Origin of the sequence: Xanthomonas maliensis (assembly GCF_009192945.1) — a bacterium.
GTDB lineage: Bacteria > Pseudomonadota > Gammaproteobacteria > Xanthomonadales > Xanthomonadaceae > Xanthomonas > Xanthomonas maliensis.
Map to the genome: position 1 here is coordinate 1 of NZ_NSET01000034.1, position 57,671 is coordinate 57,671.

Sequence of the window (57,671 nt, forward strand, 5' to 3'; positions counted from 1 at the left end):
AGCTGGGAGGCATTGGCCTAGCGCACGCCTTCGTGGGCGGCCAGCTTGACCGTGGCATGGGTGCCGGCGGCCTGGCTGAAGGTCTTGCCCAGGGTCTGCAGTTGGGTGAGCAGGGCCACCGGTTGTGCGGCATCGCCGGCCGGGGATGCGTCCTGGTGGGCGTAGCTGCTCAGCCACAGCCCGGACTGCCCGCGTACCGCGCCCCAGGCGTCGGTGCGCAGCTCGAAGCCTTCGCCGCGGAAGCTGCCGCGGTAGTTGTCGGCCTGGTGGATCAGGTGCCCCAGGCTGAGCTGGCTGGCGGCCTGGGTGGTGGCCAGCTGGGTGCGCAGCTGCTGGTCGCTGTCGTCGAACAGCAGCCGGGTATGGCCGCTGCCGCCCCATTCCTTGGATTGCACACCCCACAGCGCGCCGGGATGGCGGTGGTTGTCGTCGCCGGCACCGGCCGCATGCCAGACCGGCGCATGGCCGCCGGCCAGGTTGGCCTGGGCGCTGGGCGTGCTGTCGGCGGCCTGGGCGAACAGGGTGCTGGGTGAGGCGGCGGCGGCCGTCCCTGGCGCGGCATCCATGGCTCCGGATGGACCGGCCCGGCCATCCGTGGCCGGGCGCTCACCGGCGTGGCCCGCATGCGGGCCAGACACGCCGGTTCGCCCACCAGGAGTGGCCGGTACGCCGGCTTCGCCGCGGCCGTTGTACAGCGCGCCCAGCACCACCGGGCGGTCGATGTCGCCTTCCAGGAAGCCGACCAGCACTTCCTGGCCGATGCGCGGCAGAAACTGGCTGCCCACGCCGGGGCCGGCATAGCGCTGCACCACCCGCAGCCAGGTGCTGTCGGTGGCGCCGTTGCTGCCATCGGCGCCGTCCTGGAAGTGGAACTGCACGCGGATGCGGCCTTGCGCGTCGGCATAGACCTCCTGGCTGCCGCCGCCGTCGGCACCGACCACACGCGCGCTCTGGTAGCCCGGGGCGGTGGGACGGGGGTTCAGGCGTGCGCCGGTGGCGTCGGCCAGCACCGGCCGCCACGGCCGGCTGCGCTCCACCGCCTGGAAGGCATTGGCGTAGCCCACCGCTTCGGCCTGCGTCCACACCTGCGGATCGAGGGAGAGCTCGGCCAGCGGCGGGGCCGGCAAGGCCTGTGCGAGCGTGGTGCGCAGGTCCACCGGCAGGTTGTTGACGGCGGCGTGATGGACCTCGGTCAGCAGCAGTTCGCAAATACGACTACATGCTTCCCATCATCCCAAACGCTTGGCCGATGGTCGGTACATTGACTGGCGGCATGGGGGTGGTCAACGGATCGATGCATTCCTGCTGCTTCCAACTGCTTGTCAGCTTGAACACGGAGCGGTAACGCAAATAGCCGTTTGTCGCCAAGACCGGGATATCGAGTTCGGTCCAGGTCTTCATATAAAAGCCGGCGAGCGAATCGTGCGCGTAGTTGTCGAACAAATTGGCCACCACCGGCGCCACGGGTTGTCTGGCAAGCACGACATCGAGCAATTCCTTTGTGCTGGCGGTTGACAAATCCGCAGACTCCATGCGCCTGGGAGGCACCGGACGTGGCCCTTGGCGATTGCTCTGCCACGCAAGGTCCCTCGCCTTGTAATCGGCAAACGACTGTTGATATCCATTGACCGCATCATTTTGTCGACTCAGGTCGGCGACCAATTGACCGAAGTTCTTCTGGGCCTTGGCGAGGTCCACTTGATCTTCCGAGTCGGCACGTAGATAGAAAGGTTGTTTCAACAGGCTGTCGGCGCCCTCCCACAGGCGCATGCCCTTCCACTGCACGTACTGGCGGCAATGCTGCCTGATCTGCTGCATATGGTCGCCGCCTGGCACCCCATGCCCGGCGAGCCAGCCGTTGTAGGCATCGATCAATTGCGGGTGGCAACCAAAATGCTTGGCGAGCGCGGGCTTCTGGCGAATTTCCTCCATCGTCATCAGCGGGACGCCGGCCTTGATGGCCTCGTGATGCATATCGATCAACGGGATCTGGGACAGCTTGGCGGTTCCCTCCGCCTTGCCGTTCACGAAATCCTTGCCCTGTCCGCCGGGGCTATAGCCACCTCCGACGTCCGAGTGCATACCCGGATACAGCACTTCTTTGCCGGAAGCGGCCAAGTCCGCCGGAAAATTGATGCGTTGCTCGTGGAGTGCCGCGAAGTGGACGCATTGCTTCACCTCGGGATGAATGCTCATCATCTCGCCGTGCGCCCAGGCCATCTTGCCCTCGCTGATGCGCGACATCGCCGCCATGCCGACCGATGCCACGGTGTCGAAAATCCCCAGAAAGGTCAGCTGCATCGGCACGCCGGCCAGGTTGTAGCCGCAGCCGCTGCCCCAGGGCTGCACCACTTCGTACAACCAGTGCACGAAGGCACGTGCGGTGGCGGCACCACGCGAAAAGCCGAACACGGCGATATTCAGCGACTTGACCCTGCGCTGATGGCTCTTGACCAACTGCTCCAGCTTGCGGCCATAGGCTTCCAGGTAGGTCCGACGCCTAAATCCTTCTGCGAGCGACACCTGGCTCATCTGGCTGACGATAAACTTGGCCTCATCATTTTCGATTAGATTCGCGCCAGTCAGATAGCGATTTACAGAATTGTAGACTTGGATAATTGCCCAGTTGATCCGGTGCGCTCCATAGAGCGCCGCTGCGCCACCGAGAGTGCTCCCCTCGGTCGAGGTGTCGCCAACTTCGGGGAAAGGAGTTCCGACGCCAGGCATGTAATGGTTGAAGAAGCCGTTATCGGGCTCATCTAGCCTGGCGTCATATAGACGGGCAATATTGCTATGCCCATCCCTGGCGCGTTGCGTTTGCGTGCTGCGCGTCTTGCCTTCGACGAAGGTTCCTTGCCACTTCCAGTTGTTGCCGGTGCCATCGAAGAACATGTTGACGTGGACCTGCCCCTGGCATTCCGACTGCTTGTCGCGCAGGCAGGCCATCGCCTGCGCGCGGCGCTGCGCCTCGGCGGGGGTCAACCTGCGCTGGCCGTCCGCCGGCATCGGTACCGCACCTGTGGGATAACTCGTCATTTCTGGTCTCCTTTCCGTCCATGCCTCCACACCTCGACCGGATCTTCGCCTGGATAGAGCCCCGCTTCCGGGCCCTTGAGGGGATAATCAGCCCCGCCCAATCCCCCCAGCGTCACGAACACCTTGACCTGGCCGTTGCGCAGGAAGTGCACGGAGAACTGGCCAGTCCGCTTGGCATCGTACTTCGGCACCTCGACGACACGCTCCTGGTAGTGCTCGTCGTAGTCGTCGGTCCAACCGACCTTGACGCGCAAGCCCGGTTTCCACGGATCAGGAATGCTGATGCAGCAAGCGAATTTCCCACCGCCACGATGCGCTTGCAAAAACCCCCCTTCATTACCATCCACGGTGAAATGGCCCACATCCTTGTCCGTGTGGTTGTAGCCCACCAGATTGGTACTTACGGTGTTGCCGCCATGACAGGCAGTCATCCAGGTCAGCAGCAGCGCGCCGAGCAGGCCGCGGGCAATGATCGTGATGCATGAAATGGAGCTTGGCGTCATTGGTCGAATGGTCCTTTGGGCGGCACCCCTGGAATCAACTCCGCCTCCTTGCCCTTGAGTGGGTAATCCGGATGCCAGAGCGCATACATGGTGACGAAGACCTTGATCTGGCCGTTACGTAGAAAGTGCACGGCCATGTCGCCGTATTTGTCGTAACGCGGTACCGGCACCCGCCTTTCCTGGTAATGCTCGTCATGGTCATCGGTCTAGCCGACCGTCACCGTCATGCCCGGCTTCCAGGGCTTCGGGATATTGATGCAGCACACGAACTTTCCACCGCCCCTATTTGCCTGCAGAAAGCCGCCCTCGTTGCCGTCCACGGTGAAATGGCCGATATCGCTGTCGGTATGGTTATAGCCCACCAGATTGACGCCCACGGTGCTTTCACCACAGGCGCCGAGGCATGGCAGCAACCCAAGCAATAGCACGATGCCCCAGCTGGTCCAGCGTGTCGCTCTCACAGTGTGCTCCCGAATTGATTGAGACGATCTGTTGCGTCTACTGTCGATGATACGGCGGGTATGACCTCCCAAAGCGGCCTTCCCAATTGCCAGACATCGTCCGGCACTGTGGTGGACCATGCCGCAAATGCCTGCTGGTGCAGGGGTGCGGGCGTCTCCAGCCGTGCCGCGACATAAGGATGGCGGCGAAAGGCATTGGCGGTATAACGCGCCAATAGAAGGTACTGCACGTAATCGTCGATTTTCGATGGTCAGGCTGGCGCAGCTTTCGTTTAGGGCGCCAGCGCTGGAGCGGGCGACACTGGCAGGTCGCACCTATGTCGGTGCTACGAGGCGTCCAGTCATACAAAAAACACCCACGTCACCGAATCCTTAGAACCTGGGCAGCCCGGTTGGAATCAGCTTCTTGATCTGGTCGCCCACGAACTCCTTGCCGGAATCGATCACGCCATCGATCGCGCTGTCGACAGTGGAATTGACGGCATCCCCGACTGCCCGCCTTGCCCGATCCGGCAATTGCTTGATCTGATCGAGCTTCTCGTCCACCGCATCCATGCTTTTCTGAAATGCCGATGCTTCCGCCGATGGCGCTGGCAAGAAGATCGTCCGCCAGCGCAGGAAGCCGAACATGCCATAGGACTCGCGGCCCTCCGCCTCGTCCGGCACCACGCCTCCACTGCTACGCCAGGCCTTGAGGTCTTCCAGATCCTTGCCGGCGACCAGCGGGGGCATCGGGCGGACTTCGGGCGTGGGCTGGAAACTGCCGGGGTTCTGCTGGGCCTTGCGCACCGCATCGCCAATGACCGGTTGCACTTCGCGATTCCAAGCCTGCCAGGCCTTGTCTTGTGCATCGAGCTTGGCCATGCGTTCACGGTACTGACGTTTCCACGCTTCTTCGTTGGCCGCGCCAAAGGGCTTGAACCAGGCGCGCGAGTCGTGCGAATAGTCATCGTGGAGCCGGACGATGCGCGGATCCATCGGCGAGAGATCGTTCCAAGCCGGCTTGACCTCCTTCCACTGCTTCATCTTCTCGCCCCAGAGTGCGGCAACGAAATCGTCGCGCACGGACAAGATGGTCATTCGTCTGAGCACCCTGCCCACAGAGGACTGCGTCGAATACGCGCTATCCTGCTCATCCTGTTGCAGCGCTGCCCATTCCTGACGCAACTCCGCATTAGCCTTGAGCAGATCCGTCACATCCTGCTGCTTGTACTTGGCGGCACGTTTGACGAACGGCTGCTGCGCCATGCCCTCGGGTGTGCTGTCGTCCAGTCGCAGCCGCCGCCAGCGCAGATACAGGGCATAGTGGGCCTGGATCAGGGCGATGCTGTTGCCGGCCTTGATGCCGGCGGTGGCGGCCACATAGCCGTTGAAGGCGTCGATCAGGCCCTTGTCGACCTTGAACGCATCCTTGCTTCGTTGCGCCAGACGCGATGCCGACAGATTCAATGGCACCCCCGCCGCCAGGGCCTCGCGGTACATATGGCAGAGCGCGATCTGCGACAGCTTGGCGCTGTCGTCGATGCTGTCGCCGATGAAGGCCTTGCCCTGTTCGCCCGGCTCGTAGCCGCCGCCCACATCCGAATGCACGCCGGGGTAGACCACTTCCTCGCCGCTGACGCCGGCGGCGGTGTCCAGCGGGAACGAGCCGCGCACCTCGTGGGCCGCCACCAGGTGCACGCAGCGCCGCACGTACGGTGCGATCCTGAGGTCGTGCTCGTCGGCATAGCCGCCATGGCCCTTCCACAACCGCGAGCTGTTGGCCAGGCCCACCGAGGCCACCGTGTCGAAGATCCCCAGCAGGTCCACCTGCACAGGGATACCGCACAGGCGCAGGTCGCCGTTGCCGCCATCGCAGGCGTCCTTGAGCCAACTGGTGAACACGCGAGCTTCGGCGGCGCCGCGCGAAAAGCCGAACACCGAGACCCGGATGCTGCGGACCCGCGGCTTGGGCTGTGCGCGTTGCCACTGTTCCACCCGCTTGCGCAGCTCGGCGCGGCGTTCGGCCAGTACCTTGCGGCGGCCACTGTGATCGGGCGGATTCAGGGCAGTGGCGGTCAGGCTCTGGATGGAGGCAGCCATGCTGATCTGCCGCAGCATCTCGGTCTCGTCGCCGGCGATCTTGCGCAGCTCCATCGAGGGGATATTGATGTCCCGTGCCATGCGACGCACCGTGGCAGGATCGTTCTGGCCCAGCGCTTGCCCGAGATCGATGCGCTCGAAGTAGTAATGCAGGTTATCGATGAACTTGAGCAGGGACCAGCAGATCCGCGCCTCGCCGCCCCAGCCTGCGGCCAGGCCGGCTTTTTGCTGGATGCCCAGGCCCTGGTCGCCCACTTCATCTTTGAACGGTGTACCGACGCCTGCGGCGTAACGGCCCACAAACTGGGGCTTCTCGAAATCGGCCTCAAAAATATCGTAAAGCCGCGCAACATTGCTGTGTGCCTTCTTCGGTTGATCACGCTGGAAGTTGTTGTTGGTTCCGTCGAAGAAGAAGCCCCAGCGCAGATCGATGCAGCAGCTGTCCTGCGGACGATCCAGGCCCGAGGCCAGCAATTCGGCCTGCTGGGCGCGACTCAGCTGCAACGGATTGGCGGGGCACGGCGGCGCAAAAGAGATTTTCATCAGTAATGCCCTTCTCTGGGCGGCTTATCGCTTCGGTACCATTCGGGGCAGCCTGGCTGCCGTTGACAAAATTCACCGGGATTTTGCAATCCATCTGGCGCGTCCTTGTGGCCTGGCCCGACACCGGATGCATACACCTTGACCTTTCGCCCTGGCAGAAAAGCAACCAGCAGATAGCCCGAGTAAATCGTCCCGTACTTCGGCACTTCGACCTCTGCGGTGGTCAACGCATCCTTGTCCTGAGCGTAAAGAAAATCATCCTGCCACTGCACCTTGACCTTGATCCCTGGGTGCCATTTGGCAGGCAGGCCGATGCTGCCGGCAGTTTTTAGGCCGGCCGCGTAGGGCACGACTGCCCCGCCCCAGGTTTCGTTGACATAGAAGATACCAATCGGCACATCCGTGTAATTGAGTCCGTACAGACTCAGGCCGATGGTTTCGGGCTGATCGGCCGTGCCGGCAGCCGACGATCCGCCCGGCTTGCAACTGGCCAAAAGCAGCAACAGGCTGCCGCCCATCACCACGTATCGCAGTGTTGTCGCAAGCAGCGCGCCGACGTGGCGCAAGCCGGATAATTTCTTCATCAGTAATGTCCCTCTCTGGGCGGCTTTCCGCTGTCATACCATTCATCACAACCTGGCTGCTTCAAACAAAACTCGCCAGGGTTCTGGATCCCATCTGGCGCGTCCTTGTGGCCTGGCCCGACACCGGATGCATACACCTTGACCTTTCGCCCTGGCAGAAAAGCAACCAGCAGATAGCCCGAGTAAATCGTCCCGTACTTCGGTACTTCGACCTCTGCGGTGGTCAACGCATCTTTGTCCTGGTCGTACAGCAAGTCATCGCGCCACTGCACCTTGACCTTGATCCCAGGGTGCCATTGGGCAGGCAGGCCGATGCTACCGGCAGTTTTTAGACCGGCTGCGTAGGGCACGACTGCCCCTCCCCAGGTGCCATTGACATAGAAGATACCGATCGGCACATCCGTGTAATTGAGTCCGTACAGACTCAGGCCGATGGTTTCGGGCTGATCGGCCGTGCCGGCAGCCGACGATCCGCCCGGCTTGCAACTGACCAGGAGCAGCAACAGGCCACAGCCAACGAGCACGCGATGTCGCCGGCGCCTCCGCGAAGCGGCGGCGGACTGGATGCAACGCTGGGCAGCGTGGTCACGCATCGGCGGCCGACGCCTCGTCCTGCAACAGGCCGTCCAGCGCCAATGCCGCCAGTATCTCGCGATAGGTATCGGCGGAGACCTGCGGCGAGGCGGGACTTGCCTGCACGACCTGCTGAACGCAGCGGTGCACCGCGGACGGCAAGCCGCGCAGGCTGCCGAAGACGTCCTGGCGCTCGCGCAGGTAGGCCATCACGGTGTCCGGCAGGGCCGCCAGCTGCAGGGCCTGCTGCTGCGCGGACGACAAGGCCACCGGCAGGGCAGCCACGGCGCCCGGGGCGACCGACTGGAGCGGCAGCGCCTGCAGGCTGCCGTCGCGGTCGATATAGCACCAGGCCGCGATGCCGTCGGCCAGCACCGCCCGCTGTTCGGCATGCAGCACCTCCCAGAGCTGGGGCAGACAACGGGTGTCGGCATAGCGCATCACGAAGACCTCCGCATCCACCGTGGCCTCCAGGCGCGATTGCAGATGGGTGCGCAATGCCTGCAGCGGCATCCGCGTCTGCAGCAACGACAGCATCGGGCGGCCGGCGCAGACCCGCAAGACGCCATCCAGCCAGCCGGGTAGCGCCTCAGCGGCGTGCGGCAGCGGAGCAAGCCAGGGCGAAGCTTCGTCCACGCCCTCCCCGGCGTACTTGCCTTCGTACAACAGGCAGCCCTGCAGTTCCCCCAGCACACGCTGCCATTCCGCAGGCGGCACGAAGGCCTTGTCAAGCAAGGCGAACCACTGCTCGCCAGGGGCAGCTTCTTCTGCTAGGCGGCTCTGCAGCGCCTGCCGGGCTGCCTCGCTTGCCGGATCGATCCAGTCGCGTTGCATGCTGCTCACGCGTTCACCGGCGCCAGCGCCTGGCCTTTGCGCATGGCCTGCAGCAGACATTCGACGCAGACCGATGCGGGAAACGCGGGCAACGGATACGGCGCCTGCACCGGCCCCACGAACGACTTCTTGCTGGCATGCACGGCGATATTGCCCGGACAAGCAATCGTGATGTTGCCGCCTTCGATGGTCAGGCTGGCGCCGCCGGCGGTGGCCAGGTGGACGGTCTTTCCGGCGGCCAGTTCCAGTTGGGCGTTGGCGCTGACCAGCTGCAGGCCTTGCTTGGCCTGCACGCGGATGGCATCGCTCTGCGCCTGCAGCTCCAGCGGGCCTTCGCCGGCGACCACGCTCAGGCTGTGGGCCTCGCTCTGGCCGCCTTCGACGGCGGCGGCCAGCAGGCCGATCGCCTGGCCGCTGTGCAGGCGGGCGTTGCCGGCCACGGCGGTCTCGCTGTGCTGGCCGCTGGCCAGGGTCAGCGTCTCGCCCACGCTCCAGCTCAGCGCCTGCCCGGCCACCAGGCCGATGCCGGCCGGCGAGGCCAGGCCCAGCAGGGCGTCGCCGGTGTGCGGCAGGCGGTCCTGGCCGGGGGCGGTGCTGCGCTCGCTGGCCGCGGTGCGGGCGTCGTCGAACGCCGTGCCGGGGACGGCCGTGCTGGCACTGGTGCGCAAGGCGGTCAGCGGGGCCTGGTCGGGCACCAGCTGGGAGGCATTGGCCTGGCGCACGCCTTCGTGGGCGGCCAGCTTGACCGTGGCATGGGTGCCGGCGGCCTGGCTGAAGGTCTTGCCCAGGGTCTGCAGTTGGGTGAGCAGGGCCACCGGTTGCGCGGCGTCGCCGGCCGGGGATGCGTCCTGGTGCGCATAGCTGCTCAGCCACAGCCCGGACTGCCCGCGGACTGCGCCCCAGGCGTCGGTGCGCAGCTCGAAGCCTTCGCCGCGGAAGCTGCCGCGGTAGTTGTCGGCCTGGTGGATCAGGTGCCCCAGGCTGAGCTGGCTGGCCGCCTGGGTGGTGGCCAGCTGGGTGCGCAGTTGCTGGTCGCTGTCGTCGAACAGCAGCCGGGTATGGCCGCTGCCGCCCCATTCCTTGGACTGCACCCCCCACAGTGCGCCGGGATGACGGTGGTTGTCGTCACCCGCGCCGGCCGCATGCCAGACCGGCGCATGGCCACCGGCCAGGTTGGCCTGGGCGCTGGGCGTGCTGTCGGCGGCCTGGGCGTAGATGCCGGTGTCGGTCTCGGCGCTCTTGCCACCAGGAGTGGCCGGCACGCCGGCTTCGCCGCGGCCGTTGTACAGCGCGCCCAGCACCACCGGGCGGTCGATGTCGCCTTCCAGGAAGCCGACCAGCACTTCCTGGCCGATGCGCGGCAGGAACTGGCTGCCCACGCCGGGGCCGGCATAGCGCTGCACCACCCGCAGCCAGGTGCTGTCGCTGGCGCCGCTATCGCCGCCGCCGTCCTGGAAGTGGAACTGCACGCGGATGCGGCCTTGCGCGTCGGCATAGACCTCCTGGCTGCCGCCGCCGTCGGCACCGACCACGCGCGCGCTCTGGTAGCCCGGCGCGGTGGGACGGGGGTTCAGGCGTGCGCCGGTGGCGTCGGCCAGCACCGGCCGCCATGGCCGGCTGCGCTCCACCGCCTGGAAGGCATTGGCGTAGCCCACCGCTTCGGCCTGCGTCCACACCTGCGGATCGAGCGGGAGCTCGGCCAGCGGCGGGGCCGGCAAGGCCTGTGCGAGCGTGGTGCGCAGGTCCACCGGCAGGTTGTTGACAGCGGCGTGCTGGACCTCGGTCAGCAGCAGTTCCGGGGCCTGGCCGGGGAACTGGGTCACCGCGCACCAGGTGCCGGCGGTGAAGCTGCGCACGCTGCCGCGGCCCTGCCAGCCATGCCATTGCGCTTCCTGCGCCTGCGCCATCAGGCCGGCGTAGCGCTCGGCCTCGCTGGCCGAGGCGAAGGCGTATTGGCCGACCGGGTCGTAGACCTCGCGCTGCGACTGGCTGCCGCCGCCGGCCAGCGGCAACTGCGCGCTGGTGGCCTGGCGGCTGCGGTAGCTGTCGCTGAGCACGGTCAGCTGGGTGGCGCCCAGCCGCCGCACCTGGCCCAGCGCCAGCAGGCTGTCGCTGGCCTCGGTGGCATCGCTGCGATGGAAGCGCACCCCGCCGCCGGCGGCAGCGGTGGCGTCCTGCGGCTGCGCGCTGCTGTCGGCAAACAGCACCAGCACGTGCCCGGCCGGCGCCTGCGCATCGTGCTCCAGCCGCCAGCCCAGGCCTTCTTCGGCCAGCAGGCGCTGCACGAAGGCCAGGTCGCTCTCGCGGTACTGCACGCAGTAGCTGCGCGGACGGGCGGCGGCCAGGAAGCCGGACACCTCCTCGCTCCAGCGCCACTGCGCCTGCGGCGCATAGCCGGCGAACACCGCCTCGACGATCTCCATCGGCGTGCGGTCCTGAAATACCCGGCTGTGGCGCCCGCGCGAGAGCCACCAGGTCCAGCCGACCAGGCGCACGCGGTAGCGGGCCAGCCCGCCGTCGCTGCCCAGCAGCGCCGCCTCGTTGATCAGGAAGGCGCGCGCGATCTCGCCGCCATCGGCGCCGCGGGTGATCAGGCTGGCACGCTGGCCCAGCCAGTCCTCCAGCGGCAGCGCGACGTCGGTGCTGAGCACGTCGATCCACAGGTCCACCCCGTCGGACAGGGTGTCGCGGCCTTGCCAGCGCTCCACCACCACCGGGGGCGATTGCGGCAGTTCCAGCCGATGCAGGCGCTGCGCCGCGCTCAGTTGCGCCACGGCGCTCGTCAATGCTGCCAATGCGTCCATCACCGATTCTTCGTCTCATCGCGGGTGCAAGCGGATGCGGCACGCTAGCAGCACTTGCATCGCAGGACTATCGGATTTTCCTGATTTTTCCCTATCTTCGGACCGAAGGTCGCGCCATGACGCAGCATTCACGCACTCGGCGGTCGTTCTCGACGGCCCTTCGGGCGCTGGCCGCCGATTCGCGCGACGCCAAACCACGTCCCCAACAGGCCACGCGGCAGGTGCCGGGCGGCCCCTCAGGCGTGGCCGCCGACCGAAGGCGTCCGCGCCTCCAGCGCTTCCAATTCGCGGGCAACCGCTTCAGGCGACTTGGTGTAAGGCGCAATCAACGCGTAGAACGCCGGCACCACGTACAGCGACAGCAGCGTGGACAACGACACACCGAAGATCACCACCACGCCGATAGTGGCGCGACTGGCCGACCCCGGGCCGCCGGCGACCACCAGCGGAACGGCACCGACCACCGTCGCAATCGACGTCATCAGGATCGGCCGCAGGCGCACCGAGGCCGATTCGACGATGGCCTGATGCACGCTGCGTCCCTCATCGCGCAACTGATTGGCGAATTCCACGATCAGGATGCCGTTCTTGGCCGCCAGTCCAACCAGCATGACGATGCCGATCTGACTGAACAGGTTGAGCGTGCCGCCGGTCACCCACAGCCCCACCAGCGCACCCAGCACCGCCAGCGGCACGGTGAGCATGATCACCAGCGGATGCGCGAAGCTTTCGAACTGCGCCGCCAGCACCAGGTAGACCACCAGCAAGGCCATGCCGAAGGTCAGCACCACGGCGCTGCCGGAACGTTGGTACTCGCGCGATTCGCCCTTCCAGTCCAGTTGCGCGTACTCGGGCAATTCCTCGCGCGCGACCTGTTGCGACCAGGCGATTGCCTCGCCCAGCGGATAGCCCGGCGCCAGGCCGGCGCTGATGGTGATGGCGCGCAGCCGGTTGAAGCGGTTCAAGGTGCCGGCTTCGGCCACCTCGCTGAGGGTGACCAGGTTGGACAGCGGAATCAGCTCGCCGCGCGTGGAGCGCACGCGGATGGCAGTGAGATCTTCCGGTGCCATGCGGCCCTCGCGTCCGGCCTGCAGCATGACGTCGTATTCCTCGCCGTTGTCGACGAAGGTGGTGACGCGGCGTGAGCCCATCATCGCTTCCAGCGCACCGCCGATCGCGGTGACCGGCACGCCCAGGTCGGCGGCGCGCAGGCGGTCGATGTTGACGCGCATCTGCGGCCGGGTTTCCTTGTAGTCGGAGTCCGGACCGACCAGGCCAGGGTTGGTCTCCATGCGCTGCAGGATGCGATCGCGCCACTGCGCGATCTCGGCGTAGTCCGGACCACCCAGCACCAGCTGGAACGGCTGGCCGCGGCTGCGCACCAGACCACCACTGACCTGGGTGCGGGCACGCACGCCGCTGAGCACGGCCAGTTTTTGCTGCACCTCGTCGGCCACCTCGGTGGTCGGCCGGGTGCGCTGTTCCCAGTCCTGCAGGAACACGCTGACGCGACCGGTATGCATTTCCTCGCTGCTGCCGAAGCCGCCAGGCACGCGTGGATTGGCGCGCACGATCGGCTTGCCGGGTCCGACATAGGGGCCAAGGATGCGCTCGACCTGGTGCATCTGCCCGACCGTGTAATCGAAGCCGGCGCCTTCCGGGCCGTCGATCAGGATCTGGAAATTGCCGCGATCCTCGGCCGGCGCCAGCTCGGAAGGAATGCGTCCGAGCAACCAGGCGCTCGCCGCCAGCGCGGCCAGCATCAAGCCGGCGAAGATCCAGCTGCGGTGCACGTGCCGCTCCAGCGAGCGACCATACGCGCGCGACACCGCCTCCATGCGGCCATTGAAGCAGGCGTGGAAGCGATTGGGCCGGGCGTGATCATGCGCACGCAGCAGCTTGGACGACATCATCGGCGTCAGCGTCAAGGCCACGAAGGCGGAGATCGCCACCGCCGCCGCCAGCGCCACCGCCAGCTCGCGGAACAGCCGGCCGGTATTGCCCTGCAAAAAGCCCACCGGCAGGAACACCGCCACCAGCACGGCGGTGGTGGCGATCACCGCGAACGCCACCTGCGCGGTGCCCCGCCGCGCCGCCACCAGCGGCGGCTCGCCCAGGTCGATGCGGCGCTGGATGTTTTCCACCACCACGATCGCATCGTCCACCACCAGGCCGATACACAGCACCAGCGCCAGCAGGGTCAGCAGGTTGATCGAGAAGTCGAAGGCGTACAGCGCGATGAAGGCGGCGATCAGGCACACCGGCACCGTCACTGCGGGAATCAAGGCGGCGCGCGCACTGCCCAGGAACACCCAGATCACCACCAGCACCAGCACCACCGCCTCGATCAGCGTGTGGTAGACCCGCTCCACCGCCGCGTCGATGAAGGTGGTGGTGTCGAAGGCGACGAAGATGTTGGTTCCCTTGGGCAAGGTCTTCTGGATGTCTTCGGCGCGCGCGCGCGCCTCGCGCGCTACGTCCAGCGCGTTGGCGGTGGAGTTGCGCACGATGCCCAGGCCGACGTTGGGCACGCCGTTGCTTTGGAAATAGGCGCGCCGCTCGGCCGAGGTCAACTCGACCCTGGCCACGTCGCCCAGCCGCACCACATAGCCACCCTCGCCCTTGCTCAACGGCAGCTTGGCGAAGTCTTCCGGCTTGAGATAGCTGCGCTCCACGCGCAAGGTGAAGTCGCGCTGCGCCGATTCGATGCTGCCGGCCGGCAGTTCGACGTTCTCGCTCTGCAGCGCGGCTTCGACGTCGGCCACGGTCAAGGCGCGCGCGGCCAACTGGTCGCGATCCAGCCAGATCCGCATCGCATAGCGCTGGCGTCCGCCAATGCGCACCTGCGCCACGCCATCCAGGCTGGAGAAGCGGTCCACCACGTAGCGCTCGGCGTAGTCGGACAGCTGCAGCGTATCCATCGAGCTGGAGCTCATGTTGAGCCACAGGATGGGATCGGCGTCGGCCTCCACCTTGGAGATTTCTGGTGGACGCGCCTGGTCGGGCATGCGGTCGGAGACGCGGCTGACTGCATCGCGCACATCGTTGGCGGCCGCTTCCACATCGCGCGTGGGGGCGAACTCGATGCTGATGTCCGAGGACCCATTGCGGCTGCGCGCCTCGATGGTCTCGATGCCTTCGATGCCGGCCAACGCATCCTCCAGCACCTGGGTGATGCGACTTTCCACCACCGCCGCCGAGGCACCGGTGTATTCGACATCCACCGAGACGATCGGTGGATCGATCGCCGGCAGCTCGCGCAAGGTGAGGCGGGTGAACGACATCACGCCCAGCACGATCAGCAACAGGCTCATCACCACCGCCAGCACCGGGCGGGTGATGGAGATGTCGGACAGTTTCATCGCGGCGCCTGCGCAGCGGCCGGCGCGCTGGGCTGGTCGGCCACCGTCAGGCCGGGGCGCAGCTTGCCGGTGCCATCGACGACGATGCGCTCGCCGGGCGTCACGCCCTCGAGGATCTCGACCTTGCCGTCGCGGCGCTCGCCCAGGCGCACATCGGCGCGCTCGACCGTGCGATCGGGCTTGACCCTGAACACGAAGGACTCACGGCCGACCTGCACCACCGCGATTTCCGGGATCACCACCGCCTGCCGCGCCGGCTGGAACAACCGCACGTCCAACAACATGCCCGGGCGCAGGCGGCGTTGGCCATTGGGAAAATCCGCGCGCACGGTGACCGAGCGGGTGCTCTCGTCGATGCGCGAATCGATCGCTGCCACCGTGCCCTCGAACTGTTCGCCGGGATAGGCCGCGGCAGTGCCACTGACCGCGTTGCCGAGCTGGACCAAGCCGAACTGCGACTCCGGCACCTGGAAGTCGACGTACATCCGCTCCACGTCGTCCAGGGTGGCAATCACCGTGCTGGAGGTGATCAGCGAGCCGGGGCTGACCTGGCGAATGCCGAGCACGCCGGAGAACGGCGCCCGCACCTCGCGGTCGGTGATCTCCGCACGCATCTGCTGCACCCGCGCCAGCGCCGCATCGCGCAGCGCGCGCTGGGTATCGACGGTGGATCTGGCCACCAACTGCTGGCCAAGCAGGCTCTGCTGACGCCGGAACAATTGTTCGGCCTCTTCGTAGGTCGCCTGCGCCGCAGTGAGCGCGGCCTGTTGCGAATTGCCGCGCAGCCGCAGCAGCAACTGCCCGGCCTTGACCTCGTCGCCGCTATCGAAATTGACCTGCTCGACCACGTCGCTGACGGCAGCGGTCAACGCCACCGATTCGCGCGCCCGCACCGTGGCGATCGATTGCACGGTGGAATTCCAGGGCTGGGTGGCAACCAGCTGCAGCGTGACGGGAACGGGCTTGGCGGCCGGCGGCGTACTGGCCTGGCGGTCGCAAGCGCACAGGGCGGCGGCCACGAGGAGCGCGGCGCCAAAGCGCGCGCTGGGTCGAACGAGCATCAGAGCATCCTGGCGAGGTACGACGGAAGTTTACCGACCCAGCCGCCACGAGGTGGGCGGAAAGGACGGCCTTCGCACCATGACCAAAGACCCTTGCCGTCGATGCCACGATGCGTTGGTCAGCGCTCCAGGCCGAGATACTCCAGCACCTGCCGCGCCAATGCCTCCACATTCTCACCATCGGCGTGAAGATGGATTTCCGGATCGGACGGCGCCTCATACGGCGAGTCGATGCCGGTGAAATTGGGAATCTGCCCCGCGCGCGCCTTGCGGTAAAGACCCTTGACGTCGCGTGCCTCGGCGACCGCGAGCGGCACATCGACGAAGACTTCCACGAACTCGCCTGGCGCGAAGCGCTCGCGCGCCAACTGGCGCTCGGCGCGGAACGGCGAGATGAAGCTGACCAGCACGATCAAGCCAGCGTCGGTCATCAGCCGCGCCACCTCGGCCACGCGGCGGATGTTCTCCACCCGGTCTTCGTCGGTGAAGCCGAGATCGCGGTTGAGCCCGTGGCGCACGTTGTCGCCGTCCAGCACGAAGGTGTGGTAACCGAGCGCATGCAGTCGCCGGTCGACCAGATTGGCGATGGTCGACTTGCCGGCGCCGGACAGTCCGGTGAACCAGAGCACGCGCGAGGCCTGCCCCTTGATGCGGGCGCGGGCTTCACGATCCACATCCAGGTGCTGCCAGTGCACATTGCCGGCACGGCGCAGCGCGAACTCCAGCGTACCGGCCCCCACAGTGGCATTGCTCTGGCGATCGATCAGGATGAAGCTGCCGAGCACGCGATTGCGCGCATACGGTGCGAATGCGATCGGCGCATCCAGCGCCAGGTTGCAATAGCCCACCTCGTTGAGTTCCAGCCGCTTGGCGGCCAATCGCTCCTGGGTGTTGACGTCGACCTTGTGCTTGATGTCGCTGACGCTGGCGGTGACCGTGCGCGTGCCGATCTTCAGCCAATAGGGACGGCCGGGCAGCAGCGCCGCATCGTCCATCCACAGCAGATGCGCGGCGAACTGGTCGGCGACTTCCGGCGGATCGTCGGCGGCGGCAATGACGTCGCCGCGACTGATGTCGATCTCTTCGTGCAGGGTCAGCGTGACCGGCTGACCTGCATGCGCCTGCGCAATCTCGCCATCGGCGCCCAGCACCTTCGCCACGCGCGCACGGCGCCCGGACGGCACCACCACCACCGCGTCGCCCGCACGCACCTGGCCAGCGACGATCGTGCCGGCGTAGCCGCGAAACTGCGAATCGGGCCGATTCACCCACTGCACCGGCAGCCGCAGGCCGCTGGCGGCCACGTCCGTCTCCAACTCCAACGCGTCCAGATGCTGCAATAGGGATGGCCCCTGGTACCACGGCATCTGGGTGGCGGGACTGGACAGATTTTCGCCAGCCAAGGCCGACAACGGGATGCATTGCACCTGCGAGATGCCCAACTGCACGGCCAGCGCGCGATAGCTGTCGGCGATGTCGGCAAACACCTGCGCGTCGTAGCCGACCAGGTCCATCTTGTTGACCGCCAGCACCACCTGACGGATGCCCAGCAGCGAGACGATATAGCTATGCCGTCGTGTCTGCGGCAGCAAGCCCTTGCGCGCGTCCACCAGCACCACGGCGACATCCGCCGTGGAAGCACCGGTGGCCATGTTGCGGGTGTACTGCTCGTGCCCCGGGCAATCGGCGACGATGTACTTGCGATGGTCGGTGTCGAAGTAGCGGTAAGCCACGTCGATGGTGATGCCTTGCTCGCGCTCGGCCGACAGCCCATCCATCAGCAAGGCGTAGTCGATGTTCTCGCCTTGCGTGCCATGCCGGCGACTGTCGCTCTCCAGCGCCGCCAACTGGTCGTCGAACAAGCGCTTGCTGTCGTAGAGCAAGCGCCCGATCAACGTGCTCTTGCCATCGTCGACGCTGCCGCAGGTGATGAAGCGCAGCAGCGGCTTGGATTCGTGTTGCTGGAGGTAGGTGGAGAGGAGCCGGGACTCGGGACCCGGGACCCGGGACCCGGGAGGATCAAGAGCCGAGGCGGTGGCACTGTTGTCGTTCGCTGTTCGGGACCCGGGAAGATCAAAGGCAGCAGCGACCTTGCGCTCGTCGCTGCTGCTTTCTTGGGAGGCGGAAGGATCAACCGCGATAGAAACATCCGCAGCGTCGTGGCGCGCTTCCCGGGACGCGGGTCCCGGGTCCCGCGTCCCGGAATCACCGTGCTTCTCCCGAGTCCCGCCTTGCTCTGCCGACCCATCGCGCATCAGAAATACCCCTCCAGCTTCTTCTGCTCCATCGACGCACCGGGCGCATGATCGATCATGCGGCCCTGACGCTCGGAACTGGTACTGACCAGCATTTCAGCGATCACCGCTTCCAGGGTGTCGGCGGTCGACTCGATCGCGCCGGTCAGCGGGTAGCAACCCAGGGTGCGGAAACGCACCGAGCGCAGTTGGGGGGTCTCGCCTGGCTGCAGCGGCAAGCGCTCGTCGTCGACCATGATCCAGGTGCCGTCGCGCGCTACCACCGGTCGCGGCGCGGCGAAGTACAGCGGCACCACCGGAATCGACTCGCGATAGATGTACAACCAGATGTCCAGCTCGGTCCAATTGGATAACGGGAACACCCGCACGCTCTCGCCAGGCGCGGTGCGCGCGTTGTAGAGATTCCACAGCTCCGGGCGCTGGTTCTTCGGATCCCAGCGATGATGCGCGTTGCGGAAGGAGAACACCCGCTCCTTGGCGCGTGATTTCTCCTCGTCGCGGCGGGCGCCACCGATCGCCGCATCGAACCCCCCTGCCTCCAGCGCCTGCTTCAGGCTCTGGGTCTTCATCACGTCGGTATGCACGGCCGCGCCGTGACTGATTGGCCCGATATTCTGGGCGACACCGTCGGGATTGATATGCACGCGTAGATCCACCCCGGTCTCGCGCGCGCGCCGATCGCGAAAGGCGATCATCTCGCGGAACTTCCAGCGCGTATCCACATGCAGCAACGGAATCGGTGGACGCGATGGCGCAAAGGCCTTCATCAGCAGATGCAGCAGCACCGAGCTGTCCTTGCCGACCGAATACAACAGCACCGGCGCACGAAATTCGGCGGCGACTTCGCGCAGGATATGGATGCTTTCGGCCTCCAGACGATCGAGATGGGACAACAGGTGCAGGCTCATCGAAAGCGGTCGCGACATGGGCGGCGGTCGTGCCGATGGTAAGGCAAGGCCGCGCAGTGTGGGTGTCTCAGGCGAGAGGCCGAAATAAGCGCCCGGCATAACGGGATAACGGCTGCTCCTTTCTGTGCATCGCGCGCGCTCCCTAGGATCGTCCCTCTATCCTCCTCTGCCTGGATCCGCATGACGTCCGCCAGCTCCACCGTGTCGCCCAGCCCCTTGCCCGACGAGCGCAAGGTCCTGCTGGAACGACTGGTCGACGGGCTGGACGCGGCTTCGCTGTGGTGGCTCTCCGGTTATACCGCAGGGCTGGCGTCCGGCCACCCGCCGCGCTCGCTGGCGGTGCTGCCTGGCGGTCAGGCCCAGAGTGCTGCGCAGGAACGCCAGCGCCTGACCGTGCTCTACGGCAGCCAGACCGGCAACGCCCGTCGCGAGGCCGAGCAACTGGCTGCCGATGCCGCCGCGGCCGGCCTGGACGTGCGCCTGCTGCGTGCCGATCACTACCCCACCCGCGAGCTGGCCAGCGAACGCCTGCTGTATGTGGTGATCAGCACCCAGGGCGAAGGCGACCCGCCGGACGATTCGCTCGGGCTGGTGGAATTTCTCGCCAGCCGGCGCGCGCCGCGGCTGCCGGAGCTCAAGTACGCCGTGCTGGGCCTGGGCGACTCCAGCTATGCGGATTTCTGCGGTATTGCCCGGCGCATCGATGCGCGCCTGGCCGAACTGGGTGGTCAGCGTCTGCAACCGCATGGCGAGGCGGATCTGGATATCGCCAGTGTGGCAGTGCCGTGGCGCGAGCAGGCCGTACGTCAGGCACGCGAGCAGCTGAAGAGCGCGCCGCCGTCGGCGACGGTGACCCCCCTGCGCAGCGGGCCGGCGGCGCCGGCCTGGTCGCACCAGCATCCCTTCGCGGCCGAGCTGTTGGCCAATCAGGTCATCAGCGGCCGCGACTTCAAAGGCCCGGGCTTCGGCCGCCATGGCAGCGCCGACAAGCGCGTGCGCCATCTGGAGTTTTCGCTGGACGGCAGCGGCCTGAGCTACGAGCCTGGCGATGCGCTGGGCGTGCGCCATCGCAATCCGGCCGCGTTGGTCGCGGCGGTGCTGGACGCCACGCGCCTGGATGGCGATGCCGAGGTCGGCGTGGGCGATCAGACCCTGCGCCTGTCCGACTGGCTGGCGCAGCATCGCGAACTGACCAAGCTGTCGCGCCCTTTCCTGGCAGCGCACGCCGAACGCGCCGGAGCCGATGCACTGCAGGCGCTGCTCACCCCGACCCAGACCGCCGGCCTGGCGGCGCTGCTGGCCGATCACCAAGTGATCGACGTGCTGCGCCGCTGGCCGGCGGATTGGGACCCCGATGGCCTGCTGGCCGCCCTGCGTCCGCTGACGCCTCGTCTGTATTCGATTGCCTCCAGCCGCAAGCGCGTCGGCGAGGAAGTCCATCTGACGGTGGATGAGCTGCGCTATCAGGCACATGGCCATGACCATCTGGGATCGGCCAGCGGCTTCCTGGCCGGGCTGAGCGAAGGCGACCGCGCCCCGGTCTACATCGAGCCGAACACCCGCTTCCGTGTGCCCACCGATCCGGATCGCGACATCCTGATGATCGGCCCAGGCACCGGCGTCGCACCGTTCCGCGCCTTCGTGCAGGAGCGCGCCGAGACCGGCGCGCGCGGGCGTAACTGGCTGTTCTTCGGCGCCCGCCATTTCAACACCGACTTCCTCTACCAGACCGAGTGGCAGCAAGCCCTGCAACGCGGCGAACTGCATGCGCTGGACTTGGCGTTCTCGCGCGACCAGGCCGACAAGGTCTACGTGCAGCATCGCCTGCGCGCGCGCGGCGCCGAGGTCTACGCCTGGCTGCGCGACGGCGCGCACCTGTATGTCTGTGGCGCGATCGGCATGGGCAAGGACGTGCACGCCGCCCTGCTGGACATCGTCGCCACGCAGGGCGGGCTGGATGCGGACGCCGCGGCCGGCTATCTCTCCACGCTGCAGCAGGAGGGGCGTTATGCACGCGATGTGTATTGAAGAGCCGGGACGCGGGACCCGGGGCCTGGGACCCGGGACAAGCAACGGCCGAAGCAGGTGTGGCGATGCGTGGCCAGGGACTGCATTGCCCTGCCGCTCCGGGACCCGGGTCCCGAGTCCCGGGTCCCGCCCCCTCTCCTCCTTCGCACTTCGCCAACTCCCATGACCCACTCCGTCGAAGACATCAAATCCCACAGCCGACGCCTGCGCGGATCGCTGGAGCAAAGCCTGGCCGATGCGGTGACCGGAGCCTTGCGCGAGGACGATCAAACGCTGATCAAGTACCACGGCAGCTATCAGCAGGACGACCGCGACCTGCGCGACGAACGTCGTCGGCAGAAGCTGGAGCCGGCCTATCAGTTCATGATCCGCACGCGCACGCCCGGTGGCGTGGTGTCGCCTGCGCAATGGCTGGCGCTGGATCGCATCGCCACGCGGTACGCCAATCATTCGCTGCGCATCACCACCCGCCAGGCATTCCAGTTCCATGGTGTGATCAAGCGCGAGCTCAAGGCCACCATGCAGGCGATCAATGCGAGCTTGATCGACACGCTTGCGGCGTGCGGCGATGTCAATCGCAATGTGCAGGTCGCTGCCAATCCGCTGCTGTCCTCGGCGCATGCCACGCTGTACGCCGATGCAGCGCGCGTGTCCGAGCATTTGCTGCCCAATACCCGCGCCTATTACGAGATCTGGCTGGACGAGACCCGCGTCGCCGGCTCCGGCAGCGAGGACGAGCCCATCTATGGCGAGCGCTATCTCCCACGCAAGTTCAAGATCGGCTTCGCCGTGCCGCCGCTCAACGACGTGGACGTGTTCGCCAACGACCTGGGCTTCATCGCCATCCTCGAGGACGGCGAATTGCTCGGCTACAACGTCAGCATCGGCGGCGGCATGGGGGCGAGCCATGGCGATGCAGAGACCTGGCCGCGCGTGGCCAATGTCATCGGCTTCATCGAGCGTGCGCAGTTGCTGACCGTGGCCACCGCGGTCGTCACCACCCAGCGCGACCTGGGCAATCGCGCGGTGCGCAAGCGCGCGCGGTTCAAGTACACCATCGACGACCACGGGTTGCCGGCCATTGTCGCGGAGATCGAACGCCGCGCCGGCATCGCGCTGCGGCCGGCGCGCCGCTTCGCCTTCGCCCACAACGGCGACCGCTATGGCTGGGTCGAAGGCGAGGATGGCCAGTGGCACCTGACCTTGTCGCTGCCGGCCGGCCGCATCGCCGATACCGACACCGCAGCGCACCTGAGCGGCTTGCGCGCGATCGCGCAGCTGCAGGTCGGGCAATTCCGCATGACCCCGAATCAGAATCTGGTCATCGCCGGGGTGGCGGCCGAGCAGCGCGCGCGCATCGACGCGCTGGTCGCCGAGTATGCGTTGGACGTCGGCAATCGCGCACCCACGGCGCTGGCGCGCGGCGCCATGGCCTGCGTGGCCTTGCCGACCTGCGGGCTGGCGATGGCCGAGGCCGAGCGCTATCTGCCCGACTTCACCGCCGCGCTGCAACCGATCCTGCAACGCCACGGCCTGGCGGAGACACCGATCGTGCTGCGCGTGTCCGGTTGCCCCAATGGCTGCTCGCGCCCGTACCTGGCCGAGATCGCGCTGGTCGGCAAGGCGCCTGGGCGCTACAACCTGATGCTGGGTGGCGACCGCCGCGGCCAGCGGCTGAATACCTTGCATCGCGAAAACATCGGCGAAGCCGACATCCTCGCCACGCTCGAGCCGCTGCTGGCGCGCTATGCCAGCGAACGCGATCGCGCGGCCGATGAAGGCTTCGGCGACTTCCTGCATCGCAGCGGCGTGATCGCGCTGCCGCCCTATCCCACCCACCGCCAACTGGATCTGGAACTGCTCGCATGACCGCGCTCCCTGCCATCGCCCCCGCTGCCGCCACGCTGGACGACCTGGATGCGCTCAATGCCTATCTGGAAACCTGCCCGGCCGATGCGCGCGTGGCCTGGGCGCTGGAACATGGCCCGCAGCAGGCCGCACTGTCCTCCAGCTTTGGCGCGCAGTCGGCGGTGACCTTGCACTTGCTGACCCGGCAACGTCCGGATATCCCGGTCATCCTGATCGATACCGGCTACCTGTTCCCGGAGACCTATCGCTTCGCCGATGCGCTGACCGAGCGCTTGAACCTCAACCTCAAGGTCTATCGTCCTTCGGTCAGCCGCGCCTGGATGGAGGCGCGCCATGGCCGGCTGTGGGAGCAAGGCATGGTCGGCATCGACCAGTACAACAATCTGCGCAAGGTCGAACCGATGCGGCGGGCGCTGGATGAGCTGCAGGTCGGTACCTGGTTCACTGGCCTGCGACGCAGCCAGTCCAGCGGGCGGGCGCAGACGCCGGTGGTACAGCGGCGCGGCGAACGCTACAAGATCAGCCCGATCGCCGACTGGAGCGACCGCGATGTCTGGCAATACCTACAGGCACACGACCTGCCTTACCACCCGCTGTGGGAGCAGGGCTATGTCTCGATCGGCGATTTCCACACCACGCGTCGCTGGGAACCAGGCATGCGCGAGGAAGACACCCGCTTCTTCGGCTTGAAGCGCGAATGCGGGATCCACGAGGACATCTGAAGCAAGCCGCTGCGCCGCCCTCTCGCATTGCCGGCGCCTGCATCGAGGTGGCCTTCGTGCGTCGTTGGGTCGGTAAAACCCGGTGTCGCTGTTACACCCATCGGGTCCGGCACGGGCGCAACTGCGCTCCGCGCCGCTAGCGCCAACGGCGACCAGGCCGCGCACTCCTCCCATCGGCGCCCCACCGCGCGGCGGCCGCAACACGTCTGCGCGCCTTGCGCGCCAACCGATCCGCGCGCCAATCGCCGACCTCGCTTTCATGCCTTGCCGTGGCGCACACCTGATGAGGGCTCGCTTGCCCTATGCTTGGCTGTCTCCCTTGGTCCCACCGCGCATGAGCACCTCCCTGTCCACTCCAGCGGCCGAATCCTTGCCCTGCGCACCCAAGCATCCTGGCGAAGTCCTGCGCCTGCAGGCCCTGCGCAGCTACGGCATCCTGGACACCCCGCGCGAGGCGGCGTTCGAGGACATCACCCGCCTGGCCTCGATCATCTGCGAGACCCCGATTGCCTTGATCAGCCTGGTCGATGCCGAACGCCAATGGTTCAAGAGCGAACGTGGCATGGGCGAGCAGGAAACGCCGTTGTTCATGTCGATGTGCGCGCACGCCCTGCTGGACAACGATGTGCTGGTGGTGCCCGATACCCGCCAGGACGCACGTTTCGCCCGCAATCCACTGGTGACTGGCGAGGCGCCGCTGTATTTCTACGCAGGCGCCTTGTTGAAGACACCCGATGGCCTGCCGCTGGGCACGGTGTGCGTGCTGGACCGGCAACCACGGCAGCTCAGCGACGATCAGGTCGACGCGTTGCGTGCGTTGGCCCGCCAGACGATGACCCAGCTGGAATTGCGCCGGGCCTTGCTGATCGCCGAGGAATCGGACCGCTATCGCAGTCGCTTGATGGCCATTGCCGGCCACGATCTGAAGACGCCCTTGCGCACGGCCGCCTATGCCATCGACAAGATGCGCCGCCACGCCAACGTGGACGCCGTACCGACCCTGGTGACGGCGCGCGAGGCGATCGGCCAGGTCGCACGCCATCTCGACGAACTGGCGACGCTGGCGGCGGCCAGCAAGGACAGCACGCCCGACCTGCGGCCGCTGTCGCTGGAGGACGTGGTGCACGCGGTGCTTGGCGTCTGGCGTCAGCCGGCGCTGGACAAGGGGCTGTCGCTGCGCCATGTCCCCACCTCGCTGCGGGTGCGCAGCCACCCCACGCTACTGACCACGCTGATCGGCAATCTGGTCGGCAACGCGGTCAAGTACACCCAACGGGGCAGCGTGCTGGTGGGCTGCCGACGGCGGGACGGACACGCGGTGCTGCAGATCATCGACAGCGGGATCGGCTTGAATCTCGCCCAGCCGGACCAGGTGTTCCAGGCATTTCGCCAGGCCGATCCGAACAGCGACGGCCTGGGCATCGGCCTATGGATCGTCCACCGCACTGCCGAGACCTTGAACTGCCAGGTGGAAGTGCGCACACGCCCCGGTGGCGGCACTGCCTTCGCGGTGAGCATCCCGCTGGCCTGAGCACAGGCAAAAAAAAAGCGGATCCGGGCTCCCCTCCCGGATCCGCCGCCAAGCATGTCGGACCTCTCCCCAGGGATCCGACTGCGCCGGCCGCCAGCCATGCGCGCTGCGCAGGCGAAACGACAGCGCCAGCAACCTGTCACGACATCTTCGAACAGACCGTCGCTGCCATGCCGCTGCGGCGTCGGCCTTGCGCCGTCCACCCCTAGACGTCCGGAGGTGTCGCGCCATGGCTGCTGTATAGGTTTACGACTGCCGCTGGGGCAACTTGATCCACGCGGATGTCCTGGCGACCGGTCCCCCGACAGCTGTCAGGACAATCACCGACAAAGGGATGCGCACAGCGACGAGACCCAGTAAGTAACCCACTGGAAAACAACGGATTTCCGCCAATGATTTGATGCGCCGCAACACTCCGTCGTCGAGTGCGCTTGGCCTGGTTTACCGACGCTTGCGAGCGGCCTGGACAACGTAAAGGCACCGCTTTCCGGCAGCGGCCATCGCTCGGCGCGGGCGGGCAGGCCGCCGTGCGCCGGGCGACGACGCTCAGCTGGTGATGGTCTGGGTCAGCGCTTCCCAGGTCGGCGGCAGCGGCCAGTCGGGCGCCTGATTGCCGTCGAGCACGCGCCGCAGGTCGCGCTTGTCGATCTGCGGCGCCAGCACGTTGACCAGATCCAACGCGTAGTCGCGCAACACCCGGTCGCGCGGCAGCACCGCCCAGGCCACGCAATCGGCGATCGGGGCCGGCGCCGGCCAGGCCCGCAGGTCCTCGTCGTTGGCGCTGACGGCCATCTCCGCCAGCAGCCCGACGCCGAGTCCGGCGCGCACATAGGTCTTGATCAGATCCGCATCCAGTGCGGTCAACGCGATGCTCGGCTCCAGACCGACCTGCGCGAACGCGCGCTGCAGCGAGGAGCCCGGCCGCGTCGACGATTCATAGCTGATCAGTGGATGCCGGGACAGCGCCTGCATGTCCGGCACCGTCCGCGCCTGGTCCAGTGCATGCCCACGCGGCACGATCACCAACCGGCGCCAGCGGTACAACGGCACCGCGATGCCCGCACTCGGTTCGCCACCGGCAGTGCTGACCACGGCGATATCGGCATCGCCCTGGCTGAGCAGGTCCAGCGCCGCACTCTCGGCAGCCTGCTGCAGGTGCACGCTGACCTGCGGGTAGGCCTGCTTGATCTGTGCCACCGCCGGCGGCAGCACGAAGCGCGCCTGGGTATGGGTGGTGGTCAGGGTCAGCTGGCCCTGGCTTTCGCGCCGCTGATTGGCCGCGTAGGTGCGGATGTTGTTGGCCTCGGCCAACACTGCCCGCGCACGCTCGATCACCTCCACGCCGGCCGGTGTCACCGCATCCAGGCTGCGGCCCTTGCGGACGAACAACAGAAAGCCGAGTTCGTCTTCCAGCTGCTTGAGCTGCTTGGACAGGCCCGGCTGGGTCGCATGCACGCGCGCCGCGGCCAAGGTGATGTTGAGCTCGGCATCGGCGATGGCGACCAGATAACGGAGTTGGGTCAGCGTCATGGGCAGATTCCAAGCGCGCGAAGCGTCACGCAGGTCTCGACTGTAGAGCAGTTGGGACAGCCAGCTTATAACCGAACGCTATTTTCTGGACGCATGAAGTCATTTCCGGAGGCTATAAGGCGGCATTACGGTCTGGCCTTTCCCGCGACCTTCTTGCCCGTGGCTTCCTTGTTCCCGCTCCTCGCCGACCTGCATGGCCGCGCCGTCCTGGTGGTCGGTGGCGGCGCCGATGCCGAACGCACGACCGCGCACCTGCTGCAGGCCGGCGCGCTGCCGCTGGTCGGTGCTCCTACGCTCACCCCGGGCTTGCGGCGATGGGCCCAGAATGGCCAACTGCGATGGCTGGTCGGCGATTTCGATCCGGCCTGGCTGCGCTTGCCCGATCAACCGATCTGGCTCACCATCGCCGCCAGCGAAGTCCCCGCGCGCAACGCCGCCCTGCGCGATGCCGCCGCGGCACAACGCCTGCTGACCCATTCGGCCGCGGCGAGCGCGACCCCCAAGCTGCCGGCCGACACCACGCAGACCGGTGTCGGCGCGCTGCGGGCGGGCATGGTGGCGCTGGTCGGCGCCGGCCCAGGCGACCCCGGGCTGCTGACCCGGCATGCGCTGCGTGCGCTGCGACACGCCGATGTGATCCTGCACGATCGCCTGGTCAGCCCGCAGGTCCTGCAACTGGCCCGTCGCCACGCGCAGCTGATCGACGTGGGCAAGGCGGCGCAAGGCCACAGCACGCGCCAGGAGCAGATCCACGCGCTGCTGCACCAGCATGCGTTGGCAGGTCGCCGGGTCGTGCGCCTGAAGGGGGGCGATCCGTTCGTGTTCGGGCGCGGCGGCGAGGAGCTGGAATTCCTGCGCGCGCACGGCATCGCGGTGCAGGTGATCCCCGGCATCACCGCCGCCATCGCCTGCGCGGCCTATGCCGGCATTCCGCTGACCCATCGCGAGCATGCGCAGTCGGTGCGCCTGGCGACCGCGCACTGCAAGGCATCGCTGGATACCCTGGACTGGCAGGCACTCGCACAGGAACGCCAGACCCTGGCGCTGTACATGGGTGTGGGCGAGCTGGACACGATCCAGCAGCGCTTGCTGCAGGCCGGACGTGCGGCGTCGACGCCGTTCGCGCTGGTGGAAAACGGCTCGCGGCCGCAACAGCGCGTGATCAGCGGCCGCCTGGACCAGCTGGCGACCAGCGCACGGACGCACGCGGTGCGGGCACCGGCGCTGCTGCTGCTGGGCGAGGTCGCCGCACTCTCCGCTTCCCTGCATTGGTTCGGGTCCGCACCGCTGGCAGACCCGAGCCCGCACTCACCGCCCGCAACGCCCGCTGCGCCCACACTGGCGCACGCCGCCTGATTCCCCCGGAGACTTTCCATGGCCCTGTACGACAACATCCTCGACACCATCGGCCGCACCCCGGTGGTCAAGCTCCACCGCCTGCCGCCGGAGCACGTCACCCTCTATGTCAAGGTGGAGGCGTTCAATCCGGGGGGCTCGGTGAAGGATCGCCTGGCACTGGCGATCATCCTCGACGCCGAGCAACGCGGCCTGCTCAAGCCCGGCGACACGATCGTGGAGGCCACGTCCGGCAATACCGGCGTGGCGCTGGCGATGGTAGCCGCTGCGCGCGGCTACAAGTTCGTCGCCACCATGGTCGAGACCTTCTCGATCGAGCGGCGCAAGCTGATGCGTGCCTACGGTGCCAAGGTGATCCTGACCCCGGCCGCCGAGCGCGGCAGCGGCATGGTGCGCAAGGCCAAGGAGCTGGCCGAACAGCACGGCTGGTTCCTGGCCAGCCAGTTCGCCAACCCGGCCAATCCCGCCTATCACCGCAACACGACCGCCGCCGAGATCCTGCGCGACTTTGCCGGCCACCGGCTGGATCACTTCGTCACCGGCTGGGGCACCGGCGGCACGCTCACTGGCGTTGGCGAGGTGCTGCGGCTGGCGCGGCCGGAAGTGCGCATTACTGCCTCCGAGCCGGCCGGCGCCGCCTTGCTGCAAGGGCAGGAATGGAAGCCGCACAAGATCCAGGGCTGGACCCCGGATTTCGTGCCGGAGGTGCTCAACCGGGCAGCCGCGCACGAGGTGCTCAGCGTCGAAGACAGCGACGCGATCGGCGTGGCCCGCCAGCTGGCCGCCGAAGAAGGCATCTTCACCGGCATCTCCGGCGGCGCCACCGTGGCCACCGCTCTGCGTGTGGCCCGTAGCGCCGAGCCGGGCGCCGTGCTGCTGGCGATGCTGCCGGACACCGGCGAGCGCTACTTCTCCACCCCGCTGTTCGCCGACATCAACGAAGGCTCGGACGACGACTGGCTGGCGGGACTGCCCTGACCGCACGCCGTCCGGTGATCGTCAGCAGGCACCTGTAGCGCCACCGCGGCACAGGTGCCCCAGGCGAGGTGAACCGCGCGGCTCCCGCAGATGTCAAGAAAACGTTAGGATGGCGGTCCTGCAGGGAGGACCGTGGTGAGTAACCAGCCGTACGGACACAGCGACAGCCGCGACGCACGCGCGCCTTGGCTGGTGAAGATGACCTCGCCCGCTCATTTCGCGCTTGCCCTGGCGTTTGGCGCCTGGCTGCAGGCCGCACTGGAACTGCCGCTGCCCGCGCCCGCCACCTTGGCCCTGATCGAACTGGCCGGCGGCCTGATCGCCTGTGCCGGGCTGGCCCTGGCGGTCAGCTGTTTTGTGCTGTTCGCCCGCCGCCGCACCACCATCATGCCCAGCGGCCACCCGTCGCAACTGGTGATCGAAGGCCCCTACCGCTTCACCCGCAACCCGATGTATCTGGCACTGGTGCTGAGCTATGTCGGGCTCTGCCTGCAACTGGGCCTACCATGGGCGCTCTTGCTGCTGCCGATGCCGTGGCTGGCCCTGCAGTGCTACGTCATTCCATTCGAAGAACAACGCCTGCAGTGCGAGTTCGGCCGGCAATACCACAGCTACTGCAGCCGCGTCCGCCGCTGGCTCTGAACGGCGCCGCTGGCTCCGAATAGCTAGGCCCGCGCGGCCGACCCGCACGCGCCTCGGCGCCGACCACGATCCCGGCGGCTGCGCAATTGCTGCAGCCAGAGACATCGACGCGGCAATGGCCCCTGCTGCTGCCGGCGCGAGCGATCCAACGCCGATGTCGACCTGCGCCTCACGTCAGCCACGTCAGCATGCGCCATCGCGCCTTGGCTCCCGCGTCGCGCCCCATCCATGTCGCCAACCGTCTCAGCGCATGAGATGAATGCACGCTAGCGTGTGTCGACCAGAGCGTGTCCCCCATCACACGTCCATCATGCACGTCCCATAAAGATCGCCCTATGAAAATCGAAGTCTGGCAAGGCGACATCACCGAACTCGACGTCGACGTCATCGTCAACGCCGCCAACGAATCGCTACTGGGTGGAGGCGGCGTCGACGGCGCCATCCACCGCGCCGCCGGCCCCGAATTGCTTGCGGCCTGCAAGGCGCTGCCGGAGGTCCGTCCGGGCGTGCGTTGCCCGACCGGCGAAATCCGCGTCACGCCTGGATTCGCGCTGAAGGCGCGCCATGTCTTCCACACCGTCGGGCCGGTATGGCGCGACGGCAAGCACAACGAACCAGAGCAATTGGCCAACTGCTATTGGCAGTCGCTGAAGCTGGCCGAGCAGATGCTGCTGCACTCGATCGCGTTCCCGGCCATCAGCTGCGGCATCTATGGTTATCCGCTGCACCAGGCTGCACGGATCGCGGTGACCGAGACGCGCGATTGGCAGCGCTCGCACAAAGTGCCCAAGCACATCGTGCTGGTGGCCTACAACGACGCGACCTACAAGGCCTACCAACAGGCCCTGGCGACGCAGGAACCGGCAGTGGCCTGACGCATCCGATCCAGCGTCCAAACGAAGACAGGCGCCCATGGGCGCCTGTCTTCGTTTGGCGACTGCGGTGACAGGAACCGGCACGCGGCCGGTTCCTGCGAGCTGTCGCTCAGCCCTTCCACTTGCCCAGCGCAGCCAGGCCATTTTCCTTGGCGCGGTCGTAGATGACCTGTTGCGCCTTGGCGAAGTTGCCGGCCATGTCCTGCGACCACAGCTTCAGCGCAGCCTGCTGCATGGCGCGGCCGTAGGAGAAGCTCAGCGGCCAGGGCAGATTGCCGAGCTGGTTCATCGCGTTGAGATGGGCGGTGGATTGCTCGTCGGTCTGGCCGCCGGACAGGAACACGATGCCCGGCAGGATCGCCGGCACTGTCGACTTCAGGCACATCACGGTCGACTCGGCGACTTCTTCCACACCGGCCTGGTCGGGGCATCCCTTGCCCGAGATCACCATCGATGCCTTCAGGATGGTGCCTTCGAGCACCACGTTCTGCTCGTAGAGCGCGCCGAACAGCGAACGCAACGTGGCCTCGGTGACTTCGTAGCAGGTCTCGATGTCATGGTCCCCGTCCATGATCACTTCCGGCTCCACCATCGGCACCAGGCCCTGCTCCTGGCACAGCGCCGCATAGCGTGCCAGCGCATGCGCATTGGCCTCGATGCAGGTGCCGGACGGGATGTCTTCGCCGATGTTGATGACCGCGCGCCACTTGGCGAAGCGTGCGCCCAGGGTGTAGTACTCCTCCAGCCGCGCGCGCAGGCCGTCGAGGCCTTCGGTGACCAGTTCGCCCGGCATGCCGGCCAGCGGCTGTGCGCCCTTGTCGACCTTGATGCCCGGGATGATGCCGTGCTCGGTCATGTACTGGGCGAACGGCACGCCGTTCTTGGTCTTCTGACGAATGGTCTCGTCGAACAGGATGGCGCCGGAGATGTAGTCGCTCAGCTTGGGCGTGGTCAGCAACAACTCGCGGTATGCGCGACGGTTCTCTTCGATGTTCTCGATGCCGACGCCAGCGAAGCGCTTGGCGATGGTGCTGGTGGACTCGTCGATGGCGATGATGCCCTTGCCTGGGGCGACCATGGCCTGGGCGGTTTCGGCAAGCTGTTCGATGCTCATGTAGTTCCTGTGTCAGCAACGGGGGAGACGGAAAGTATAGCGACGAAAGTTGTAGACATTCCTTCACGGAATGGCTGCAACCGGTTACACGCGCCGGCATTGCGAGGATGTGTGGCCGGATGCGCAATGGTGTCGGCAAGCGCCTCCAGCAAGTGACGCCACGGCTGCGATGCGTTGCTGGCGATGCCATCGCTCCGCCATTGCATGGCGCGGAAGGCGGCAGTATCGGCAGCGCCTCGGTTACCGGCCTGCGGGTCTGCATCTGCCGCGCGATCGCGGTCGCGCCGGCGCGTTGCACGCCGACCAACGCGGCCACAGCAACGACCGCGATGCCGGCGCTGATGGCAGAACGGCGGCCAAGGCCGCCGTTCATACGATGCCGAGAGCTCGACGCGCCGAGTCGGCGCACCGCTGGCAGCGATCAGAGTTCGCCCAATCCGCTGGCGCGCCCGTCCTCGCCGACTTCCAGCAAGCGCAGCGTGTTGGTCGCGCCATGGGTCTCCATGTGCTCGCCGCTGGTGAACACCACGCGGTCGCCCGGACCCATGCGTTCGTTCTCCACCAGCAGGCGGATGGCCGCACGTGCGGCTTCGCGCGGCGTCAGCCCGCGGCTGTCGAAGCTGATCGGGAACACGCCGCGCATCATCGCCATGTGGCGACGCGCACCATCGTGACGGGTGAAGGCATAGATCGGCATGTTGGAGCGGAACCGCGACAGGAAGCGCGGCGTGCCGCCGGACTCGGTCAATGCCACCACGCCACCCAGGCCGATGTGCTCGGACAGGAACATGGTCGCCATGGCGATCGCCTGATCGGCACGCTGCAGATTGCGTTGCGCCGCTTCGAAATCGGTATCGAACTCGAACTGGTGTTCGGCACCCAGACAGATACGCGCCATCGCTTCGACCGCACGCACCGGATAGGCGCCGGCGGCGGTTTCGGCCGACAGCATCACCGCATCGGTGCCGTCGATGACGGCGTTGGCCACGTCGAGCACTTCAGCGCGGGTGGGGATCGGGCTTTCGACCATCGACTGCAGCATCTGCGTGGCGGTGATCACCACTTTGTTCTGCGCCAGCGACTCCTTGATGATTTTCTTCTGCAGGCCCGGCAATTCGGCATCACCGATCTCCACGCCCAGATCGCCACGCGCCACCATCACCACGTCGGAGGCCTCGACGATTTCGACCAGGTTCTCGATCGCCTCGGTACGTTCGATCTTGGACACCAGCGCGGCATCGCAACCGTGCTGCTGGGCAATGCGGCGCGCGTCGTTCATGTCTTCGGCATTACGGCAGAACGACACGGCGATGAAATCGACGCCGATCTTGGCGACGATGCCGATCAGCTCCTTGTCGCGCTCGGTCAGCGCGCCCAGCGACAGGCCGCCGCCTTGCTTGTTGAGACCCTTGCGGTCGGACAGCACGCCATCGTTGAGCACGCTGGTGACGATGCGCTCGCCCTGCACTTCGACGACCTTCAACTGCATCAGGCCGTCGTCGAGCAGCAGCACATCGCCCGGCGCCACGTCCTGCGGCAGACCCAGGTAGCTCACCCCGACCTGGGTCTTGTCGCCGGCCGGCGCATTGGGATCGGCCACCAGATCGAAACGATCACCGATGGACAGGTTGACCTTGCCCTCGACGAAACGCTCGATGCGGATCTTCGGGCCCGGCAGGTCGGCCAGGATGCCGACCTCGGCGCCGACGCGCGCAGCAGCGGCGCGCACTTCGGCAGCGCGCTTGGCCTGGCCGGAGGGATCGCCGTGGCTGAAATTGAGGCGCACCACGTTGACGCCCGCCTTGAACAAGGCATCCAGCACGCCCGGCGGATCGGTCGCCGGTCCGAGCGTGGCGAGGATCTTGGTGCGGCGTTGACGTTCTTTCATGGTGGCCTCCCTGTAAAACCGCAAAAATTAACACACGCATCACAGCGCGAGGATGGCATTGCGGCATAGCCGCCCTCGGCTTACGGCATGTCCTACAGACAATGCGGGACAGTATGTCCGTCAACACGCGTCCTTGCAGGACACGCGCCGATCGTCACCCTAGCGCGCGAATCGTGAAGACCCGTGCGCTCACTGCGCAAGCAGACTGCGCAGTTCGTCCGGCGTGCGCGCGATGGCGCCCGCGCCTGCCTCGCGCAGTTCGGTCTCGTCGCCGAAGCCCCACAGCACACCAATGCTGGCGATGCCGTGGTGATTGGCCCCGTCGATATCCATGCGACGGTCGCCAATCATCGTGCAGCCGGCCTTGTCGATCGCCAGCCGTCGCAGCGCCTCGGCGATCAGGTCGGGCTTGAAGCGTCGTGCGCCGTCTTCGCTGGCCCCGATGACCTCGGCAAAACACGCGCCGAACGGCAGGTGCTCGACGATGCGGCGGGCATAGCGTTCGTTCTTGGACGTCACCACCGCAAGCGGATGGCCGGTACGGTGCAGCCCGGTGATCAGCGCGCCGATGCCATCGAACACGCGCAGCTCGGTCCAGCCCACTGCGTCGTAGCGCGTGCGATACGCCTCCAGCAGGCGCTGCACCAACGCAGGATCGTCGGGAAAACGGGCGGCGAAGCTATCGCGCAGTGGCGGGCCGATCCAGCTGCGCAAGGTCTGCGGCGTCGGTCGCGGCTGCCCCTCGCTATCGAAGGCATGCACGATGCTGGCGACGATGCCTTGCTCGGAGTCGACCAGCGTGCCGTCGAGATCGAAGAACAGCGGCGCGGCGGTCACTGCCCGCGCGCCTGAAGCGCGGCCACTGCCGGCAAGGTCTTGCCTTCGAGGAATTCCAGGAAGGCGCCGCCGCCGGTGGAAATATAGCTGACCTGCTCGGCAATGCCGTATTTGTCCACTGCCGCCAGGGTGTCGCCGCCACCGGCGATCGAGAAGGCCTTGGAGGCAGCAATCGCATGCGCCAGGGTCTCGGTGCCCTTGCTGAAGGAGGTGAACTCGAACACACCGACCGGGCCGTTCCACACCACCGTGCCGGCCTGCGCGATCAGCGCCGCGTACCGCTCGGCCGTCTGCGGTCCGATATCCAGGATCAGATCGTCCGCCTCGACCTGGTCCAGCGACTTCACCGTCGCCTCGGCATCGGGCAGGAACTGCTTGGCCACCACGACGTCGGTGGGCAACGGAATCTCCGCACCGCGCGTCCTGGCGTCGGCGACGATCTGATTGGCGGTGGCGATCAGGTCCGGCTCGTGCAGCGACTTGCCCACGCCATGTCCGGCGGCGGCGATAAAGGTATTGGCGATGCCGCCGCCGACGATCAACTGGTCCACCTTGTTCACCAGGTTGGACAACAGCTCCAGCTTGGTCGACACCTTGCTGCCCGCCACGATCGCCAGCAAGGGCTTGGCCGGGTTGTCCAGCGCCTTGGCCAGCGCATCCAGCTCGGCCATCAACAGCGGGCCACCGGCGGCGACCGGCGCGAAGCGGATCACGCCATGGGTCGAGGCCTGCGCGCGATGGGCGGTGCCGAAGGCATCCATCACGAACACATCGCACAACGCGGCGTATTTGCGCGCCAGCGTCTCATCGTCCTTGCCCTCGCCGACGTTCATGCGGCAGTTTTCCAGCAGCACCACCTGGCCAGGCGCGACGTCCACGCCGTCGACCCAGTCGCGCACCAGCGGCACGTCCACGCCCAGCAGTGCCGTCAGCCGCGCGGCCACCGGCGCCAGCGAATCCTCCTCGGACCAGCTGCCTTCCTTCGGCCGCCCCAGGTGCGAGGTGACCATCACCGCCGCGCCCTTTTCCAGCGCCAGCTTCAGGGTGGGCACCGAGGCGGTGATGCGCTGCTCGGAGGTGATCTTGCCGCCGTCGATCGGCACGTTCAGATCCTGGCGGATCAGCACGCGCTTGCCGGAGAGGTCGAGGTCGGTCATGCGAACGATGGACATGGGCTCAGCTCACTAGTCGTGGAGTGGACAAGGGGACAGCACGCCGGCACGCGGACATCGCCGCGCCGGCCGGCGGCCAGGAAGATGGAAAACGGGAGAATGACAAGACACGCCGGCCTGCAGCGCGGCGCACGCGGGAAGGAGGCGACCACGTCGCTGGCGACGACCCAACTGCGCAGCGCCGCGGTGGCGGCGAATGCTGGCGAGCGGTCGGTCGAGCACGACGGGCAATGCGGCTGCCTTGGCGACGGGGGATCGCCATTGTCCGATCTTCGCGCCGCAGCGGCAAACCGCCCAGCCTGCGCCGCGCGCCTGGACGTCGGCGGCAGCGCGACACAGCGATAGCGCTGCAGGACGCTCATCCGCCATCTGCGGGCAACGGACACTTGCCGTCGCCGCAGGCAACCACCGGTATCACCCCGGGCGATGCGCTGCACCGGCCAGGCGGCTCAAGGTGCGCGCCTGGCATCGACATTGGCCTCGGCGGACGCCAGCCGCGGTGGTGCCGGCGCCAGATAGCCCACCACCGTGCACAGCAAGCCATAGGCAATGAACGAACCGATGCCCAGCAAATTGCCCAGATGCTGACGATCGATCAGCACCAGCTTGGCCAGCACCAGGGCCATCAGCAGCGCGCCTGCGCCCCACAGCACACGCTGGCCGCGCCGCGATCCGGTGACCCAGGCAACGACGCCGAGAATGCTCCACACCACCGCCAGGCTGGTCTGCGCCAGCTGGGTGCTGGCCAAGGCCAGGGTCCACGGCACCTGCCCCCAGTGGTGCACGCCGTGCAAGGTGCTGCTGGTCGCCACTCCCCAGGCGCACACCCCCAGCGCGATCGCCGCCGCGCGCTGGAAGGCAGCGGGCAGCCCCAGCGACCAGACCCAGCGTGCCAATAGCGCCAGCGTGGCGATCTGCACCAGTTCGCCAGGATTGAGCAAGGGCAGCCATGGCAACGGCGCAGCATCGGCCGGATCGACCAACAACGCGACCCATCCTTGGCCGAGCATGGCGAACAGCAAGGCCAGCAACGCCTGCCGGACCAGTGCGGCGTTCTGCGGCTGCGGCCATGCCAGCCAGCGCCAACGCAGCACCCCAACCGCCGCCACCGCCAACCACGGCAGCATCTGCAACGCGGAACGCCAGCCGGAGCCGAGGACCAAGCGCTCGCTCAGCCAGAACGTGGCCAGCGAAACGACGCACGGCCACATCAACCACCACGCCAGCTGCGCGGCAGCGGCACCGCTGCTTCGGTCGCTCGCCAGCACGCGCAAGGCCAGCACGCCCAGCAGCGCCAACGCCAGCCACGCAGCCCATCCCCACGCAGCAAAGGGCTGTGCGTGCACCGATGTCTGCCACATGGCCACCAGCGTCGACAGTGCAAACGTCGCCGCGACGGTCCAGCGCAAGGCTGCAGCGGGCCGGCGTCGATGCGCGGCCGCAACCACGCCCGTGCTGAGCGCCAACCATGCCAGCACCAGGTCGGGGGCATCCTGCGGATTGGCGAAGCGCAGGATCTCGTGCAGCGCACACAGCGTCCACCAGCCGATGCCCCACAGATACGCCGCCAGTGCAGTGCCGCGACGTCCCGCCGCATGCAGCGTGCCGGCGCTGACCAGGCCCGCCAGCGCCACCAGCAGCATGCTCATGCAGGTGGGATTGGCTATTGCAAGCCGATCATCGCGCCAGGCATCCACGCCGAAGGCCACCGCGATGGCTGCCAGTGCCTGCAGCGTCATGCCGGCGATCTGCGGCAAGGCGCGCCGCTGGCGCAGCCCCAGCCACAGCAACCCTGCTCCTTCCAGCGCGAAGACGCTGGCGGTGACGCGCGCCGACAAGGCCAGCGGCACCGACAAGGTGGCGAACCCCACTGCCAACGCCGCATGTGCCTGACCCAACAGGCGGCTGGAGGCACTGCGCTGCAACCACGCGGCCAGGCCGGCATACAGGGCTGCGAGCGCCAGCGCGTACAGCGCCAACGGTGTGCGCTCCCACTCCAGCAGGGCCGCCTGCAAGGCGAAGGCCAGCAGCGGCGTGCCGAACACCAGGCTGCCATCGACGACCCGTGACGTGCCGCCATCGCCGCGACGTGCATGCAGGATGGGAATCACCAGGTACATCGCAAAGAACAGCAGCAGGAAGGGCTCGGTGCTGGCGAACTTGGCCGGCGCGTAGTCCAGCACGCCCCACACCGTGCCGATGCCGAACGTAAAGGCGAAGCCGAGCAGGTTCAGCACCCGCCATGGGCGAACCCAGGCAATCGCCACGATCCCGCCATTGAGCAGCGCGTAATAGGTGAACAACGCAACATGGTTGGCGTTGCCGGTGGACAACCAGATCGGCGCCATGAATCCGGCCAGCACCCCCAGCACCGCCAGCGTGCGCGAATTCTGCAACACCGCCAGCGCGCAGAGCCCGGCGATCAACAGCACGCTGATCGCCAGCGCCGGGGCCGGCTGCAACAGTCCATACACCTTGAAGGCGGCAAAGACGGTCAGCAGCAACACACCGATCGCCCCACCTTGCACGGCGAGCGCAAAGCCTGGTCGCGTCAGCCGCTGACGCCAGCCGAACGCCAGTGCACCGATGGCCAGCAGGCCGATGCCGACCAGCCGCAGCGCGATCGGCACGCGCAGCCAGCCCTGATCGCTGGCGTACTTCAGCAGCGCCGCAACGCCCGCCAGCAGTACCAGCATGCCCACCTTGACCGGTACGTTGCCTTCGGTCAGCCAACGCTTCACCCCAGCGATGCCACGCGCCCATCGCCCAGCAGCGGTGGCCGTGGGCGGTGCGCTTGCGCCTGCAGCGCGTGTGGTCGCAGATGCCACGCCTTGCACCTGCGGCTCTGGCGGCAGCGCCGCAGGCGTCGCGCGAGCGCCCACCGCGACCATCGTCTCAGCGGGCAGCGGCGGTGGCTGGACCGCTGGCGGAGGCATCGGCGTCGACGCCGCGGGCGGTCCGGTCCGGACGACGTCGTTGGATTGCGTTTGCGCGATCCACTGTTCGGCAAGCTGCAGCCGCCGCTCCAGCCGGCCGATCTTCCCTAACGCCACGACCAGCGCCGCGACCACCACCGCGAGCCCCAGCACGACCACTGCAATGATTGCTCCCACCCACATCCCCCGGCATCCGGCCGACAACCCGGCACCATACGCTCTGCGGCGTGCGGATGCAGCGTCGGCTGCGCGGGGATGCTCGCTTCGCCCCTGCGCTCTGCCTGCGCGACGCTTCCGCCCGCCACCACTGCCCTCACCGCGCAGAGACCGCCGGCGACGTCGGTAGCGCGCTTGCGGACGCAATGGTTGCCTGTCTATGCTTGCCGCACTGCGGTCAGGAAGGAGGCCGCTACGCGCCTCTGGTCGCCCCACCTACGCAAGGATGCAAGGATGCTGAAACCTCGCCCTGTCCCGCTGGCACGCGCCTGTGCGCTGCTCTTGCTCGTTGGCGCCCCCCTGGCCCACGGCCAGCTGTTCGCCGACCCCGAAGCGATCGCCAAGGCCTGGCTCGGCCACGATGCCAGCGAGCTCATGCTGCAGTGGCCGGTCGATCGCGGCCTGTACATTTCGGAAAATGTGCAGACACAGGAAACGGCCTACACCTACAACTTCGGCATCCCCGCCCATTACCGCACCGATTACTGGGTCGAGCAAGGCCCCATGGTTGGCGTGGTGCAGGGCGGCGGCGTTGCCACGCCGATCTTCTCGCAGGAGCTGCACAGCAGCAAAACCTTCGTGCCGCAGGAAGATCATTGCGAGGTGACGTTCGTCGCCGATGCGCAAGGCATCATCTCGCGCTACGACTTCGCAGGCAGCAAGTGCAAACCCTATATCCGTGGCTGGGGCCGGCCCAAGAAGCGCTGATTCGCCCCGTCCGTTCGTCCGCAGGTCCACCGCATGGAGAGCATCGCATGACCCTCAACCGCCCCCTCGTCGCAACGGCCTGCAGCCTGCTGCTCCTGCTCGCGCCGACCGTCCCGACCAGCGCCCTGGCACAGGACGCCCGCCACGGCGCCATCGTCGCGCTCGAACCGATCGAGAACCGCGGCGACGACGTGCCCGAGCGCACCAAGAAATTCGGCCACGTCGGCAGTGTGCTGGGCGGACTGGTCGGCGGCAGGCTTGGTGTGGAATCGAAGTCCGCGTTGGTCGGCCCCGATCAGACCCAGAAACTGGGCAATAGCGCCGGCGAAATGGCCGGCACCCGTCTTGCTGGCAACGGTCCGGCCGCGCATTACATGGTCAAGATCCGCTTCGACAACAAGTCGCAGGTCGTGTTGTCGAAGGCTGCCACGGAGTTGAAAGGACTGGACGTCGGCAGCCGGGTGGTGGTCAGCGGCAGCGGTCAGGACATGCGGATCGCTGCGGAATGACTTCGATGCCAGGGCGATGACGCGGCTCAGCGCGCGCCTGGCGCGGCCCCAATGAAGCCCCGGCAGTGCCGGGGCTCGGGCGTGAGGCAAAGGTGCTGACTTATTTGGCGACCACGCGCACCATTTCCAGGCACTTGTTGGAATAGCCCCACTCGTTGTCGTACCAGGACACCAGCTTGACGAAGGTCGGATCCAGCGCGATACCGGCGTCGGCATCGAACACCGAGGTGCAGGTCTCGCCGCGGAAATCGGTCGCCACGACCTTGTCTTCGGTGTAACCCAGCACGCCCTTCAACGCGCCCTCGCTCTGCGCCTTCACTTCGGCGCAGATCTCGGCGTAGGTGGCCGGCTTGTCCAGCTCGACGGTGAGGTCGACCACCGACACGTCCGAGGTCGGCACGCGGAAGCTCATGCCGGTCAGTTTCTTGTTGAGCTCCGGGATCACCACGCCGACCGCCTTGGCTGCGCCGGTCGAGGACGGGATGATGTTCTCCAGGATGCCGCGGCCACCGCGCCAGTCCTTGTTGGACGGGCCGTCGACGGTCTTCTGGGTCGCGGTCGCCGCATGCACCGTGGTCATCAGGCCACGCTTGATGCCCCATTTGTCGTTGATGACCTTGGCCAGCGGCGCCAGGCAATTGGTGGTGCAGGAGGCGTTGGAGATGATGGCCTCGCCCTTGTAGCTCTTGTCATTGACGCCGTAGACGAACATCGGCGTGTCGTCCTTGGACGGCGCCGACAGGATCACCTTCTTGGCGCCGGCATCCAGATGCTTCTGCGCGGTGTCCTTGGTCAGGAACAGGCCGGTGGACTCGATCACCACGTCGGCGCCGACCTCGCTCCACTTCAGGTTGGCCGGATCGCGCTCCTGGGTCAGGCGGATCCGCTTGCCGTTGACGATCAAGGTGTTGCCCTCGACCGACACGTCCGCCTTGAAACGGCCGTGCACCGAATCGTACTGGAGCATATAGGCCAGATAGTCGGGCTCGAGCAGGTCGTTGATGGCCACGATCTCGATGTCATTGGCGAAGTTCTGCACCGCAGAGCGCAGCACATTGCGTCCGATGCGACCGAATCCGTTGATGCCAACCTTGATTGCCATGTTCAGTAGCTCCTGCGGCCGCGACGGCGCGGCGGATGGAAAGGAACCACCATTCTAGCAGCGTCGCCAGATGGTGGCCGCGTGAGTGCGGCCGCTGCGCAGGCAGGGCGTGCGGGTCGCAACGACGCGGCGCCAACCGTCGCCGCAGTCGCGCGGGAGGCGGTCGCGCCTTGCTGCATCTGCCTGGTTGGACACCGATCGCTCGCGCCTCCCCACGGCCGCCGCAGCCGGCGGTGGTGCCAACTGCTGAACGGCGGCTTCAAGGGCTGCACCGCCGGCTGGACTGCAGACGTCGTCGTCGCCGGCAACGTTGCGTCGTCCAGCACGCGCGACCAACGGGCCTGCAAAGACAGCTGACACATCCAGGGCTGCGCCGACACGAGACGCGTGCAACTGCCGGCAGCGATCGGTCCGCAGGATCTGCCGACAGCGGACGCCACGCCGCGCTGGCCGACATTGATCAGAATCAAGGCAGCGCGCTGTCACGCGTCGGAGACTGCCCGCAGTCCCGACATCACGAGCCTCTCATGCATCTGCGTCCCTGCCTATTGATCGCCGGCGTCCTCACTGCCCTTGCCGCTCCTCCGGCCCTGGCCCAATCCAAGGGCGATTGGACCATGGCCGTCGGCGCGCATCAGGTCGCCCCCAGGTCGGACAACGGCCGCCTGGCCGGCGGCACGCTTGCGGTCGACGTCGGCAAGGACATCCGACCGACCCTCACCGCTGAATACTTCGTTGCCAACGCGCTTGGCATCGAGGTCCTGGCCGCCTTGCCCTTCGAGCACGACATCCAGTTGCGCGGCCTGGGCCGGGTCGGCAGCACCAAGCACCTGCCGCCAGTGGTGAGCCTGCAATACCACTTCAACTCCCAGGGTGCGGTGTCGCCGTTTCTCGGCGCGGGCATCAATTACACGCACTTTTTTGCCAGCAAGACCCGCGGCGCCCTGGCGGGCAGCGACCTGGAGCTGGGCGATTCCTGGGGCCTGGCCGCGCATGCCGGGGTCGACATCGCGCTGAGCGCGCGCGGCGCGCTGCGGGTGGATGTGCGCTGGATCGATATCGACAGCACCGTCCGGTTAGACGGCCAACGCCTCGGCACCGTCACCATCGACCCGCTGGTGTACGGCCTGGCCTACGTCCATCGGTTCTGAGCGCGCAACCATCCCGGGCCGGCAGACTGCTGGTCCGGTCACGCGCACGTCGCAGTAGCGACCGGGCAGTCATCAAGCCGGCGTTAGAATTGCGCCATGACCTCGAAACTCTCTCTGCTGCTGTCGTGCCTGGGCGCCGCGTCGCTCAGCCTGCTGTCTTCCACCGCCCTGGCCTGGGGTCCGCAAGGCCACCGCCTGGTCGCCCGGATCGCCGAAACCGAACTCGATCCACAGGCGCGTGCGCAGGTGGCGCAACTCCTGGCCGGCGAGCCGGATCCCACCCTGGCCGGTGTCGCCACTTGGGCCGACGAGCTGCGCGCCCACGACCCGGACCTGGGCAAGCGCTCGGGCCCATGGCACTACGTCAACCTCGGCGAACACGATTGCGCCTACGATCCGGCACGCGACTGCCCCGACGGCAACTGCGTGATCGCCGCGCTGGATGCGCAGGCCAAGCTGCTGGCCGATCGCAATCAGCCGTTGGACGTGCGGCGCCAAGCGCTCAAGTTCGTGGTGCATTTCGTCGGCGACATCCATCAGCCCATGCATGCTGGCTACGCGCACGACAAGGGCGGCAACGATTTCCAGCTGCAGGTCGAGGGCAAGGGCAGCAATCTGCATGCCCTGTGGGACAGCGGCATGCTCAATAGTCGCCACCTCAGCGACGATGCCTATCTGCAGCGCCTGTTGGCCTTGCCGGCCACTCCCGCCAGCACGCCCGCATTCCCGCCCGCCGGACTGGCCTGGGCACAGGCTTCGTGCCGGATCGCGATCGCACCCGGCGCCTATCCGCCCACCCATGTGCTGTCGCCAGCCTATATCGATACCTATCGGCCGATCGCCGAGGCGCAGTTGCGCGCAGCCGGCGACCACCTGGCCGCGTTGCTCAATGCCGCACTGGATCCACACTGACACGGAGGTCGCGATGCAGCCGCAGGTCGTGCCGTTTTTTCACCCGGACAGCAATACCTTCACCTACCTGGTCGCCGATGCGGCCACCGGCATCGCCGCGGTCATCGATCCAACGCTGGATTACGCGGCCGAGACCGCCACGGTTGCCACGCAGGCGGCACAAGCCATTGTCGATAGCGTGCAGCGGCTCGGCTGGCAGGTGCACTGGCTGCTGGAAACCCATGCGCATGCCGACCATCTGTCGGCCGCGCAATGGCTGAAACGGCAGTGGCCGCAGGCACGCGTCGGCATCGGCGAGGGTATCCAGCAGGTACAGCGAAACCTGGCGCCGCGCTGCGGCCTGCCCGCAGATTTTCGTGCCGACGGCTCGCAGTTCGACCACTTGTTCGCCGACCAGGAGGTGTTCGCAGTGGGAACGCTGCAGGGGCGGGTGATCGCCGTGCCCGGACATACCAGCGACAGCGTCGCCTACTTGATCGGCGATGCGCTGTTTCCCGGCGACTCCCTGTTCATGCCCGACGCCGGCACGGCGCGCTGCGACTTCCCCGGCGGCGACGCACAGCAGCTGTATGCATCGATCCAGCGTCTGTACGCGCTGCCGGACAGCACGCGCGTGTTCGTCTGTCACGACTACGGCCCGGGTGGACGCGCGATCGCATTCCAGAGCAGCATCGGCGAACAACGTCGCCACAACATCCATGTGCGCGATGGCGTCGACGCGGCCAGCTTCGTGGCGCAACGACAGGCGCGCGATGCCAGCTTGTCCGAACCACGCCTGATCGGCCCAGCGCTGCAGGCCAATCTGCAGGCCGGCGCGTTCGAGCAGGCATCGTCGATCGCGCCCACCACCTGATCCAGCCGCCGCACCCGCTATGATCGGGCGTTGATCGGATCTGGAGCCTTCCCCCATGCGTGCACTCGCTTTCTGGCGTCAGGCCATCTGCCTGCTGTTGCTGGCGCTTCCGATCATCGGCGCCGCGCAGTCTCTTCCGTTGACGGTCTTCGCCGCGGCAAGCCTGAAGGAATCCATGGACGAAGCGGCCGCTGCCTATACCGCGGCAACCGGCACGCCGGTGCGCGTGTCCTACGCCGCCAGCTCGGCATTGGCACGGCAGATCGAACAAGGCGCGCCGGCCGACGTGTTCTTCTCGGCCGACCTGGAATGGATGGACCATCTGCAGCAACGCGGCCGGCTCGCGGCGGCGCAGCGGCGCACGCTGCTGGGCAATACCCTGGTGCTGGTGGCACCGCACGACAGCACCTTGCAAGTGGATCCACGCCAGCCCGGCGCGATCGCCAAGGCGCTCGGCGCCGATGGCAGGCTGGCGGTCGGCCAGACCAGCAGCGTGCCGGCCGGCAAATACGCCGCCGCTGCACTTCGCCACCTGAAACAATGGGAAAGCCTGCGCCCCCGGCTGGCCGAGGCCGATAGCGTGCGCGCGGCGCTGATGCTGGTGGCGCGCGGCGAAGCACCGCTGGGCATCGTCTACGGTTCCGACGCGCAAGCCGAGCCCAAGGTCCGCGTGGTTGCCGTCCTGCCCGAGGACAGCCATCCGCCGATCCTGTACCCGGTCGCGGCGTTGCAGGGCGCCCGGCAGAGCGAGGCCAGCGCGTTCGTGCGCTGGCTGGCCAGCGCGCCGGCGAAGGCGATCTTCGCGCGTCGCGGTTTCCTGCCCCGCGACTGACGCCGGCTTGAGCATCTTCACCGCCGAAGAACTGACCGCGATCGGCCTGAGTCTGAAGGTGGCCGCGGTCGCCGCCATCGCCAGCCTGCCTCCGGGCATCGCTTGCGGCTGGCTGCTTGCACGTCGGCGCTTTCCCGGCAAGGCGCTGCTGGATGCGCTGCTGCATCTGCCGCTGGTGATGCCGCCGGTGGTGACCGGCTATGCGCTGCTGGTGCTGCTGGGGACGCAGGGGCCAGTGGGGCGCTTCCTGCTGGCACAGTTCGGCATCCAGTTCGCCTTCCGCTGGACCGGTGCCGCGCTGGCGTGCGCAGTGATGGGATTCCCATTGATGGTGCGTGCGATCCGGCTGTCGATCGAGGCCACCGACCGCCGGCTGGAAGCCGCCGCCGCCACGCTCGGTGCCGGCCCGTGGCGGGTGTTCTTCAGCATCACCTTGCCGTTGGCCTGGCCGGGCCTGGTCGCCGGCATGATGCTGGCGTTCGCCAAGGCGCTGGGCGAATTCGGCGCGACGATCACCTTCGTTTCCAATATCCCTGGCGAAACGCAGACGCTGTCGTCGGCGATCTACGGCCTGATGCAGGTGCCCGGAATGGAAGCGGGCGTCTGGCGCCTGGCCGGCGTGGCGCTGGCGATCTCGCTGGCCGCCCTGCTGCTGTCCGAATGGCTGGTGCGGCGACCGCATCCGCGCGAGGACGAGGTCTGATGCTCGACATCGACCTGCACGTGCAGCGCGGGCGCTTCCAGCGTCGGATCCGCATCGACGATCCGGCACGCGTGGTGGCGTTGGTGGGCCCCTCCGGCGCTGGCAAGACCACCGTGCTCAACGCCATCGCCGGCTTGGTGCGGCCACAGGCCGGGCATATCCGCATCGATGGTCGCTGTCTGTACGACCATCGCCAGCGCATTGATCTGCCGACGCATCGGCGCCGGATCGGTTATGTGTTCCAGGACGCGCGCCTGTTCCCGCACCTGGATGTGCGTGAGAATCTGCGCTATGGCCGCCACGGTCACGGCCCGGATCACTTCGGCTTCGATGACGTGGTGGCCTTGCTCGGTATCGGCGAGCTATTGCGACGTCGCCCGCGCACGCTGTCCGGCGGCGAGGCGCAACGCGTGGCGATCGGCCGGGCGCTGTTGTCGCAACCGGCGATCCTGCTGTTCGACGAACCGTTGTCGGCGCTGGATCAAGCCAGGCGCGAGGAGTTGATTCCCTATCTGCAGCGCGTTCGCGACCAGATCCGCCTGCCGATGCTCTACGTCAGCCACAACCCCGACGAAGTGCAGCGCATCGCCGACAGCGTGCACGTGCTCGATTGAGCGCTGTCGCCGTCTTCACCGCAGCAGCGCGACCATGCCGGCGGAGGGCGACGATGAAGCGATACCGAAAGGAGCCATTCCCGGTCGACCAGGCCCGCCGGTTTCTCGAACCGGGGCCGGTCGTCCTGGTGAGTTCCGCGCACCTTGGCGAGCGCGACATCATGACGATGGGCTGGCACATGGTGCTGGAGTTTTCGCCGTCGCTGGTGGCCTGCTGCATCGCGCGCGGCAATCGCAGCTTCGACTTGATCCGACGCAGCCGCCAGTGCGTGATCAACGTGCCGACCGTTGCGCTGCTGGACACGCTGGTGGACATCGGCAACTGCAGCGGTAGCGAAGGCGACAAGTTCGCGCGCTTTGGCCTGACCGCGGTGGAGAGCGCACAGGTAGATGCCCCTGCCATCGCCGAATGCCCGGCCAGCTTCGAATGCCGTCTGCACGATGGCCGGCAGATCGCCCGCCACAACCTGTTCGTGTTTGAAATCGTACGCGCACAGGTGGCCAAACGCCCTGCGCGGCCCACCACCGTGCATTACCGCGGTGATGGCCGCTTCATGGTGTCTGGACACGAGGTGTCGCGCCGGCGTCGGTTTCGCCCGGAGATGCTCTAGGGCGTGTCATGTCCGTTGAGATGAGTGCTTTCCGCAGGTTGGCCATCAGCGGCACGGAGCGTACGCCGCGCCCTGTAATACTCGCTCCGCAGCGCTGACGGCCAACGCATGTCGTCTCAATGTGGATACACGCTCTAGCCCGCGCCTTCAGTGCGTCATTGCACCAGTGCGCACTCGCGTCTTACCGTGCTGGATCTGGAAGGTGAACGCAAAACTCAGGGTCACCGGCACTGGCTGCACGTTACTGGCGCCGCTGCAATCGTCCAACTCGGCCGGCGGCGGATGGCCCGGCGCGAACCGACACATCGCCGCAGGTTCGAATTGCCACTGTTGCACCGCTGCCCGTACCGCGTCGAACAGATCGGCGTTCTCCACGGCGGAACCTGCCGTACATTCGTCGCGATCCACCAGCGGGTCTACCCGCTGCACCACGCCCTCGGCGGTCAGGATCACCCGCGCACAGATCGTGGTCGGCGCCAGCGTCTGGCGTGGCGAGGTCGGCGGCAATTCCGGCCCCGCGCTGCGCAGGGCACGCGGCATGCGAAAGCGCTCGCTCGCCGCCAGGGTATAGGGCTGGACGGCAGCGCTTGCGTTGGCAGCAGACGCGGTCGGTTGCAGCATGCGTTGATCGACCGATTGCTGACGTTGATCAACCTGGCGTGTCTGCTCGGCCTCCACCGTCGGATGGCTGGCGCAGCCGCACAACACCGTGGCCAGACACATCGCCAGCAGCGTCCACCCGGGCTGCTTCATGGCAGTGTCTCCCTGGCCGCCAGACAGCCGGGGGCAGAGCAGGCGCGTGTCTGCGTAGAGGTCGACGCCAGCACCCGGGTCGTCGCTGGCGCCGCGCTGTGGGGCGCATCGTCGGCATCGAGTTCGAACCGCACCGGCACCCGGACCACCGAGGCCACCGGCCTGCCATCGACGGTGCCGGGGAACAGCCGCCATTGCCGCGCGGCATCGAGCACTGCCTGATCGAACACGCCGGCAGGCTTACTTCGCTCGACCACGATGCGTTGCGGCACGCCGCGGGCATCCATGGCGATCCGCAACACCACTTCGCCTTGCACGCCGGCGTCCAGCGCCTGCTTGGGGTAATGCGGTGGTTGCAGACGTGCAAAATCCTGTGCCGGTACCGTGGCCTGCTCCTGCGGGCGTGCTGGCTGCGCGGCCCAGCCTACGCTGGCACCCAGCACTGCCAGCAGCAGCACCATCGGTGCCGACCAGCGCGCCATCGATGCCGTCGAGTGCGGGCCTTGCAGGGCGGCGATGCGCTGCACCAGCGGATGCGTCCAGCCGCAGGCCACCGTCAGCCACTGCGCCCCCAATTGGGTCTTGAGCATGGCAGTGGCATAGCGATGCCGCGCTTGCGGATGGCGGGCCAGCACGGCGGCATCGCAGGCGAACTCCTGATCCAGCCGGAACGCGCGCCAGCCCAGATGAACCAGCGGATTGCACCAGCCCAGGCACAACAGCACCGTCGCCAGCAGATTGATCTGCAGATCGCCGCGCCGCAGGTGCACGCGCTCATGCGCCAGGATCAGCGCACGTTCCTGCGGCGTGTAGCGCCGGAAGAAATCCGCCGGCAACACGATGCGCGGCCGCCACACGCCGAGAACTGCGGGCAGGCCGAGGTCCTCGCGCGCCGCCCAGTGCAGGCCGGCGCGTACCCGCGTCGGCCCCAAGGCGGAGGCAAACCGCCGTTGCTGCCAGTACAACAGCATTGCCCCCAGCACCGCGCCGCCCGCCCATACCGCCATCACCGCCGTACCCCACGCTGGATGAGGCGGGACCCAGGCGCTGACCGTCGGCAGCACCGCCACCGTCGGCAGCTGCAAGACGCTGGGCTCCGGGGCTGGATGCGGCAACAGGTCCACCAGCAAGGCCAGCGGGACGCAGCTCCATGCCGCGTAGGCGGCGCCTGCGCCCAGCCAACGACGCAAGGGCCAGCGCAATAGCAGGCACAGCACCACCGCCGCGCTCGTCGCAAGCGTGCCACTCAGCAATCCCTCCACGATGTCAGGGCGCATCGTCCAGCTCCTGCAGCAGACGTTTGAGCTCGGCCACATCGGCGGCACTGAGCTTGCCGCGCCGGCTGAAATGCGCCACCAGCGGCGCGACCCGTCCCTCGAACACGCGGTGCAGCAGTCCGTCGCTCTGCTGTTGAACCCAGTGTTCGCGCGACAACCGTGGCGTGTAGAGATAACGGCGCCCCTGCTTTTCGGCGGCGAGCACGCCCTTGTTGAGCAGCCGGTTGAGCAGGGTCTTGATCGTCGGCTCGGCCCAACCGGTATGCGCCAACGCAGCAACGACGTCCTCGGCGCTGCGCGGAGCACGGTCCCACAGCACCTGCATCACCACCGACTCGGCATCACTGATCGACATGCGATTACATCCGTAATTTTTATCGATTACGCACGTAAATTTTCGGCATGTCAAGCCGTCCCACCTCCGCCGTCGACGGACACACTGCCTCGCGCCACCACCGCCAGCGCGGGTCGGCTACCCTGCTGCGATGACTGACCACTACACCGACCTGGCGCCCGTCGTCGCGCGCATCCTGCAGCAGATCGACGGCCCCCTCCGTGTCGGCGCCCCGCTGGGCATCGGCAAGCCGCACCGGCTATTGAACGCACTGTATGCGGCGATCGAACACACCCCGACGCGGCCGATGACGCTCTATACCGCGCTATCGCTCAATCCACCCAAGCCCGGTCGCGGGCTGCAAGCGCGTTTCGCCAAGCCGTTTCTGGTGCGCCACTTCGGCGAGGACTATCCACGCCTGGCGTATGTCGATGCACTGCTGCGCGATGCCTTGCCGGCGCACGTGCGGGTGGAAGAGTTCTACATGCAATCGGGAGGGCTGCTGCACTCCAGCCAGGCACAATCGGATTACACCAGCCTGAACTACACCCATGCCGCCGCGGCCATCGCCCTACGCGCACCGAACGTGATCGTGCAGAAGGTCGCGCGCGAACCGGACGGACAACGGCTGTCGCTGTCCTGCAATAACGACATCACCCAGGACACGCTCGATGCGATGCAGGCGCGCGGCTTGGCGCGCCCACTGCTGGTGGCCGAGGTCGACCCACAGCTGCCATGGATCGGCGGCAGCGCCGCGGTGGACGCGCACTTTTTCGATCTGCTGGTGGAACTGCCAGGTCCTGCCCCCCGGCTATTCGGCCTGCCGCGGCAAGCGGTCTGCACGATCGACTACGCCATCGGTCTGTACGCCAGCACGCTGGTGCGCGACGGCGGCACGCTGCAGATCGGTATCGGGACGCTGGCCGATGCGCTGAGCCATGCGCTGGTGCTGCGCCACACCGACAACGCCACCTATCGCAAGATCCTGCACGCGCTCGACCCGACCCTGGAACAGCACCCCACGGTACGCGAAAGCGGTGGCCTGACACCGTTCGCCACCGGCCTGTATGGCTGCAGCGAAATGCTCAATGAAGGCTTCAAGCAATTGGTCGACAGCGGCGTGATTCGCCGCAAGGTGCATGACGATCCATCGCTGATGCAGCGCCTGGCCGATGGCAGTGCCGATGCCGACGATCGCCTGCGCCTGGCCAACGAGGGCCAGTTCCTGCATGGTGCCTTCTATCTGGGCTCGCCGGAATTCTATGCCTGGCTGCGTACGCTGGATGCTTCGACACGGCGGGCGATCGACATGCGTCGCATCAGCGAGATCAACCAGTTGTATGGCGAGGAGTCCTTGCGTCGCCTGCAACGCCACGATGCGCGCTTCTTCAACTCCTGCATGATGGCCACCGCCTTGGGTGCAGCGGTCTCCGACGGCCTGGATGATGGCCGCGTCGTGTCCGGCGTCGGCGGCCAATACAACTTCGTCGCCATGGCGCATGCGCTGCCGCAGGCGCGCAGCGTGCTGATGCTGCGCGCCACGCGCCGCACGGGCGCGGACGACGCCAGCAATATCCGCTGGAACTACGGCCATACCACCATCCCCCGTCACCTGCGCGATGTGTACATCACCGAATACGGCATCGCCGACGTGCGTCACCAGACCGATCACGACTGCATCGCGGCGATGGCAGGCATCTGCGACGCGCGCTTTCAGGATGGACTGTTGACCGAAGCCCAGAGCGCGCGCAAGTTGCGCGACATGCCGTCCTCTGCGCAGGGCAGGCGTACCAATACACCCGAGGCGCTGGAGCACGCACTGGCGCCATTTCGTCGCGATGACAGCCTGCCGGACTATCCGCTCGGCAGTGACTTCACCGACACCGAGCAGGAGCTGCTACGTGCATTGACCTGGCTGGGTCGTGCAACCGCCAGCGCCACGGGTAAAGCGGCAACCGTGAGTCGCGCCCTGTTGACGCATGAGGCGCCTACGCCTCGCCTGACACGTGCGCTGCAACGCATGGACCTGGAAGCGCCACATGGTCTTGGCGATCGACTGCAGGCACGCTTGCTTGCGTATGCGCTGCAACGGACGGCAGCGCCGTGAGATCGATGGCGCGGCCAGGGCGCGATGGGCCGCGCAGTCATTGCGCGAACTGACGCACGATGGACATACAGCGGAAAGATAGGCGTCAAGCTCGACCGTGATGATGCGCCGACCTTTCTCGATCACCTCGCATGCCTGCTTTCCGCACTTCGTTGCACTCACAACCCATCGCTCTCAATTCGGCGAAATCAGCGCGCAAAAAGCGAAGAAATCCGCCGCGCTGCGCTGTGCTGGCAGCACTGATGGTGTTCTGCATCGGCGCACACGCCGCTCCCCGCCTGACCGATTTCCAATACATCGGTAGCCATAACAGCTACCACGCGGGCTTCGCGCCAAGCGAGGCGGCGTTGCTGAAGCAGAAGAATCCACAGCTGTTCGCCGCACTGGACTATCGGCATCCACCGTTGACGCAACAATTGGATGATGGCGTCCGCCAGATCGAACTGGACATCTTCGCCGATGCCCACGGCGGGCGTTACGCGCATCCCGCGATCGCCGAGCAGATCGCCAAGGCCGGATTGCCGCCCGCCCCGCCCAGCGCACCGGAGGCAGTGATGGGCGCGCCCGGCTTCAAGGTCATGCATGTCCAGGACGTCGATCAACGCAGCACTTGCCAGCCGCTGATCGCCTGCCTGCGGGAAGTCCGCGCATGGTCCAAGCAGCACCCCGGACACGTACCGATCTTCATCCTGCTGGAGACCAAGCAGACACCGCTGCAGCTGGACTTCCCCACCGTCCAGCCGGAGCCCTTCGATGCGCCGACCATGGATGCGCTGGACGCCGAATTACGCTCGGTGTTCCTGCCTGGCGAATACCTGAGCCCCGACCAGGTACGCGGCAAGGCGGCGACGCTCAACGCAGCCATTCGAAGCCATGGCTGGCCATCGCTGGCACAGGCGCGCGGCAAGGTGATCTTCCTGCTCGACCAGCGCTCGGCCGGTGACAGCTACCTGCCCGGGCATCCTTCGTTGCGCGGCCGGGTGTGCTTCACCAACGCAGCTCCCGGCACGGACGATGCCGCGTTCACCGAACTCAATGACGGGCCGGCCGCGGAGATCACGCAGCTGGTCAAGGCCGGCTATCTGGTCCGCACCCGAACCGATGCGGACCTGCACGAAGATACCCAACGGCGCGACGCCATGCTGGCCAGTGGTGCACAACTGCTGAGCACCGACTTCCCGCCGCATGAAGCCGCCAGCTCCGGCTACGTGGTGCGTTTCGACGGCGACGCGGTCGCCCGCTGCAACCCGCAGCGGCAGCCGCGCGACCACTGTCAGAGCGTCGACCTGAGCCACTGAGCACTGGATCACCGCTGCGGCGGTGGCAAACCGAATACCGAGCACACCTGTCGCAACGGACGGCGTCGGCGATGCCCGCCTGCGCCCGTCCCATGGGCCGGGCCCTTTCTCCCCCCCATGCGAGTCGATCATGCAACGTCCCCGCACCACCCATCGCTTGACCTGCGCCATCGCGCTGGTCCTTTCCGCACCGGCCTTTGCCGAGACACCGGAACTGGCCGCCACCACCCTGGACACGGTCACTGTGCAGGCCAAGCATGCCGCCACCCCGGGCTCGCTCGACGAGCAACGGGTGTCCAACAGCGTCAACAGCGTGATGAGCAAGCAGCAGATCGACGCCATCCCTTCGGGCGGCATCGCCGACGTCGTCGCGCATCTGCCAGGCCTGTCTGCCTACAGCGACATGCATCTGGGCCAGGCGACCACCGGCGAGAACGCCTATGTCAGCATCCGCGGTCTGGATGCCAGCTACAACGCCTATACGCTCAACGGCTTCGGCATGCCGGAAACCGACTCGTCGACGCGTGCAATCTCCTTGAACATGCTGGCTCCGTTCGGCATCCAGTCGGTCCAGGTATCCAAGACGCCTACGCCGGACTTGCCGGGCGATGCGATCGGTGGCGCGATCGATATGCGTACCCCGAGTGCCTTCGACTTCGATCAAGACCTCTACGCCAAGACCACCGCACAGGGCCAGTTCAACGCGCTGGCATCGGAGCTGGGCGGCAAGCACACCGGCGGCACGCTGCAGCAGGAAGTCGCTTGGAAATTCGGTGAGGGCCATGCCTTCGGGCTCTACGCCGCCGCCTATTACGGTGAGAACAACAACATGGCGCAGGCACCCGCGCCCAACAGCAAGTACCTGCCCGCCGATCCCACCCTCGCCAATGCCGTCGACCTCAGCAACGTCGGCCCACTGATCAGCACCCGCTACAAGTACAGCCTCTATACCAGTCAGATCAAACGCTACGGCGGGACCCTGTCGCTGGACTGGCAAGGCGACAATAGCGCGTTGTATGCCCGCGCGATCTACGGCAGCTATGGCGTCACCGGGCAGCAGGACCAGTCCAGCGCACGCCTGGAAACCCGTTTGAACCAGCCGATCGCGGTGCGTGGCGGATACTTCAACACACACGATATCGACGAGACGCTGGCGACCCTGCAGCTCGGCGGACAAACCACCCTGGATCGGCTGCATGTGGATTACGGCAGCTCCGTCGGACGCGGCACCCGCCGCCGCCCGGACTACGTGTCCGCCAGCCTGTATGGGTTTGTCCCGGGAAGCTTCGCCTTCGACCTCAGCGACCCGACCTATCCGAGCATCGCACCGAGTTCTGCCGCCCTGCAGAACTTCTTCTACAACCTGGACTCCTCGCTGCTATGGAAGGTGCAGGGGCACGATGCCGGCAGCCACGACAATCGTATCAACGCCCACACCGATATCAGCTACCAGGTCGACGGCAACGTGCTCGATAGCGTCAAACTGGGTCTGTCCGCCGATCACTCCGATCGCGCTGCCTACGATCATCCGTTCTTCCACAAGGACGGCAACTTCGTCACCAACGGCCCGTACTTCGGCGGCCCGAACTACGTCTTCCCCACTGCTGGCGGACCACCGTTGAGCGCGATCCCGGGGCGCCTGACCTACAGCGCCTTCGATGGCCACTATGCCGGGCCGTTCAAACTGCTCGACCGCAACTGGATGCTCGCGCAGGCCTTACCGTACAAGTACATCAACGATCCCACTGGTGCCGGCAACTACACCGCCAACGATTACAACGCCAATACGACCTCCAGCACCGAAGCGATCTATTCGGGCTATGCGATGGCCAGCTTGCACGTCGGCGCGCTCAGCGTGCTGCCGGGTGTGCGCTATGAATTGACGCGTTACTCGGCCGATTCCTGGCGATCCAGCGGCGATGGCATCGGCGGCGGTTTCATCTCCAGCGGCCGCACCTACGCCGAAGTGCTGCCAGGCATCAGCCTCAACTATCGTCCCGACGAATTCACCGTCTACCGCGCCTCGCTGCGACGCAGTTTCAGCCGCCCTGCCTTCGGCCTGATCTCCGGCGAGACCGTCTACACCGTCGATGATCGGCAGCAGGTGGTCGGGATCTCCAAGCCCAATCCGGACCTCAAGCCCAGCACTGCCGAGAACGCCGACCTCTCGGCCGAGTTCTACGACCAGGCCGGTGGCGTGCTCAGTGCATCGGCCTACTACAAGCGCATCGCCGGGTTCGTCTACACCTCGCAATCTGCCACCAGCAACGACAGTACCCTGGGTGGACTGGTGCCGACCGGTACCACCTTCGAGAACGGGGTGCCGGTGACCATGCCGCAAAACGGTGGCACTGCCACGGTCGAGGGCATTGAGCTGGCCGCAAGCAAACGCCTTCAGGACCTACCCGGGCTGTGGAGCAACCTTGGCGTTGCCGGCAACCTCACCCTGCAGCACAGCCAAGCAGACAGCAAACGCCCCGATCAATCCGGAAAGACCTGGCTACCACGCGCGCCGGAGCGGATCTACAACCTGGATCTGTTCTACGACGACAGCCGCCTGCGTGCCGATTTGAACTACAACTACACCGGCCTGCAATTGCTGGGATTGACCAGCGACCACCTCAATTATTACTTGCAACCGGTCAAATCGCTGAGCTTCAACGCCACCTATCACCTGCCGCACCACATCGATGTCGGCGTGTCGGCGAAGAACCTGCTCAATGCCGCCACTTTCTACGAGACCCAGGGCAAGTCCAGGCGCTACATGGCCTACGACCCGGGCGCCGATGGCGCCTATGTGGAAACCGGCCGGGTCTATCAGATCACGCTGAGCTATACCTACTGACGTCACCAGGCCAGTTTTCTGCGTCAGTCGCTCGCGTGCACGGTCCGTCCGCTGCACGCGAGCGATCCGCGCGTCTGCCAAACGCGCGGATCGGGCGTGGCCGCGTGATTCAAGCCGATGTGGATCATGCGTTTGTGTGGTCGCCGCAGCGCAATCGCAGCATCCGTGACGATCTGGCGGCCCAGCAAGCGTGCCTGTGGCAGCACATGGCCAGCGTCGCGTCGGTGACGCACCGTCCTTTTCACGCCGACAACGCAGGCGGCTGCGGCAAGGTGCGCACACGTCTCTTCTGGACCTGCATATGCCCTTACGCCCGTCCGCTTGCGCCTGCTTGCTAGCGCTGTTTCCCGTCATCGCCGGTTCGGCCCTGGCTCAAGCCCCGCAGTCGGCTCTCCCCACCGCAGCTGTCGCCAGCGCCCCCGTCCCCACCGGGCCACGCTCGGACCTGCATGCCCAGGTGCTGCTGGACCGCATGCACTTCTCGCCCGGCCAGATCGACGGAGAGCGCGGTTCCAATCAGAAGCGTGCGGTGGCGGGATTTCAGGCAGCGCACGGCCTCAAGGCCACCGGCGATCTCGACGATGCCACCTGGCAGGCCCTGCAAGCCGATGCAACACCCGTGTTGGCGCAATACACCCTTACCGACGCCGACGTCGCCGGCCCGTTCCAACCCATTCCGGACACGCCAGCCGAGCAGGCCAAATTGCCCGCGATGGGCTACGCCTCGGTGGACGAAGCACTGGGCGAGCGCTTTCACGCCGATCCCAAGCTGCTGCGTCAACTCAATCCTGGCGTCGACCTGGGCAAGGCCGGCACTGTGATCCAGGTGCCCAACATCGATGGCGCTGCGCCATTGCGCAAGCCCGCCAGTCTGGTCGTCGACAAATCCGATTCGACCCTGCGCCTGCTCGATGCCGATGGCAAGGTCTATGCGCAGTTTCCGGTGTCCTCGGGCAGCAAGCACGACCCGCTGCCGATCGGTCGCTGGAAGATCCTCGGCATCTCGCGCGATCCTGAGTTCAAGTACAACCCCAAGCTGTTCTGGGACGCCAAGAAAGGCGACAAAAAGCAGACATTGCCTCCCGGACCCAACAATCCGGTCGGGCGCGTGTGGATCGATCTGTCCAAGCCGCATTACGGCCTGCATGGAACCCCCGAGCCCGGCCATGTCGGCAAGACCGAGTCCCACGGTTGCGTGCGGCTGACCAACTGGGACGTGGTGAACTTGGCCAGCGTGGTGGATGCGTCGGTCCCCGTGGTGATGCAGGAGTAGACATGAAACTGCTTGCGTTGGTGATCACCGGTCTTTTGCTCGGTGCTGGCGGATACTGGTGGACGCAGCGTCACACTGACGCGCCCATTGCCGTCACTGCGCCAGCCGCGCCGCGTGCCGCGCCGACGGCACAGGCCGCGCAGACAGTGTCCACGGAACCCGCATCGGCATCTGCAGCGGCTCCTTCGGCGTCATCAGACGGCATGGCGGATACGCTACCCGCCACGCCGGCGCCCGTCACAGCGGACGTCACACCGATCAATAGCGCTCCTTCAACCACTGCAGCGGATGGAGCGGCGTTGTTGATCCCGGTGCAAGGCGTCGTGCGCGATCAGTTGCAGGACACCTTCACCGATGCCCGCAGCGAAGGGCGGGTCCATGACGCGATCGATATCCTCGCCCCCGCCGGCACGCCGGTATTGGCGGTCGCTGACGGTACCATCGAAAAGCTGTTCGACAGCAAACGTGGCGGACTGACGATCTATCAATTCGAACCCAGTGGCCACTACTGTTATTACTACGCGCATCTGCAACGCTACGCGGACGGCCTGGCGGAAAAGCAATCGATCCGGCGTGGCCAGGTGATCGGCTATGTCGGCAGCACTGGCAATGCCGACCCCGGTGCGCCACACCTGCACTTCGAGATCCATCGACTCGGCCCCGAACGCCAATGGTGGAAGGGCGAGGCGCTCAACCCCTATCCCATCCTCCGCGGCGACCAATCATTGCCGTGAGCGGGTCTGCCGCGGATGCGCCCTAACGGTCCTGCTTGAAGGGCGATGAAGGGCAATGCCGCACTGACTGCGGCGAAGGCTGTCGACCTGGAAGGCGATCGGAAGTCACCGATCGCCTTCGCGCTGGCGTCCATCAGAAGCTGTAGGTGAACGTCAGCATGCCGTTACGTGAGGCGCCCCAGGCACCGTAACCGCCATCGATTTGCGCGTAGTACCGCTTGTCGAGCAGATTGTCGAGGTTGAGCTGCACGGAGAACTGCGGCGCGAGACGATAGCGCGCGAATGCGCTGACCAATGCGTAGGCACTTTGCTGCGCGGTGCCATAGACCGGGTCGACGTAGTAGATGCGATTCTG

The 57,671-nt window shown here is 66.7% G+C and carries 43 protein-coding genes and 4 pseudogenes (1 of these 47 running past the window's edge); 22 read left to right on the forward strand and 25 right to left on the reverse strand.

What is annotated here, in order from left to right:
• Nucleotides 1-23: 23 nt before the first annotated feature.
• The 14 genes and pseudogenes from CKY51_RS22970 to cysD form a co-directional block, all read right to left on the reverse strand.
• Nucleotides 24-521 (reverse strand): annotated as a pseudogene (locus CKY51_RS22970) (type VI secretion system Vgr family protein); the annotation flags it as partial.
• A 126-nt stretch (nucleotides 522-647) separates the two neighbouring features.
• Nucleotides 648-1,205, reverse strand: a pseudogene (locus CKY51_RS22975) (phage baseplate assembly protein V); the annotation flags it as partial.
• Between the two features lie 10 nt (nucleotides 1,206-1,215).
• Nucleotides 1,216-3,036: a T6SS phospholipase effector Tle1-like catalytic domain-containing protein gene (locus CKY51_RS11315; protein ID WP_211904889.1), complete on the reverse strand. Its 1,821-nt coding sequence runs from the start codon at nucleotides 3,034-3,036 to the stop codon at nucleotides 1,216-1,218.
• Nucleotides 3,033-3,539 (reverse strand): DUF3304 domain-containing protein, encoded by a 507-nt coding sequence (locus tag CKY51_RS11320; RefSeq protein WP_152249236.1) that lies wholly within the window; start codon nucleotides 3,537-3,539, stop codon nucleotides 3,033-3,035. The genes CKY51_RS11315 and CKY51_RS11320 overlap by 4 nt, the downstream gene beginning before the upstream one ends.
• Nucleotides 3,536-4,120 (reverse strand): annotated as a pseudogene (locus CKY51_RS11325) (DUF3304 domain-containing protein). The gene CKY51_RS11320 and the pseudogene CKY51_RS11325 overlap by 4 nt, the downstream one beginning before the upstream one ends.
• 252 nt (nucleotides 4,121-4,372) lie before the next feature.
• The gene (locus CKY51_RS11330; protein WP_152249237.1) at nucleotides 4,373-6,625 is read right to left on the reverse strand and encodes a T6SS phospholipase effector Tle1-like catalytic domain-containing protein; all 2,253 of its coding nucleotides are present in this window, start codon (nucleotides 6,623-6,625) and stop codon (nucleotides 4,373-4,375) included.
• Entirely contained in the window at nucleotides 6,625-7,143 is a 519-nt protein-coding gene (locus CKY51_RS11335) for a DUF3304 domain-containing protein (protein ID WP_244952534.1), read from the reverse strand. The genes CKY51_RS11330 and CKY51_RS11335 overlap by 1 nt, the downstream gene beginning before the upstream one ends.
• A gap of 65 nt (nucleotides 7,144-7,208) precedes the next feature.
• Entirely contained in the window at nucleotides 7,209-7,802 is a 594-nt protein-coding gene (locus tag CKY51_RS11340) for a DUF3304 domain-containing protein (RefSeq protein WP_152249239.1), read from the reverse strand.
• Nucleotides 7,795-8,616 carry a DUF4123 domain-containing protein gene (locus tag CKY51_RS11345; protein WP_031339774.1) on the reverse strand — a complete coding sequence of 274 codons (822 nt, stop codon included), beginning with the start codon at nucleotides 8,614-8,616 and terminating at the stop codon, nucleotides 7,795-7,797. The genes CKY51_RS11340 and CKY51_RS11345 overlap by 8 nt, the downstream gene beginning before the upstream one ends.
• A 5-nt stretch (nucleotides 8,617-8,621) precedes the next feature.
• Complete coding sequence (locus tag CKY51_RS11350; RefSeq protein WP_152249241.1) at nucleotides 8,622-11,420, reverse strand: type VI secretion system Vgr family protein; 2,799 nt, start codon at nucleotides 11,418-11,420, stop codon at nucleotides 8,622-8,624.
• Nucleotides 11,421-11,656: 236 nt separating this feature from the next.
• Nucleotides 11,657-14,782 carry an efflux RND transporter permease subunit gene (locus CKY51_RS11355; protein ID WP_022970895.1) on the reverse strand — a complete coding sequence of 1,042 codons (3,126 nt, stop codon included), beginning with the start codon at nucleotides 14,780-14,782 and terminating at the stop codon, nucleotides 11,657-11,659.
• Nucleotides 14,779-15,843: an efflux RND transporter periplasmic adaptor subunit gene (locus CKY51_RS11360; RefSeq protein ID WP_022970894.1), complete on the reverse strand. Its 1,065-nt coding sequence runs from the start codon at nucleotides 15,841-15,843 to the stop codon at nucleotides 14,779-14,781. The genes CKY51_RS11355 and CKY51_RS11360 overlap by 4 nt, the downstream gene beginning before the upstream one ends.
• 119 nt (nucleotides 15,844-15,962) lie before the next feature.
• Nucleotides 15,963-17,861, reverse strand: a pseudogene (cysN, locus tag CKY51_RS11365) (sulfate adenylyltransferase subunit CysN); the annotation flags it as partial.
• 236 nt (nucleotides 17,862-18,097) lie between these two features.
• Nucleotides 18,098-19,006, reverse strand: coding sequence for a sulfate adenylyltransferase subunit CysD (gene cysD, locus CKY51_RS11370; RefSeq protein WP_022970892.1), 909 nt, complete (start codon nucleotides 19,004-19,006; stop codon nucleotides 18,098-18,100).
• A gap of 180 nt (nucleotides 19,007-19,186) precedes the next feature.
• Between cysD and CKY51_RS11375 the strand changes: the two genes are divergently transcribed.
• The 4 genes from CKY51_RS11375 (at nucleotide 19,187) to CKY51_RS11390 (ending at nucleotide 25,156) form a co-directional block, all read left to right on the forward strand.
• Nucleotides 19,187-21,034 carry an assimilatory sulfite reductase (NADPH) flavoprotein subunit gene (locus tag CKY51_RS11375; protein WP_022970891.1) on the forward strand — a complete coding sequence of 616 codons (1,848 nt, stop codon included), beginning with the start codon at nucleotides 19,187-19,189 and terminating at the stop codon, nucleotides 21,032-21,034.
• Nucleotides 21,035-21,196: 162 nt separating this feature from the next.
• Nucleotides 21,197-22,903, forward strand: a complete 1,707-nt coding sequence (cysI, locus tag CKY51_RS11380) for an assimilatory sulfite reductase (NADPH) hemoprotein subunit (protein WP_022970890.1) — start codon at nucleotides 21,197-21,199, stop codon at nucleotides 22,901-22,903.
• Entirely contained in the window at nucleotides 22,900-23,625 is a 726-nt protein-coding gene (locus tag CKY51_RS11385) for a phosphoadenylyl-sulfate reductase (protein WP_152249242.1), read from the forward strand. The genes cysI and CKY51_RS11385 overlap by 4 nt, the downstream gene beginning before the upstream one ends.
• 334 nt (nucleotides 23,626-23,959) lie before the next feature.
• Nucleotides 23,960-25,156 carry a sensor histidine kinase gene (locus tag CKY51_RS11390; protein ID WP_022970888.1) on the forward strand — a complete coding sequence of 399 codons (1,197 nt, stop codon included), beginning with the start codon at nucleotides 23,960-23,962 and terminating at the stop codon, nucleotides 25,154-25,156.
• A gap of 546 nt (nucleotides 25,157-25,702) precedes the next feature.
• Here CKY51_RS11390 and CKY51_RS11395 read toward each other — a convergent pair.
• Nucleotides 25,703-26,686: a LysR family transcriptional regulator gene (locus CKY51_RS11395; protein ID WP_022970887.1), complete on the reverse strand. Its 984-nt coding sequence runs from the start codon at nucleotides 26,684-26,686 to the stop codon at nucleotides 25,703-25,705.
• A 159-nt stretch (nucleotides 26,687-26,845) separates the two neighbouring features.
• Between CKY51_RS11395 and cobA the strand changes: the two genes are divergently transcribed.
• From cobA to CKY51_RS11415, 4 genes are all read left to right on the forward strand, one after another.
• Nucleotides 26,846-28,042: a uroporphyrinogen-III C-methyltransferase gene (cobA, locus tag CKY51_RS11400; protein WP_081641313.1), complete on the forward strand. Its 1,197-nt coding sequence runs from the start codon at nucleotides 26,846-26,848 to the stop codon at nucleotides 28,040-28,042.
• An 18-nt stretch (nucleotides 28,043-28,060) separates the two neighbouring features.
• Nucleotides 28,061-29,020 carry a cysteine synthase A gene (gene cysK, locus CKY51_RS11405; protein ID WP_022970885.1) on the forward strand — a complete coding sequence of 320 codons (960 nt, stop codon included), beginning with the start codon at nucleotides 28,061-28,063 and terminating at the stop codon, nucleotides 29,018-29,020.
• 135 nt (nucleotides 29,021-29,155) lie between these two features.
• Nucleotides 29,156-29,662, forward strand: coding sequence for a methyltransferase family protein (locus CKY51_RS11410; protein ID WP_031338482.1), 507 nt, complete (start codon nucleotides 29,156-29,158; stop codon nucleotides 29,660-29,662).
• Nucleotides 29,663-29,997: 335 nt separating this feature from the next.
• Nucleotides 29,998-30,537 carry an O-acetyl-ADP-ribose deacetylase gene (locus CKY51_RS11415; RefSeq protein WP_022970883.1) on the forward strand — a complete coding sequence of 180 codons (540 nt, stop codon included), beginning with the start codon at nucleotides 29,998-30,000 and terminating at the stop codon, nucleotides 30,535-30,537.
• A 109-nt stretch (nucleotides 30,538-30,646) separates the two neighbouring features.
• Here the strand turns inward: CKY51_RS11415 and CKY51_RS11420 are convergent, their stop codons facing one another.
• From CKY51_RS11420 to CKY51_RS11445, 5 genes are all read right to left on the reverse strand, one after another.
• A complete protein-coding gene (locus tag CKY51_RS11420; RefSeq protein ID WP_022970882.1) occupies nucleotides 30,647-31,651 on the reverse strand; it encodes a class I fructose-bisphosphate aldolase in 1,005 nt (334 codons plus the stop codon).
• Between the two features lie 421 nt (nucleotides 31,652-32,072).
• Nucleotides 32,073-33,539 (reverse strand): pyruvate kinase, encoded by a 1,467-nt coding sequence (gene pyk / locus CKY51_RS11430; RefSeq protein WP_022970881.1) that lies wholly within the window; start codon nucleotides 33,537-33,539, stop codon nucleotides 32,073-32,075.
• A gap of 189 nt (nucleotides 33,540-33,728) precedes the next feature.
• Nucleotides 33,729-34,376: an HAD family hydrolase gene (locus tag CKY51_RS11435; protein ID WP_022970880.1), complete on the reverse strand. Its 648-nt coding sequence runs from the start codon at nucleotides 34,374-34,376 to the stop codon at nucleotides 33,729-33,731.
• Nucleotides 34,373-35,548: a phosphoglycerate kinase gene (locus CKY51_RS11440; RefSeq protein WP_022970879.1), complete on the reverse strand. Its 1,176-nt coding sequence runs from the start codon at nucleotides 35,546-35,548 to the stop codon at nucleotides 34,373-34,375. The genes CKY51_RS11435 and CKY51_RS11440 overlap by 4 nt, the downstream gene beginning before the upstream one ends.
• Before the next feature lie 449 nt (nucleotides 35,549-35,997).
• Nucleotides 35,998-38,667, reverse strand: a complete 2,670-nt coding sequence (locus CKY51_RS11445; RefSeq protein WP_022970878.1) for a DUF2339 domain-containing protein — start codon at nucleotides 38,665-38,667, stop codon at nucleotides 35,998-36,000.
• A 267-nt stretch (nucleotides 38,668-38,934) separates the two neighbouring features.
• Here CKY51_RS11445 and CKY51_RS11450 point away from each other — a divergent pair, with 267 nt between their 5' ends.
• Both CKY51_RS11450 and CKY51_RS11455 read left to right on the forward strand, forming a co-directional pair.
• The gene (locus CKY51_RS11450; RefSeq protein ID WP_022970877.1) at nucleotides 38,935-39,408 is read left to right on the forward strand and encodes a hypothetical protein; all 474 of its coding nucleotides are present in this window, start codon (nucleotides 38,935-38,937) and stop codon (nucleotides 39,406-39,408) included.
• A 47-nt stretch (nucleotides 39,409-39,455) separates the two neighbouring features.
• Nucleotides 39,456-39,917: a hypothetical protein gene (locus CKY51_RS11455; RefSeq protein WP_022970876.1), complete on the forward strand. Its 462-nt coding sequence runs from the start codon at nucleotides 39,456-39,458 to the stop codon at nucleotides 39,915-39,917.
• 100 nt (nucleotides 39,918-40,017) lie between these two features.
• On the opposite strand, the gene gap is transcribed toward CKY51_RS11455, so the two are convergent.
• On the reverse strand, nucleotides 40,018-41,019 hold the full coding sequence (gap, locus tag CKY51_RS11460; RefSeq protein WP_152249244.1) for a type I glyceraldehyde-3-phosphate dehydrogenase: 1,002 nt from the start codon (nucleotides 41,017-41,019) through the stop codon (nucleotides 40,018-40,020).
• 527 nt (nucleotides 41,020-41,546) lie between these two features.
• Between gap and CKY51_RS11465 the strand changes: the two genes are divergently transcribed.
• From CKY51_RS11465 to CKY51_RS11495, 7 genes are all read left to right on the forward strand, one after another.
• Nucleotides 41,547-42,170, forward strand: coding sequence for an OmpW/AlkL family protein (locus tag CKY51_RS11465; RefSeq protein ID WP_022970873.1), 624 nt, complete (start codon nucleotides 41,547-41,549; stop codon nucleotides 42,168-42,170).
• Nucleotides 42,171-42,266: 96 nt separating this feature from the next.
• Nucleotides 42,267-43,082, forward strand: coding sequence for a S1/P1 nuclease (locus CKY51_RS11470; RefSeq protein WP_022970872.1), 816 nt, complete (start codon nucleotides 42,267-42,269; stop codon nucleotides 43,080-43,082).
• Between the two features lie 13 nt (nucleotides 43,083-43,095).
• Nucleotides 43,096-43,935, forward strand: coding sequence for an MBL fold metallo-hydrolase (locus CKY51_RS11475; protein ID WP_152249245.1), 840 nt, complete (start codon nucleotides 43,096-43,098; stop codon nucleotides 43,933-43,935).
• Between the two features lie 55 nt (nucleotides 43,936-43,990).
• Nucleotides 43,991-44,767, forward strand: a complete 777-nt coding sequence (modA, locus tag CKY51_RS11480) for a molybdate ABC transporter substrate-binding protein (RefSeq protein WP_022970870.1) — start codon at nucleotides 43,991-43,993, stop codon at nucleotides 44,765-44,767.
• 13 nt (nucleotides 44,768-44,780) lie between these two features.
• A complete protein-coding gene (gene modB, locus CKY51_RS11485) occupies nucleotides 44,781-45,470 on the forward strand; it encodes a molybdate ABC transporter permease subunit (protein WP_031338467.1) in 690 nt (229 codons plus the stop codon).
• Nucleotides 45,470-46,084, forward strand: a complete 615-nt coding sequence (gene modC, locus CKY51_RS11490; RefSeq protein ID WP_022970868.1) for a molybdenum ABC transporter ATP-binding protein — start codon at nucleotides 45,470-45,472, stop codon at nucleotides 46,082-46,084. Before modB ends, modC begins: the two co-directional genes overlap by 1 nt.
• Nucleotides 46,085-46,137: 53 nt before the next feature.
• Entirely contained in the window at nucleotides 46,138-46,695 is a 558-nt protein-coding gene (locus CKY51_RS11495) for a flavin reductase family protein (protein WP_022970867.1), read from the forward strand.
• A gap of 147 nt (nucleotides 46,696-46,842) precedes the next feature.
• On the opposite strand, the gene CKY51_RS11500 is transcribed toward CKY51_RS11495, so the two are convergent.
• The 3 genes from CKY51_RS11500 to CKY51_RS11510 are packed head-to-tail and all read right to left on the reverse strand — an operon-like array spanning nucleotide 46,843 to nucleotide 49,080.
• Complete coding sequence (locus CKY51_RS11500) at nucleotides 46,843-47,448, reverse strand: hypothetical protein (RefSeq protein ID WP_022970866.1); 606 nt, start codon at nucleotides 47,446-47,448, stop codon at nucleotides 46,843-46,845.
• Nucleotides 47,445-48,725: a TonB family protein gene (locus CKY51_RS11505; protein ID WP_022970865.1), complete on the reverse strand. Its 1,281-nt coding sequence runs from the start codon at nucleotides 48,723-48,725 to the stop codon at nucleotides 47,445-47,447. The genes CKY51_RS11500 and CKY51_RS11505 overlap by 4 nt, the downstream gene beginning before the upstream one ends.
• A complete protein-coding gene (locus tag CKY51_RS11510) occupies nucleotides 48,715-49,080 on the reverse strand; it encodes a BlaI/MecI/CopY family transcriptional regulator (RefSeq protein ID WP_022970864.1) in 366 nt (121 codons plus the stop codon). Before CKY51_RS11510 ends, CKY51_RS11505 begins: the two co-directional genes overlap by 11 nt.
• A gap of 130 nt (nucleotides 49,081-49,210) precedes the next feature.
• Between CKY51_RS11510 and CKY51_RS11515 the strand changes: the two genes are divergently transcribed.
• The 5 genes from CKY51_RS11515 to CKY51_RS11535 all read left to right on the forward strand — a co-directional run bounded on the left by CKY51_RS11515 (nucleotide 49,211) and on the right by CKY51_RS11535 (nucleotide 57,316).
• Nucleotides 49,211-51,166, forward strand: coding sequence for an acetyl-CoA hydrolase/transferase C-terminal domain-containing protein (locus CKY51_RS11515; RefSeq protein ID WP_022970863.1), 1,956 nt, complete (start codon nucleotides 49,211-49,213; stop codon nucleotides 51,164-51,166).
• Between the two features lie 131 nt (nucleotides 51,167-51,297).
• Nucleotides 51,298-52,464: a phosphatidylinositol-specific phospholipase C1-like protein gene (locus tag CKY51_RS11520; protein WP_152249247.1), complete on the forward strand. Its 1,167-nt coding sequence runs from the start codon at nucleotides 51,298-51,300 to the stop codon at nucleotides 52,462-52,464.
• Between the two features lie 130 nt (nucleotides 52,465-52,594).
• Nucleotides 52,595-55,309, forward strand: coding sequence for a TonB-dependent receptor (locus tag CKY51_RS11525; protein ID WP_022970861.1), 2,715 nt, complete (start codon nucleotides 52,595-52,597; stop codon nucleotides 55,307-55,309).
• Nucleotides 55,310-55,610: 301 nt separating this feature from the next.
• Nucleotides 55,611-56,582: a L,D-transpeptidase family protein gene (locus tag CKY51_RS11530; RefSeq protein ID WP_152249248.1), complete on the forward strand. Its 972-nt coding sequence runs from the start codon at nucleotides 55,611-55,613 to the stop codon at nucleotides 56,580-56,582.
• A gap of 2 nt (nucleotides 56,583-56,584) precedes the next feature.
• A complete protein-coding gene (locus CKY51_RS11535; protein WP_152249249.1) occupies nucleotides 56,585-57,316 on the forward strand; it encodes a M23 family metallopeptidase in 732 nt (243 codons plus the stop codon).
• A gap of 133 nt (nucleotides 57,317-57,449) precedes the next feature.
• Here the strand turns inward: CKY51_RS11535 and fhuE are convergent, their stop codons facing one another.
• Nucleotides 57,450-57,671, reverse strand: partial view of a ferric-rhodotorulic acid/ferric-coprogen receptor FhuE gene (fhuE, locus tag CKY51_RS11540; protein WP_152249250.1) — the end only. The gene runs 1,965 nt beyond the window's last position; the window shows 222 of its 2,187 coding nt (coding positions 1,966-2,187); its start codon lies beyond the right edge, outside the window; its stop codon occupies nucleotides 57,450-57,452.

What these genes read in the sequence shown, in the direction of transcription:
- CKY51_RS11315 (WP_211904889.1), bottom strand. Translation starts at nt 3,036, where the DNA reads ATGACGAGTTATCCCACAGGTGCGGTACCGATGCCGGCGGACGGCCAG.
- CKY51_RS11320 (WP_152249236.1), bottom strand. Translation starts at nt 3,539, where the DNA reads ATGACGCCAAGCTCCATTTCATGCATCACGATCATTGCCCGCGGCCTG.
- CKY51_RS11330 (WP_152249237.1), bottom strand. Translation starts at nt 6,625, where the DNA reads ATGAAAATCTCTTTTGCGCCGCCGTGCCCCGCCAATCCGTTGCAGCTG.
- CKY51_RS11335 (WP_244952534.1), bottom strand. Translation starts at nt 7,143, where the DNA reads ATGGGCGGCAGCCTGTTGCTGCTTTTGGCCAGTTGCAAGCCGGGCGGA.
- CKY51_RS11340 (WP_152249239.1), bottom strand. Translation starts at nt 7,802, where the DNA reads ATGCGTGACCACGCTGCCCAGCGTTGCATCCAGTCCGCCGCCGCTTCG.
- CKY51_RS11345 (WP_031339774.1), bottom strand. Translation starts at nt 8,616, where the DNA reads ATGCAACGCGACTGGATCGATCCGGCAAGCGAGGCAGCCCGGCAGGCG.
- CKY51_RS11350 (WP_152249241.1), bottom strand. Translation starts at nt 11,420, where the DNA reads ATGGACGCATTGGCAGCATTGACGAGCGCCGTGGCGCAACTGAGCGCG.
- CKY51_RS11355 (WP_022970895.1), bottom strand. Translation starts at nt 14,782, where the DNA reads ATGAAACTGTCCGACATCTCCATCACCCGCCCGGTGCTGGCGGTGGTG.
- CKY51_RS11360 (WP_022970894.1), bottom strand. Translation starts at nt 15,843, where the DNA reads ATGCTCGTTCGACCCAGCGCGCGCTTTGGCGCCGCGCTCCTCGTGGCC.
- cysD (WP_022970892.1), bottom strand. Translation starts at nt 19,006, where the DNA reads ATGAGCCTGCACCTGTTGTCCCATCTCGATCGTCTGGAGGCCGAAAGC.
- CKY51_RS11375 (WP_022970891.1), top strand. Translation starts at nt 19,187, where the DNA reads ATGACGTCCGCCAGCTCCACCGTGTCGCCCAGCCCCTTGCCCGACGAG.
- cysI (WP_022970890.1), top strand. Translation starts at nt 21,197, where the DNA reads ATGACCCACTCCGTCGAAGACATCAAATCCCACAGCCGACGCCTGCGC.
- CKY51_RS11385 (WP_152249242.1), top strand. Translation starts at nt 22,900, where the DNA reads ATGACCGCGCTCCCTGCCATCGCCCCCGCTGCCGCCACGCTGGACGAC.
- CKY51_RS11390 (WP_022970888.1), top strand. Translation starts at nt 23,960, where the DNA reads ATGAGCACCTCCCTGTCCACTCCAGCGGCCGAATCCTTGCCCTGCGCA.
- CKY51_RS11395 (WP_022970887.1), bottom strand. Translation starts at nt 26,686, where the DNA reads ATGACGCTGACCCAACTCCGTTATCTGGTCGCCATCGCCGATGCCGAG.
- cysK (WP_022970885.1), top strand. Translation starts at nt 28,061, where the DNA reads ATGGCCCTGTACGACAACATCCTCGACACCATCGGCCGCACCCCGGTG.
- CKY51_RS11415 (WP_022970883.1), top strand. Translation starts at nt 29,998, where the DNA reads ATGAAAATCGAAGTCTGGCAAGGCGACATCACCGAACTCGACGTCGAC.
- CKY51_RS11420 (WP_022970882.1), bottom strand. Translation starts at nt 31,651, where the DNA reads ATGAGCATCGAACAGCTTGCCGAAACCGCCCAGGCCATGGTCGCCCCA.
- pyk (WP_022970881.1), bottom strand. Translation starts at nt 33,539, where the DNA reads ATGAAAGAACGTCAACGCCGCACCAAGATCCTCGCCACGCTCGGACCG.
- CKY51_RS11440 (WP_022970879.1), bottom strand. Translation starts at nt 35,548, where the DNA reads ATGTCCATCGTTCGCATGACCGACCTCGACCTCTCCGGCAAGCGCGTG.
- CKY51_RS11445 (WP_022970878.1), bottom strand. Translation starts at nt 38,667, where the DNA reads ATGTGGGTGGGAGCAATCATTGCAGTGGTCGTGCTGGGGCTCGCGGTG.
- CKY51_RS11450 (WP_022970877.1), top strand. Translation starts at nt 38,935, where the DNA reads ATGCTGAAACCTCGCCCTGTCCCGCTGGCACGCGCCTGTGCGCTGCTC.
- CKY51_RS11455 (WP_022970876.1), top strand. Translation starts at nt 39,456, where the DNA reads ATGACCCTCAACCGCCCCCTCGTCGCAACGGCCTGCAGCCTGCTGCTC.
- gap (WP_152249244.1), bottom strand. Translation starts at nt 41,019, where the DNA reads ATGGCAATCAAGGTTGGCATCAACGGATTCGGTCGCATCGGACGCAAT.
- CKY51_RS11465 (WP_022970873.1), top strand. Translation starts at nt 41,547, where the DNA reads ATGCATCTGCGTCCCTGCCTATTGATCGCCGGCGTCCTCACTGCCCTT.
- CKY51_RS11470 (WP_022970872.1), top strand. Translation starts at nt 42,267, where the DNA reads ATGACCTCGAAACTCTCTCTGCTGCTGTCGTGCCTGGGCGCCGCGTCG.
- CKY51_RS11475 (WP_152249245.1), top strand. Translation starts at nt 43,096, where the DNA reads ATGCAGCCGCAGGTCGTGCCGTTTTTTCACCCGGACAGCAATACCTTC.
- modA (WP_022970870.1), top strand. Translation starts at nt 43,991, where the DNA reads ATGCGTGCACTCGCTTTCTGGCGTCAGGCCATCTGCCTGCTGTTGCTG.
- modC (WP_022970868.1), top strand. Translation starts at nt 45,470, where the DNA reads ATGCTCGACATCGACCTGCACGTGCAGCGCGGGCGCTTCCAGCGTCGG.
- CKY51_RS11495 (WP_022970867.1), top strand. Translation starts at nt 46,138, where the DNA reads ATGAAGCGATACCGAAAGGAGCCATTCCCGGTCGACCAGGCCCGCCGG.
- CKY51_RS11500 (WP_022970866.1), bottom strand. Translation starts at nt 47,448, where the DNA reads ATGAAGCAGCCCGGGTGGACGCTGCTGGCGATGTGTCTGGCCACGGTG.
- CKY51_RS11505 (WP_022970865.1), bottom strand. Translation starts at nt 48,725, where the DNA reads ATGCGCCCTGACATCGTGGAGGGATTGCTGAGTGGCACGCTTGCGACG.
- CKY51_RS11510 (WP_022970864.1), bottom strand. Translation starts at nt 49,080, where the DNA reads ATGTCGATCAGTGATGCCGAGTCGGTGGTGATGCAGGTGCTGTGGGAC.
- CKY51_RS11515 (WP_022970863.1), top strand. Translation starts at nt 49,211, where the DNA reads ATGACTGACCACTACACCGACCTGGCGCCCGTCGTCGCGCGCATCCTG.
- CKY51_RS11520 (WP_152249247.1), top strand. Translation starts at nt 51,298, where the DNA reads ATGCCTGCTTTCCGCACTTCGTTGCACTCACAACCCATCGCTCTCAAT.
- CKY51_RS11525 (WP_022970861.1), top strand. Translation starts at nt 52,595, where the DNA reads ATGCAACGTCCCCGCACCACCCATCGCTTGACCTGCGCCATCGCGCTG.
- CKY51_RS11530 (WP_152249248.1), top strand. Translation starts at nt 55,611, where the DNA reads ATGCCCTTACGCCCGTCCGCTTGCGCCTGCTTGCTAGCGCTGTTTCCC.
- CKY51_RS11535 (WP_152249249.1), top strand. Translation starts at nt 56,585, where the DNA reads ATGAAACTGCTTGCGTTGGTGATCACCGGTCTTTTGCTCGGTGCTGGC.